The 57,671-nt window shown below is 72.1% G+C and carries 51 protein-coding genes and 1 pseudogene (1 of these 52 running past the window's edge); 19 read left to right on the forward strand and 33 right to left on the reverse strand.

The window, feature by feature from the left end; genetic code table 11:
- The 3 genes and pseudogenes from CcI49_RS43510 to CcI49_RS23655 form a co-directional block, all read right to left on the reverse strand.
- Positions 1 to 265 (reverse strand): annotated as a pseudogene (locus tag CcI49_RS43510) (HNH endonuclease); the annotation flags it as partial.
- A 350-nt stretch (positions 266 to 615) separates the two neighbouring features.
- Positions 616 to 2,133, reverse strand: a complete 1,518-nt coding sequence (locus CcI49_RS23650; RefSeq protein ID WP_241840230.1) for an alkaline phosphatase D family protein — start codon at positions 2,131 to 2,133, stop codon at positions 616 to 618.
- Between the two features lie 273 nt (positions 2,134 to 2,406).
- On the reverse strand, positions 2,407 to 3,552 hold the full coding sequence (locus CcI49_RS23655; RefSeq protein ID WP_054565180.1) for a P-loop NTPase: 1,146 nt from the start codon (positions 3,550 to 3,552) through the stop codon (positions 2,407 to 2,409).
- A gap of 440 nt (positions 3,553 to 3,992) precedes the next feature.
- On the opposite strand from CcI49_RS23655, the gene CcI49_RS23660 reads away from it, so the two are divergent.
- Positions 3,993 to 4,427 (forward strand): MarR family transcriptional regulator, encoded by a 435-nt coding sequence (locus CcI49_RS23660; RefSeq protein ID WP_193209943.1) that lies wholly within the window; start codon positions 3,993 to 3,995, stop codon positions 4,425 to 4,427.
- A gap of 89 nt (positions 4,428 to 4,516) precedes the next feature.
- Here the strand turns inward: CcI49_RS23660 and CcI49_RS23665 are convergent, their stop codons facing one another.
- From CcI49_RS23665 to CcI49_RS23675, 3 genes are all read right to left on the reverse strand, one after another.
- Positions 4,517 to 5,368: a PHP domain-containing protein gene (locus tag CcI49_RS23665; RefSeq protein ID WP_076829454.1), complete on the reverse strand. Its 852-nt coding sequence runs from the start codon at positions 5,366 to 5,368 to the stop codon at positions 4,517 to 4,519.
- An 80-nt stretch (positions 5,369 to 5,448) separates the two neighbouring features.
- Positions 5,449 to 5,952, reverse strand: coding sequence for a Sec-independent protein translocase protein TatB (tatB, locus tag CcI49_RS23670; protein WP_054565182.1), 504 nt, complete (start codon positions 5,950 to 5,952; stop codon positions 5,449 to 5,451).
- Positions 5,953 to 6,070: 118 nt separating this feature from the next.
- Positions 6,071 to 7,411: a trypsin-like peptidase domain-containing protein gene (locus CcI49_RS23675; RefSeq protein ID WP_235497705.1), complete on the reverse strand. Its 1,341-nt coding sequence runs from the start codon at positions 7,409 to 7,411 to the stop codon at positions 6,071 to 6,073.
- A gap of 868 nt (positions 7,412 to 8,279) precedes the next feature.
- Between CcI49_RS23675 and CcI49_RS41625 the strand changes: the two genes are divergently transcribed.
- Positions 8,280 to 8,870 (forward strand): hypothetical protein, encoded by a 591-nt coding sequence (locus tag CcI49_RS41625; protein WP_158230804.1) that lies wholly within the window; start codon positions 8,280 to 8,282, stop codon positions 8,868 to 8,870.
- A gap of 593 nt (positions 8,871 to 9,463) precedes the next feature.
- On the opposite strand, the gene CcI49_RS23685 is transcribed toward CcI49_RS41625, so the two are convergent.
- Together CcI49_RS23685 and sigE are read right to left on the reverse strand one after the other, a co-directional pair.
- Positions 9,464 to 10,261, reverse strand: a complete 798-nt coding sequence (locus CcI49_RS23685) for a zf-HC2 domain-containing protein (protein WP_054565184.1) — start codon at positions 10,259 to 10,261, stop codon at positions 9,464 to 9,466.
- Complete coding sequence (gene sigE, locus CcI49_RS23690) at positions 10,258 to 11,178, reverse strand: RNA polymerase sigma factor SigE (protein ID WP_076829463.1); 921 nt, start codon at positions 11,176 to 11,178, stop codon at positions 10,258 to 10,260. Before sigE ends, CcI49_RS23685 begins: the two co-directional genes overlap by 4 nt.
- A 91-nt stretch (positions 11,179 to 11,269) precedes the next feature.
- Between sigE and CcI49_RS23695 the strand changes: the two genes are divergently transcribed.
- The 3 genes from CcI49_RS23695 (at position 11,270) to CcI49_RS23705 (ending at position 13,801) form a co-directional block, all read left to right on the forward strand.
- Entirely contained in the window at positions 11,270 to 11,932 is a 663-nt protein-coding gene (locus CcI49_RS23695; protein ID WP_054565186.1) for an O-methyltransferase, read from the forward strand.
- Positions 11,933 to 12,145: 213 nt separating this feature from the next.
- Positions 12,146 to 13,324 carry a hypothetical protein gene (locus CcI49_RS39845; RefSeq protein ID WP_054565187.1) on the forward strand — a complete coding sequence of 393 codons (1,179 nt, stop codon included), beginning with the start codon at positions 12,146 to 12,148 and terminating at the stop codon, positions 13,322 to 13,324.
- A gap of 84 nt (positions 13,325 to 13,408) precedes the next feature.
- Positions 13,409 to 13,801 (forward strand): hypothetical protein, encoded by a 393-nt coding sequence (locus tag CcI49_RS23705; RefSeq protein WP_054565487.1) that lies wholly within the window; start codon positions 13,409 to 13,411, stop codon positions 13,799 to 13,801.
- Here the strand turns inward: CcI49_RS23705 and CcI49_RS23710 are convergent.
- The 3 genes from CcI49_RS23710 to CcI49_RS42660 all read right to left on the reverse strand — a co-directional run bounded on the left by CcI49_RS23710 (position 13,793) and on the right by CcI49_RS42660 (position 16,665).
- A complete protein-coding gene (locus CcI49_RS23710; protein WP_076829466.1) occupies positions 13,793 to 15,610 on the reverse strand; it encodes a leucyl aminopeptidase in 1,818 nt (605 codons plus the stop codon). The genes CcI49_RS23705 and CcI49_RS23710 overlap by 9 nt on opposite strands.
- 60 nt (positions 15,611 to 15,670) lie before the next feature.
- On the reverse strand, positions 15,671 to 15,838 hold the full coding sequence (locus tag CcI49_RS23715) for a DUF3117 domain-containing protein (RefSeq protein WP_006544345.1): 168 nt from the start codon (positions 15,836 to 15,838) through the stop codon (positions 15,671 to 15,673).
- 173 nt (positions 15,839 to 16,011) lie between these two features.
- Positions 16,012 to 16,665 (reverse strand): DivIVA domain-containing protein, encoded by a 654-nt coding sequence (locus CcI49_RS42660; protein ID WP_235497706.1) that lies wholly within the window; start codon positions 16,663 to 16,665, stop codon positions 16,012 to 16,014.
- A gap of 266 nt (positions 16,666 to 16,931) precedes the next feature.
- Between CcI49_RS42660 and folP the strand changes: the two genes are divergently transcribed.
- A complete protein-coding gene (gene folP / locus CcI49_RS23725; protein WP_054565489.1) occupies positions 16,932 to 17,744 on the forward strand; it encodes a dihydropteroate synthase in 813 nt (270 codons plus the stop codon).
- Positions 17,745 to 17,769: 25 nt separating this feature from the next.
- Here folP and CcI49_RS23730 read toward each other — a convergent pair whose 3' ends face one another.
- The 6 genes from CcI49_RS23730 to fdxA form a co-directional block, all read right to left on the reverse strand.
- The gene (locus CcI49_RS23730; protein ID WP_076829469.1) at positions 17,770 to 18,408 is read right to left on the reverse strand and encodes a TIGR00730 family Rossman fold protein; all 639 of its coding nucleotides are present in this window, start codon (positions 18,406 to 18,408) and stop codon (positions 17,770 to 17,772) included.
- Positions 18,405 to 19,283 (reverse strand): TIGR00730 family Rossman fold protein, encoded by an 879-nt coding sequence (locus CcI49_RS23735; RefSeq protein ID WP_083749691.1) that lies wholly within the window; start codon positions 19,281 to 19,283, stop codon positions 18,405 to 18,407. The genes CcI49_RS23730 and CcI49_RS23735 overlap by 4 nt, the downstream gene beginning before the upstream one ends.
- Before the next feature lie 706 nt (positions 19,284 to 19,989).
- On the reverse strand, positions 19,990 to 21,102 hold the full coding sequence (gene dapE, locus CcI49_RS23740; protein WP_054565490.1) for a succinyl-diaminopimelate desuccinylase: 1,113 nt from the start codon (positions 21,100 to 21,102) through the stop codon (positions 19,990 to 19,992).
- Between the two features lie 146 nt (positions 21,103 to 21,248).
- Positions 21,249 to 22,085, reverse strand: coding sequence for a 2,3,4,5-tetrahydropyridine-2,6-dicarboxylate N-succinyltransferase (locus CcI49_RS23745; protein WP_198955613.1), 837 nt, complete (start codon positions 22,083 to 22,085; stop codon positions 21,249 to 21,251).
- A 117-nt stretch (positions 22,086 to 22,202) separates the two neighbouring features.
- The gene (gene dapC / locus CcI49_RS23750; protein WP_054565191.1) at positions 22,203 to 23,999 is read right to left on the reverse strand and encodes a succinyldiaminopimelate transaminase; all 1,797 of its coding nucleotides are present in this window, start codon (positions 23,997 to 23,999) and stop codon (positions 22,203 to 22,205) included.
- Between the two features lie 59 nt (positions 24,000 to 24,058).
- On the reverse strand, positions 24,059 to 24,382 hold the full coding sequence (fdxA, locus tag CcI49_RS23755) for a ferredoxin (RefSeq protein ID WP_054565192.1): 324 nt from the start codon (positions 24,380 to 24,382) through the stop codon (positions 24,059 to 24,061).
- Between the two features lie 688 nt (positions 24,383 to 25,070).
- Here fdxA and CcI49_RS23760 point away from each other — a divergent pair.
- On the forward strand, positions 25,071 to 25,973 hold the full coding sequence (locus CcI49_RS23760; protein ID WP_076829472.1) for a transglutaminase-like domain-containing protein: 903 nt from the start codon (positions 25,071 to 25,073) through the stop codon (positions 25,971 to 25,973).
- A 64-nt stretch (positions 25,974 to 26,037) separates the two neighbouring features.
- On the opposite strand, the gene CcI49_RS23765 is transcribed toward CcI49_RS23760, so the two are convergent.
- The 6 genes from CcI49_RS23765 to CcI49_RS23790 form a co-directional block, all read right to left on the reverse strand.
- Entirely contained in the window at positions 26,038 to 26,580 is a 543-nt protein-coding gene (locus tag CcI49_RS23765; protein ID WP_076829780.1) for a flavin reductase family protein, read from the reverse strand.
- Between the two features lie 342 nt (positions 26,581 to 26,922).
- On the reverse strand, positions 26,923 to 27,576 hold the full coding sequence (locus CcI49_RS23770; protein ID WP_347280137.1) for a DUF6113 family protein: 654 nt from the start codon (positions 27,574 to 27,576) through the stop codon (positions 26,923 to 26,925).
- 156 nt (positions 27,577 to 27,732) lie between these two features.
- Positions 27,733 to 28,890: a trypsin-like peptidase domain-containing protein gene (locus CcI49_RS23775; RefSeq protein ID WP_083749678.1), complete on the reverse strand. Its 1,158-nt coding sequence runs from the start codon at positions 28,888 to 28,890 to the stop codon at positions 27,733 to 27,735.
- 819 nt (positions 28,891 to 29,709) lie between these two features.
- On the reverse strand, positions 29,710 to 30,627 hold the full coding sequence (gene mshB, locus CcI49_RS23780) for an N-acetyl-1-D-myo-inositol-2-amino-2-deoxy-alpha-D-glucopyranoside deacetylase (protein WP_054565195.1): 918 nt from the start codon (positions 30,625 to 30,627) through the stop codon (positions 29,710 to 29,712).
- Between the two features lie 203 nt (positions 30,628 to 30,830).
- Entirely contained in the window at positions 30,831 to 32,672 is a 1,842-nt protein-coding gene (typA, locus tag CcI49_RS23785; protein ID WP_054565196.1) for a translational GTPase TypA, read from the reverse strand.
- A 296-nt stretch (positions 32,673 to 32,968) separates the two neighbouring features.
- Complete coding sequence (locus tag CcI49_RS23790) at positions 32,969 to 33,409, reverse strand: (deoxy)nucleoside triphosphate pyrophosphohydrolase (RefSeq protein ID WP_054565197.1); 441 nt, start codon at positions 33,407 to 33,409, stop codon at positions 32,969 to 32,971.
- 307 nt (positions 33,410 to 33,716) lie between these two features.
- Here CcI49_RS23790 and CcI49_RS23795 point away from each other — a divergent pair, with 307 nt between their 5' ends.
- Positions 33,717 to 34,016 (forward strand): 4a-hydroxytetrahydrobiopterin dehydratase, encoded by a 300-nt coding sequence (locus CcI49_RS23795; protein ID WP_054565198.1) that lies wholly within the window; start codon positions 33,717 to 33,719, stop codon positions 34,014 to 34,016.
- A gap of 84 nt (positions 34,017 to 34,100) precedes the next feature.
- Here CcI49_RS23795 and CcI49_RS23800 read toward each other — a convergent pair whose 3' ends face one another.
- Positions 34,101 to 34,442: a DUF952 domain-containing protein gene (locus tag CcI49_RS23800; protein ID WP_076829474.1), complete on the reverse strand. Its 342-nt coding sequence runs from the start codon at positions 34,440 to 34,442 to the stop codon at positions 34,101 to 34,103.
- A gap of 124 nt (positions 34,443 to 34,566) precedes the next feature.
- On the opposite strand from CcI49_RS23800, the gene CcI49_RS23805 reads away from it, so the two are divergent.
- Both CcI49_RS23805 and CcI49_RS23810 read left to right on the forward strand, forming a co-directional pair.
- Positions 34,567 to 35,748 carry a heparan-alpha-glucosaminide N-acetyltransferase domain-containing protein gene (locus CcI49_RS23805; RefSeq protein WP_054565200.1) on the forward strand — a complete coding sequence of 394 codons (1,182 nt, stop codon included), beginning with the start codon at positions 34,567 to 34,569 and terminating at the stop codon, positions 35,746 to 35,748.
- Between the two features lie 240 nt (positions 35,749 to 35,988).
- Positions 35,989 to 36,309, forward strand: coding sequence for a hypothetical protein (locus CcI49_RS23810; protein WP_152991264.1), 321 nt, complete (start codon positions 35,989 to 35,991; stop codon positions 36,307 to 36,309).
- 445 nt (positions 36,310 to 36,754) lie between these two features.
- On the opposite strand, the gene ychF is transcribed toward CcI49_RS23810, so the two are convergent.
- Positions 36,755 to 37,831, reverse strand: coding sequence for a redox-regulated ATPase YchF (ychF, locus tag CcI49_RS23815; RefSeq protein ID WP_054565202.1), 1,077 nt, complete (start codon positions 37,829 to 37,831; stop codon positions 36,755 to 36,757).
- 481 nt (positions 37,832 to 38,312) lie between these two features.
- On the opposite strand from ychF, the gene CcI49_RS23820 reads away from it, so the two are divergent.
- The 4 genes from CcI49_RS23820 to CcI49_RS23835 all read left to right on the forward strand — a co-directional run bounded on the left by CcI49_RS23820 (position 38,313) and on the right by CcI49_RS23835 (position 43,761).
- Entirely contained in the window at positions 38,313 to 38,831 is a 519-nt protein-coding gene (locus tag CcI49_RS23820) for a DUF6542 domain-containing protein (RefSeq protein ID WP_054565203.1), read from the forward strand.
- 1,075 nt (positions 38,832 to 39,906) lie between these two features.
- A complete protein-coding gene (locus CcI49_RS23825) occupies positions 39,907 to 40,875 on the forward strand; it encodes a polysaccharide deacetylase family protein (RefSeq protein WP_076829477.1) in 969 nt (322 codons plus the stop codon).
- Positions 40,872 to 42,491 carry a hypothetical protein gene (locus tag CcI49_RS23830; RefSeq protein ID WP_076829480.1) on the forward strand — a complete coding sequence of 540 codons (1,620 nt, stop codon included), beginning with the start codon at positions 40,872 to 40,874 and terminating at the stop codon, positions 42,489 to 42,491. Before CcI49_RS23825 ends, CcI49_RS23830 begins: the two co-directional genes overlap by 4 nt.
- Positions 42,492 to 42,501: 10 nt before the next feature.
- A complete protein-coding gene (locus CcI49_RS23835) occupies positions 42,502 to 43,761 on the forward strand; it encodes a glycosyltransferase family 4 protein (protein WP_054565206.1) in 1,260 nt (419 codons plus the stop codon).
- A gap of 55 nt (positions 43,762 to 43,816) precedes the next feature.
- Here CcI49_RS23835 and CcI49_RS23840 read toward each other — a convergent pair whose 3' ends face one another.
- The 3 genes from CcI49_RS23840 to CcI49_RS23850 all read right to left on the reverse strand — a co-directional run bounded on the left by CcI49_RS23840 (position 43,817) and on the right by CcI49_RS23850 (position 46,793).
- Positions 43,817 to 44,635: a sterol desaturase family protein gene (locus tag CcI49_RS23840; RefSeq protein ID WP_235497708.1), complete on the reverse strand. Its 819-nt coding sequence runs from the start codon at positions 44,633 to 44,635 to the stop codon at positions 43,817 to 43,819.
- A 9-nt stretch (positions 44,636 to 44,644) separates the two neighbouring features.
- Positions 44,645 to 45,670: a class II fructose-bisphosphatase gene (gene glpX / locus CcI49_RS23845; RefSeq protein WP_198955614.1), complete on the reverse strand. Its 1,026-nt coding sequence runs from the start codon at positions 45,668 to 45,670 to the stop codon at positions 44,645 to 44,647.
- Between the two features lie 529 nt (positions 45,671 to 46,199).
- On the reverse strand, positions 46,200 to 46,793 hold the full coding sequence (locus tag CcI49_RS23850; protein WP_076829482.1) for a DUF4245 domain-containing protein: 594 nt from the start codon (positions 46,791 to 46,793) through the stop codon (positions 46,200 to 46,202).
- A 337-nt stretch (positions 46,794 to 47,130) separates the two neighbouring features.
- Between CcI49_RS23850 and CcI49_RS23855 the strand changes: the two genes are divergently transcribed.
- Entirely contained in the window at positions 47,131 to 47,697 is a 567-nt protein-coding gene (locus CcI49_RS23855) for a Uma2 family endonuclease (protein WP_347280138.1), read from the forward strand.
- A gap of 94 nt (positions 47,698 to 47,791) precedes the next feature.
- On the opposite strand, the gene CcI49_RS23860 is transcribed toward CcI49_RS23855, so the two are convergent.
- Together CcI49_RS23860 and xseA are read right to left on the reverse strand one after the other, a co-directional pair.
- Positions 47,792 to 48,076, reverse strand: a complete 285-nt coding sequence (locus CcI49_RS23860; protein WP_076829791.1) for an exodeoxyribonuclease VII small subunit — start codon at positions 48,074 to 48,076, stop codon at positions 47,792 to 47,794.
- Positions 48,069 to 49,451 (reverse strand): exodeoxyribonuclease VII large subunit, encoded by a 1,383-nt coding sequence (gene xseA, locus CcI49_RS23865; protein WP_076829485.1) that lies wholly within the window; start codon positions 49,449 to 49,451, stop codon positions 48,069 to 48,071. The genes CcI49_RS23860 and xseA overlap by 8 nt, the downstream gene beginning before the upstream one ends.
- Before the next feature lie 121 nt (positions 49,452 to 49,572).
- Between xseA and CcI49_RS23870 the strand changes: the two genes are divergently transcribed.
- The 3 genes from CcI49_RS23870 (at position 49,573) to sthA (ending at position 54,413) form a co-directional block, all read left to right on the forward strand.
- The gene (locus CcI49_RS23870; protein WP_054565210.1) at positions 49,573 to 50,532 is read left to right on the forward strand and encodes a 4-hydroxy-3-methylbut-2-enyl diphosphate reductase; all 960 of its coding nucleotides are present in this window, start codon (positions 49,573 to 49,575) and stop codon (positions 50,530 to 50,532) included.
- Between the two features lie 505 nt (positions 50,533 to 51,037).
- Complete coding sequence (locus tag CcI49_RS23875) at positions 51,038 to 52,429, forward strand: class II fumarate hydratase (protein ID WP_076829794.1); 1,392 nt, start codon at positions 51,038 to 51,040, stop codon at positions 52,427 to 52,429.
- Between the two features lie 571 nt (positions 52,430 to 53,000).
- Positions 53,001 to 54,413, forward strand: a complete 1,413-nt coding sequence (gene sthA / locus CcI49_RS23880) for a Si-specific NAD(P)(+) transhydrogenase (RefSeq protein WP_054565496.1) — start codon at positions 53,001 to 53,003, stop codon at positions 54,411 to 54,413.
- 27 nt (positions 54,414 to 54,440) lie between these two features.
- On the opposite strand, the gene CcI49_RS23885 is transcribed toward sthA, so the two are convergent.
- Positions 54,441 to 55,538, reverse strand: coding sequence for a DUF3616 domain-containing protein (locus CcI49_RS23885; RefSeq protein WP_054565211.1), 1,098 nt, complete (start codon positions 55,536 to 55,538; stop codon positions 54,441 to 54,443).
- Between the two features lie 10 nt (positions 55,539 to 55,548).
- On the reverse strand, positions 55,549 to 56,097 hold the full coding sequence (locus CcI49_RS23890) for an NUDIX domain-containing protein (RefSeq protein ID WP_235497709.1): 549 nt from the start codon (positions 56,095 to 56,097) through the stop codon (positions 55,549 to 55,551).
- 430 nt (positions 56,098 to 56,527) lie between these two features.
- On the opposite strand from CcI49_RS23890, the gene CcI49_RS23895 reads away from it, so the two are divergent.
- Complete coding sequence (locus tag CcI49_RS23895; RefSeq protein ID WP_054565213.1) at positions 56,528 to 57,166, forward strand: hypothetical protein; 639 nt, start codon at positions 56,528 to 56,530, stop codon at positions 57,164 to 57,166.
- Positions 57,167 to 57,247: 81 nt separating this feature from the next.
- On the opposite strand, the gene CcI49_RS23900 is transcribed toward CcI49_RS23895, so the two are convergent.
- Positions 57,248 to 57,671: the 3' portion of a nucleoside monophosphate kinase gene (locus tag CcI49_RS23900; RefSeq protein ID WP_054565214.1), read on the reverse strand. It continues 323 nt past the right edge of the window; the window shows 424 of its 747 coding nt (coding positions 324-747); its start codon lies beyond the right edge, outside the window; its stop codon occupies positions 57,248 to 57,250.

Genomic DNA, 57,671 nt, shown 5'->3' on the forward strand with positions numbered 1-57,671 from the left:
GCCCGCACCGCCAGGACAGCCAGTGGGCACACGAGCGCATCCCGATCCCCGACCAGCCGCGACGGCGGTCGAACGCGGCGAGCAGACCGAGCCAGGCGCAGGTCGCGGCCGCGATCCGGCCCGCCCACTGGCAGATCGCGGTCTCCAGCTCCGTGATCGGGACGTCCTCCGGGTCCGCCGAGGAACCAGCAGCGTCCGCAGCGGCATCGGCGTCCGCAGCGGCGGTGGGGGTGGGGGTGTCGTAGGGAGGAACAGTATCGATCATGAGGATCACCGGGCCAGGGGTGTCGTCGACCAGTCGGACCCGCGCATCGTCACACCGACCACCGACAGTTCCACAACCACGACCCGACCCCGACCGTGGCGACGGCCGGCCGACTGCGATCACCGCGACGGGTGTGGGGCGGTTCAGCGGAACCGCCCCACACCCGGGAATCAGCTGCGCGAGAGCATGAGGGAACAGCCCGCCACGATGATCGTGCGAGTGACGGCAGTACGCCGAGCGATCGGCTCGGCCGTTGGGGCGGCGGTCAAAGGTGGCGAGAACGCCGATGTCGAGGCCGAGCCGGGCGGCCCCGGCCGACATACCCGCGGCCGGCGTCCGGCCAGGCGGCGCTATGCCTTGGTCGCGCCGGGCTTGCCGGCTTCGACGACCCAGGTCTGGTCGGTGGACGTCGGGGCGGTGCGCTTCTCGATGGTCTCGACGACCCGCATGTCCGAGCGCCACTCGTCGTTCGTCACCGTGACCCGGGTGTAGCCCCGCCGGTCCCCGCGGAAGTAGCGCACATGGGGGTTGAGGCGGGCGTTGTTCTCCTTGACGAAGTCCTCGCTGACCAGGAAGAACCCCGAGCTGATGGAGGTGCACACGAACTCGGTCGCGATGACCGGGGTCTCCGGCCGGTCGAAGTCGACCCGCAGGTCGTTGACCCACGCGCAGTGGATGTCCCCRGAGAGCACCACCGGGTTCGCCGCCTTGCTGTCGCGCACCGCCGAGAGGATCCGCGTCCGGTACGGCAGGTAGCCGTCGGCCTGGTCCAGGTTGGTCAGCGTCTCGCTGCCGTTCAGCTGGCCGTGCAGCTGCGCCATCATCGTCTGCTGGGCGATGACGTTCCACCGTGACCGCGACGCCCGCAGGCCGTCGACGAGCCACTTCTCCTGCTYCGCACCGGTCATGGTGCCGGCCGCGTTGTCCCGGCCCAGGCTGACGGCGCCGATGCCGTCGGCGGGCGAGCCGGGCTGCGGCGTCCGGTACTGGCGGGTGTCCAGCACGTTGAGGGTCAGCAGGTCACTGAAGCTCAGGCGGCGGTAGATGCGCAGGTCCGGCGAGCCCGGGTCGAGCTCGGCCCGGATCGGCATGTGCTCGTAGTACGCCTGGTAGGCCGCCGCCCGCTGCTTGGCGAAGGTGGCCTGGTCCTGGTGCTTGTCGCCGGTGTCGCCGCTCTCGTCCACGAGGCCCGCGTAGTTGTTCTCGGTCTCGTGGTCGTCCCAGGTGACCACCCAGGGCGCGGCCAGGTGGGCGGCCTGCAGCGCCGGGTCGGACTTGTACTGCCCGTACCGGTTGCGGTAGTCCGCCAGGGTCTGGAGCTGGTCGATCCCGGGCTTCTCCGGGGTGGTGTGGCGGCGGTCCGCGTAGTCACTGTCCGGGTCGTACTCGTAGATGTAGTCCCCCACATGGAGGACGAAGTCCGGGTGGTCGGCGGCGATCGCGTCGAAGGCCGGCCAGTACCCGTTCTGGAAGTCCTGGCAGCTGGCCAGCGCGAAGGCGAGCTGGCCACCCGCGGACCCGGCGGCCGCGGCGGTGCGCGTCCGCCCCACCGGGCTGAGGACATCCCCCGCGCGGAACCGGTAGAAGTAGTCACGCCCGGGCTCCAGGCCCCGCGCGTCGACATGCACCGAATGGGCGAAGGACGCGGTGGCGAGCTGGGTGCCGCCGCGCACCACGTCGGCGAACTTCTCGTCGCGGGCGATCTGCCAGTCGACCTCGATGTCGCGCAGGGGCATGCCCCCGCCCGAGGTCGGTTCCGGCGCAAGCCGCGTCCAGAGGATCACCCCGTCGGGCAGCGGATCGCCGCTGGCCACGCCGAGGGAGAAGACCCCGTCGCGGATCCCGYGGATGGGTGTGGCCGCACGCATCGTCGGCGTCGCCGACCGCGCCGAACCGGACCCACCACCGCATCCACCCACGGTGGCGGCGACCAGAGCGCCGAAACCACCTGCCAGTACAGCCCGCCGGCCCGGCCGTGCGCCCGCGAAGGAACCCCTGTCACCCGCCACGGCCCGATGACACCACAGTGGGGTGAACGGGGAGGGACTGTTCGCCAACCGCCTCGCCAAGTCTCCGGTCGGCCCCCGGCCTCGACCGCGGCCGGCCCGGGGTGGGCCGGGCCGGCCGCTACCGGCTCAGGCTCAGGCCCGGCCGGCGGGGCTGATGCCCAGCGAACGGCCGGACAGGCCGCGGGAGCGGAAGGTGAGCCGCTCGGCGACGGCGCGCAGCGCCTTGCCGGCCTCGGAGTCGGGCTCGGAGAGGACCAGCGGCTTGCCGTCGTCGCCGCCCTGGCGCAGCCGGACGTCCACCGGGATCTGGGCGAGCAGCGGCACGTCGTGGCCGAGCACCCGGGTCAGGCGCTCGGCGACGGCAGCGCCACCGCCCTCGCCGAAGACGTCCACCCGCTCACCGCAGTGCGGGCAGGGCATGTAGGCCATGTTCTCGACCACACCGATCACGTTCTGGTGGGTCTGCACGGCGATCGTGCCGGCGCGCTCGGCGACCTCGGTGGCCGCGAGCTGCGGCGTGGTGACGAGCAGCAGCTCGGACGTCGGAACCAGCTGGGCCAGCGAGATCGCGATGTCACCGGTGCCGGGCGGCAGGTCGAGGAGCAGGACGTCGAGGTCGCCCCAGAAGACGTCCGACAGGAACTGCTCCAGGGCACGGTGCAGCATGGGGCCACGCCAGGTGACCGGCTCGTTCCCACGGGTGAACATGCCGGTGGAGATGACCCGCACCCCGTGCGCCTGCGGGGGCATGATCATCTTCTCGACCTGCGTCGGCGGGCGATCGATGCCGAGCATCCGCGGGACGGAGTGGCCGTAGATGTCGGCGTCGAGGACACCGACGGACAACCCCGAGCGGGCCATCGCCGCGGCCAGGTTCACGGTGACCGACGACTTGCCGACCCCGCCCTTGCCGCTGGCGATGCCGTACACGCGGGTCATGGAACCGGGCTGGGCGAACGGGATGACCCGCTGCGCCGCGCCGCCGCGCACCTTCTCGTGCAGGGCCGTGCGCTGCTCGGGGGTCATGACTCCGAGCGCCACCCGGACATCCCGGACGCCGTCGACACCGCTGACGGCGCGACTGACACGGGAGGTGATCTCATCACGCATCGGGCAGCCGGAGACGGTCAGCAGCACGTTCACGTCGACGGAACCGTCGTCGCGGACGTGGACCGATTCCACCATGTCCAGATCGGTGATCGGCTTCCCGATCTCCGGGTCCAGCACTGTCGCCAGGGCGGACTGGATGGCGTCGGACGAAGGCAGGGCTGGTGACAAGGGAAACCTCAGTCGCGGGTCGACATCCTCGGCCGTGTGGGACCGCGGATGTGCTGCAAAGCGGGGGCTGGGAGGCGCCGGTGGCACGCAGCCGGATCCGGCGCTGTCGGTGGTTCTCGTATGCCAGTGCTCGTATACCAGTGATCGTGTGCCAGTGATCGCACAGCCGTTGGGACTTCGCGGCCGTGGGCCGCGGGTCGGTTACTCACCTGGCGCGACCTCGTTCCACGATAGCCGCCCATCGGCCCCTCGGGCCGGCTCGGCGGTGGGGGGCATAGCACGCCGGGCTTCGGCGCGGACCCGGCGGGTCACCGCGTCGTACTCTGATCGGCGTGGGGCGGATCGACGTGGTGCGGGACAACTCGACCGTGGCCGGAGCCGGAGATGTGGGCAGAGCCGGAGATGTGGGCAGAGCCGGCGAGGTCGTGGATGCCCGCGGCATGCGGGCCTGGCGGCAGCTGCTGAGGGCACACGCCCACGTGACCCGCCTGCTGGAGGCCGAGCTCGACGCCGCGCACCAGCTGCCGCTCGCCTTCTACGACGTGCTCGTGCAGCTCTCCGAAGCCCCCGACCACCAGCTCCGGATGAGCGAGCTCGCCCACAAGGTGCTGCTCTCCCGCAGCGGGCTGACCCGGCTGGTCGACCGCATGGAACGGGAGGGGCTGGTGGAGCGGCGATCCTGCCCTTCGGACGCGCGGGGAACGCTGGCTGTCCTCACCGACGCGGGGTTCAGCCGGCTGCGCGACGCGTCCGGCACCCATCTGCGGGGGGTCGCGCGCCACGTCCTGAACCACTTCACACCCGAGGAACAGGACGTCATCGCCGAGCTGCTGGGGCGGCTGGGAACGTCGGACATCCCGCCCGCCACACACTGAGGCACTGGGCACTGAGAGGCACTGAGAGGCACTGAGAGGCTGGGGACTGAAATCGAGGTGCCGGAACAGCGGCCACCGGGGTGATCGGGTCACCCGGTGATCGGAGCTGCCCCGCTCGCCCTGGCGACCAGCGCCTCGTACGACTCCCGCGACGTGCTCTCCGACCCGAGAACCCTGCGGTCGCCCGTACCACCGTGGAAGTCACTCGACCCGGTGGCCACCAGATCGAGCTCAGCGGCCAGCGCCCGCAGCCGCTCCCGGTCCGGCGGGGTGTGGTCGGGATGGTCCACCTCGACACCGGTCAGCCCGGCCCGCGCCATGTCCACGATGACCTCGGGCCCCACGGTGTCGCCACGGGCGCTGGCGAACGGGTGGGCGAACACGCTGACGCCCCCCGCCGCCCGGATCATCCGCAGCGTCTCCCAGACGTCGGGCTGCTGTTTCGGGAGCCAGAACCGCCCACCGGAGCCGATCCACTCCCGGGTGAACGCGGCCTCCACCGTGGGCACGACGCCCGCATCGACGAGCGCCGCGGCCACGTGCGGGCGGCCGACCGTGCCGCGGGCCAGTTCCTGGACCCGCTCCCAGCGCACCGGATGACCCGCGGCGGCGATCCGCTCCACCATCCGGCGGGCGTGGTTCGCCCGGTCATCGCGCAGCCTGGCGCGCGCGGCGGCGAACCGCGGCTCGGCCCGGTCGAACAGGTAGGCGAGAACGTGCAGTGCGATCCGCCGCCCACCGACCTGCACCGAACAGGAGATCTCGGCACCAGGCAGCAACGTCATCCCGGCGGGCAGCGCGGCGGCGGCCCGGTCGAGCCCGCCGGTGGTGTCGTGATCGGTGAGGGCGAGGACGTCCACACCGGCCGCCGCGGCGGACCGGACCAGCTCGTCAGGTGTGAGCGCGCCATCCGACGCGGTGGAATGGGCGTGCAGGTCGATTCGCGGCGGACGAACCGCTCCCGGAGTGGGCTCCGGCGCGGAGACCGCAGCTTCCGACGTTGCGAGGTCCCGCTGGTCGCTCAGGTGGCGTCCGAATCGAACGGCGCCGAGTCGGCGGGAGGCTCGGAGCGCACGGCGGGAGTGGTGCCGGTGGCGACCGGACGCGCCGCGGACGGGCTCGACTTGGTCAGCGACGGGCGCGGAGCCGGCTTCGTCAGGGACGTCTCGGAGCCGGCCTGCGGCAGCCGATCCTTCGTCAGCGAGGGTGCGGCGGGCGCATCGTCCTCGCCGAGCAGCGAATCGATGGTCCGCTTTCCGGCCGGGTAGCCGAACGGATCATCTTCACCCTCGAAGAGATGCTTACGCACGAAGGTCTTGGGGTGCAGATCCCGGATATCCAGATCAGCGAGCTCGGGGCCCAGCTCCGACCGCAGGTCGTTGCGCATCCCGTTCGCCATCTCGCGGAACTGACGCAGCATCCGGCCAGCGTCACGGGCAGCCTTCGGCAACCGGTCGGGCCCGAAGACGAAAAGCCCGATCAGGAGCAGAACAGCTACCTCGCCCCATCCGACGCCATTGAACACTCGGCCAGAGTACCTCCCCTGCCGCTGCCGGCGAAGGGTTCCGACATGACGAACAGATGTCCTGTTACCTCTCGCGGGCCCACGACCTGCTCTGTTCTTACCCCCACCTTTGTGGTGGTCAGCCCGGCTGTTCCTGAAGTACCACCCGCGTCGTACGCTCGGCACCGGCACGCCAGAAGGTGACGGTGACCGAGTCGCCGACCCGGTGCAGCCGAGTCGCCGCCGTCATGTCGTTCGTGCTGTTGACGGCCATGCCGTCGACCTGGGTGATGATGTCCCCCAGGGTCAGCCCCGCCGCGGCCGCCGGCCCGGTCGAATCGACCTCACGGATGATCGCCCCCGCTCTGGTGCCGCGGGCCCGCGCCTCGGCCGCGGTGACGGTGGCCGCCGACACCCCGAGATAGGGATGTGTCGCCCGACCGGTACGGATGATCTCGTCGGCGACCGAGGCCGCGTAGTCGATCGGGATCGCGAAGCCGACGCCCACACTGCCTGACTGCGTCGTCGCCCCGGGCACGGTGGCTATCGCCGTGTTGAGGCCCACCACCTGCCCGGCCGCGTCGAGCAACGGCCCRCCGGAGTTCCCGGGGTTGATGGCCGCGTCGATCTGGATCGCTCCGATGATGACCGAGGCCCCGCCGCCGTCGACCGGCACGCTCGGATTGCGGTCCAGGGCGCTGACGATTCCGGTCGTCACCGTCCCGGACAGGCCGAACGGCGCGCCGATCGCGATCACCGGCGCGCCGACCACCAGGGAGCCGGAACGGCCCAGTGTCGCCGCCGTCAGCCCGGTCACGCCGGGGATCCGCAGCACGGCGAGGTCGGAACGCGCGTCCCGGCCGACGACCTCGGCCGGCCTGGGCTCCGTGTCGGAGCCCAGCGTCACCACGATCTGGCCGCCCGCGGCGACGGCCGGTGAGATCACGTGATTGTTCGTGAGCACGTAACCCTCGGAACGGATGATCACCCCCGAACCGTTTCCGCCCTCCTCGCCGGCGGTCACATCGATGGTCACCACCGACGGCATCACCCGGGCCACCACGTCCGCCACCGAGCCGGGGTCGATGACGGTGGGTGCCGCCTCGGCGGACGTGGCCGGCCCCGACGTCTGCGCCGACTCGTCCGTCACCGCGGCGATCGTCCCGCCACCGACCACCCCGCCGAGCAGACCCGCGATCACCGCGGTGATGACGAGCGCCCGGCGGCTGTGGACCGGCCGCGATGCGGGGACACGATGGTGCTGGGCGGCCGCGCCAGTCGCACCGTCGAGTGACCCGGGCGCCGCGCCCGTCGCCCCAGCCGGCTGCGCTGGCCTTCTGCCGCCGACGGACGGGCCGTCACCCGGGGCGCCGGGCGTTCCGGCCGTACCCGATCTGCCGGGCGGGGCCGCCGCCCCCGTCAGCTCCGACGGAGGCGGTGTGGTCGGGCGCGGCGGGCGTCGTTGGGACACCAGGTCCATGAACGGGTCGGCTGACGGCCGGCTTGGGGCCCGGGTGGCGGTCGTCTGCGCGGGCCGCCCCGCACCCGACCAGTCACCCGACGGCCGGCTCGACTCTCTGGGCAGCTCATCCGGTCGATCGCCACGGGCACGCCCGATGTCGGCCCGTGACGTCGCGTCGGCCCGTGACGTCGTGTCAGCCCGTGACGTCGTGTCAGCCCGTGACGTCGTGTCAGCCCGTGACGTCGTGTCAGCCCGTGACGTCGTGTCAGCCCGTGACGTCGTGTCAGCCCGTGACGTCGTGTCAGCCCGTGACGTCGCGTCGGCCCGTGACGTCGCGTCAGCCCGTGACGTCGCGGCCGGCCGAGGGGTCTTGTCCGGCCGAGAGGTCGCGTCCGGCCGAGGGGGCACATCCGCGGCGGGCACGGTCCGTGCGGTGCCCTCCCGTGTTGTGTTGTTCGCCGCCTCACGAGACGGCTCTCGCGTCGCCTCACGGGAGGTGCTGTCCCGGCCGGCTCCGCCGGGCGAGAGTCTCGCTGCCGGCCGTGCCTCCCCCGCATCGCGCGGGGTGGCAGCCGGCCCCACGCCGGTCGGACGCGGCCGCGCGGGCGACGAAGGCGGCGCGGACCATTCGCCGCGTGCGCTTTCGAACAGGCCACGGGACGGGCCGGGCCGCCGTTCGCGACCCTCAGGAGACACCGTCGGCGCGCCCGGGCGAGCGACGGGGTTCTTCTCCGGCGCTGCCGGAGCACTGCTGGCAGGCCTCCTCGGCGGGGTACCGCCGGCGCCGCCGGTCCCGTCCGTCCCCTCGGCCGCCCGATCCGCCCGATCCGCCCGATCCGTGCGGTCGGCCGGATCCGCGCGACTGGCCGGCGTCGTCGCCTCACGCGTGGCGGGCGCGCCTCCCCTGACCTGCGACGGCGGGCGCACCGGTTCGACGAACGGCGGTCGGTGGACCGGCTTCGCGCGGCTCTCGTGCCCCGGTCTGGGCTGGCCCGGCCCGCCCCCCGACCCGGATGCGGTCTCCGCCGCCGGGGTCTGGGCGGCCCTGGCCGTCGACGCATCGGCGGCCCTGGCGGCCGGAGCATCGGCTGCCAGGGCCGCCGGAGCATCCGCCGCCCTGCCCGGAGCGGCCGCGGACCTGCCCTGCGGGGCGTCCGCCGGCCGGTCGGCCGGAGCATCCGCCGGCTCGCTGGCTGCGGTCTCCGCGGGCCTGCGGGCCGAGGTCTCCGCGGACCTGCCGCGAGCCGCCGCGGCCGGAGTCACCGGTGGAGTCCGTGCCGCCGAGGGGAAAGGATCATCCCGCCGGCCAGGCCGAACCCGGGCGGTGACCGGGCGCCCCGCAGCCGCGGCGCGATTCGCGGCCGGAGCGGCGGCTGCCCCGGACCCGGGCGTGGACGCCGCTGCGGACGTGGACGCATCCTGCCGCGCCGCTACGCGCTCGCCCACCGCTGGACGCCGATCCGCCCCTGCACGCTGATCGGCCCCTGCACGCTGATCGGTCACCGGACGCTGGTCGGCTGCCGGTGCGGAGCCGGCCGGACGGCGTTCAGGTCCGTGCAGCGGCAGCGCCGTCGGGACGGGACGGTCGGCGCCGCCCGGTGACGGAGCGGTGCCCTCGGCCGCGGGTGGACGTAGCCGCGGCGGCCGGACCACCGGTGCGCCCCGTGACGATCCCACGCCAGGACGGGCATCTGTGGTCTGGTCGTCGCCGGTGCTGTCCACATGCCCTCCCCGAAGTGCCCGAGCGCCACGCTGAAGACCGCGGGCTTCCTGCGGGCCGAGGCACGATCCGGCCAACCAGGCGGACAACACGGTAAAGGGTGCCAGACAGGCACAGGAAGGTCAGCGGGCATGAATTCCCTCCGCGCCCCCCAGCGCGGTAACTCATCGTGAGGGAAGCGCGGCGTTCATGCACCCGACAGCGGCCACCTGCCGCATTCATTGGGGAAAATGAAGATTCGTCGACATTTGAGCTAGCCCGGTCGGGCATCAAATGATCAGTGAACGGCAGACCGAGATCGGTTCACGCGGTCGGCAGCCGTGCGGGGCGCCGCCGCCGCATCAGCCCGGTCAGGGCCTCGGGAACGAAACCGTGGCGATCATCGGGCTCGGACGCATCATGTTGATCGCCGGAGCCTTGGCCGGAATCGCGGTCGCGCTGGTCGGTGCGGGTATCGCCGGCAGGTCGGAGGGGCGGGCGACCGCACCCGCGTCCGCGAGCGCCGAACCACTGACCGCGAGCAGCATCACGGCCGCCGAGCCGACAAGGGTGCGGCGCATACGGCTCCGGTTGCCCGATCGTGGGTGCGGCGCGGGACGCCGAGCCGAGGGGCCCGCGACCCTCGTCGCTCCACTGGCAGCCACCCAGAGCACTCCACCCGGCGCGGACCAGGCGGACCGCCCACGCGCACCACCCGGCGGCCGCCCCGCCCCCGCCGCCGGCCGCACAAGGCTCACGCCGCCGCCCGCGAACGGGCCGGCGGGCCGGAACGGACCCGGCGCCCGGGTCAGGCCACCCGGCCGGGAGCCAGCCGCGGTGAGCTCCGTGGCCGGCCCGCGCACGACGGGGCGCGCCGCGACGAAGCCGCTCGCCGCGCCGATCAACGGTCGCGGCGCCGAGGGCGCCGGGGTGGCCCGCAGCGCGGCCTGGTACTCACGTGCGCCCAGGCCAAGCAGGTTCGCGGCCAGCCCGCTCGGCAGGGAAGGCTCGGCGAGCCCGACCAGCCGGGCTTTGAGGAATCGCTGCTCGGCAACCTCGGCCTGGCATGCGGGACACCGGGTGAGATGTGCCAGGGCTCGGTCACGGTCGTCATGACCGAGCTGCCCGTCGACCAGGGGGGTGACAAGCACGCCCAGATGACCGCTCACGCCCGCCGCTCCCGAGGAGCACCGCCCTCGGCACCGACGGTACTGCTCACCGGACCACGGCGACGCTCGCTCCGGCGACCGCGCCGGCCCGACCGCTCCGGCTCGGTGACACCGTCGGCGAACGACCCCTCGCCACGCCCAGCCGGCTCCGGCTCGGCGACCTCGTGCTCCCAGCCGCCCGGATCGGCGGCGGAAGGCGCCTGTGCGGAAGCGGGACCGGCAGCCGCGGCCAGCGGAGCGCTCTCGGGGCCTTCGGCTGCCATCGCCGCCCGCGGCGCCCGGTCGGCGAGAGCCGCCCGCAGCATCGCTCGCCCGCGGGAGATCCGGCTGCGCACGGTGCCCAGCTTGACCCCGAGGGTCTGCGCGATCTCCTCGTACGAGAGCTGCTCGATGTCGCACAGCACGACCGCGGCCCGAAAGTCGGGCGGCAGCGCGGCGAGCGCCGCCTCCACGTCCGCGTCCAGATGGCTCTCGGCGTAGACCGCTTCCGGGCTCGCCTCCCGACCGGCCAGCCGCTCGGTGTCCTCCGGCAGCGCGTCGAACCGGATCTTCTGCTGGCGGCGCATCCGGTCCAGGAACAGGTTCGTGGTGATGCGATGCAGCCAGCCCTCGAAGGTGCCAGGCGTGTAGTCAGCCAGGGAACGGAAAACCCGGACGAAGACGTCCTGCGTGAGGTCCTCGGCGTCGTGGGCGTTGCCGGTCAGGCGATAGGCAAGCCGGTACACCCGGTTGCCGTGCTCGCGGACCACGTCCTCCCAGGACGGGGGCACCCAAGCACTCATTTCTGGGGCGGCGGCCGCGCCCTGGACGGCCGAACCCGCCCCGAGCTCCTCCGCCGCCACAGCCGCCTCTCGGTCGGTTCGCGACGAACGTACCCGACGCGCCGGCCAGGGAGCGGCGAATCCCGCTGCGGACACCGATTTTTCTCCCCTCGACCCAGTCGACACGGGCGCACTGCCAAGACGAACGTTCCTGTCTCGTCTCCCGTTCCCGTAGGCTGCGGATGTCATGCCGGACATCGACATCGCGGCACGGGAATCTGCCGTCGCCTACGCCGAGGGCTTCCTCCTGGAAGACCCCGTTCTTCGTGCTGCCCGCGCTCGCGCCGAGGAAGTCGGGATCGTCCCCGTCAGCCCCGGCGCCGGAGCCGTGCTTCGTTTCCTGGCCGCCTCCGTGGGAGCCCGTGCGGTCGTCGAGATCGGAACCGGTACCGGGGTATCCGGGACCTGGCTGCTCCGCGGGATGCGACCGGACGGAACCCTGACCACCATCGACGTCGAGGCGGAGCACCTGCGGCTGGCCCGCCGGATCTACGCCGACGCCGGGATGGCACCGGGGCGCAGCCGGCTGATCACCGGGCGCGCCCTGGAGGTGCTCCCCCGACTCACCGACGGCGCCTACGACCTGGTGTTCTGCGACGCCGACCGGCGGGAGAGCACCGAGTACCTCACGCAGGCGCTGCGGTTGCTGCGGCCTGGCGGCGTCGTGGCGTTCGCCGGGGTGCTCGCCGGGGGCCAGACGACGGACCCCTCGGCCCGCAGCCCGGACGTCACCGCAGTGCGCGAGCTGGCCACCGCCGTCCGGGACGACGCGCGGCTCACCCAGATGCTCCTCACGACCGGGGATGGGTTGCTGGTGGCGGTCGTCGCGAAGTCGTCACCGGTCGGCTGAACCACCCGAACCAGTCGAACCACCTGTACCGGCCAGCGGGCGGCTCGCGCGCGGAGCGTTCGAACTGGGTTACGGTTTAGGCTCTTCTGTGCCGGGGCGAACATTTTGTCCGCCCGTACGATCCGTCGCGGCGTCCGATCCGGGTCGGGCCCGCGGCGGTCGACACAGGTCGGACGACAGCGTCGAGCCGGGAGTGAGCAGGTGCGCGGTCAGGTGGATCGTCGTCGTTTCGACGACGACTACAGCCGCGATGGCGACCCCGGCGGGTTCGGCGAGTCGTCCCGTTCCGGCTACCCCGAGTGGCCTGACCACATCGACCACTCCGGCTACCCCGAGTGGCCCGACCACGCCGACCACTCCGGCTACTCCGATCGGTCCGGTCCCGTCGCTCGCTCCGCCGCCCGGTCCGACCAGTTCCGGGGTCCGCAGGTGTCGGCCTCGAACACCCGTGGCACCCGGCCCGGCCATCACGAAGGCGCCGGCTGGGCGGAAACGCGCGACCGAGGCCGTTTCACCGACCCGGCCGCGCGCTCCGGTGGGAGGCATCCCGGCGGAGCCGACTACGCCGACGATCCGACACCGGCACCGGGCCGGGAGCCGGGCCCCGGGGCCGGGCGCGGACCCGGGCAGGCGAGCCGTTCGGGCCGGCCGGCGCCGGCTACCGGCGACGACGGGTCCAGCAACTGGGCGGCCAGCCGGCCGGCCTATCCGGGCACCGGAGGATTCCCCGGTTCCGATCGGGCCCGGCCACCGGCGTCACCGCCACCGCGGGAGCCGGGCGAGAACTGGCTGGGCTGGGTCGCCTTCCTCATGGGCATCGCCGTGCTCGCCGGCGGCGCCGGCTACGTCCTGAACAGGATCACCACGGGCGGGCCGGCCGGCGGCGCGGTCCCGTCCGCGGCAGCCACCGCCGGCACCCCGACGGCGAGCCCGGCCGACCCGAGCCAGACCGATCCGGCAGCGGGCTCATCCGGTCAGGCGACCGGCCCGACCGCCGAACAGGTCGCGATCATGCTGGCGAACAGCGGGCTGCCACTGCGGACCACCGTCGTCTACACCGCGCAGAACGACCCCGACGCCCTCCTGGGCCGTCCGGGCGGCTACCTCAGCCGGATCGCGTTCACCGACAGCCGGGTCAGCGCCAGCGAGATCGCGGGCGCGCCGGCCGACGCGATCGAGCGGGGCGGCGCCATCGAGGTCTTCCACGCCCCGGAGGTCGCCCAAGCCCGGGGCGCGGCACTGAGCGCCCCCTCCGCCGGCGGCGACCCAGCCGCCGAATACACGTTCGTGCAGGGCCGGATCGTGCTGCGGCTGTCACTGATCCTCACCGAGACGATGGCGGCGGGGTATCAGGCCGCCCTCGGGAGGATCGGCGGCGGCGAGTCACCCTAGCGGGTCGCGCCCGGTCGTCACTCCCCGGGCCCGAAGGCCCGGATCCGGGGAGTGCGGCACCGCCCGCGGGGGCAGGCGTACCGCATGAACATCCGCGAGTTCTACGATGCCGATCCGCGCCGGCAGACGTCCGAAGAGGTCGCTTTCGGGTATGGCTGGACCACCGAGGACGACAAGCACTCCACCTACCGGCTGAGCTGGGTCGCGGACACCGGCGAGGCCTACATCGTCCGTGAGCCGCATCCGGGGGGCATCCTCGCGCGCTACCTCGACCAGCTCCGGGTCGATCAGGTCGACGTAGGGGAACTGCTGGTCGAGGTGCTGGCGACGACGGACCGGTACACCCTCGAGGCCGCCCTCGCCGGCTGGCCCGCGGTCATGCCGGAGAAGAACAGCCTGCACTGGGCGCGGCGACAGCTTGCCGCGCTGGGCTCGGCGAACAGTTCGCCGAGCACGACGCGGCCGCCCTCAGCCTGACCCCGGCCCGGCCAGGTAGGCGATCAGCGTGCGGACGCCCCAGCCGGTGCCGCCGCGGCTGATCTCACCGTCGTCGGAGTCCGCGCGAGCCGTGCCGGCGATGTCCAGGTGTGCCCAGGGGCGACCACCGGTGAACTCCCGCAGGAACAGCGCCGCGGTGATCGAGCCGCCGTTCACGTCCATCGCCCGGCCGATGTTCGCCAGATCCGCCACGGGCGAGTCGATCGCCGGCCGGTACTCCTCGGTCAGCGGCAGCCGCCACACGCGCTCCCCCGCGGCGGTGGACGCCGCGGCGAGCTCGGCCGCGAGCGTGTCGTCCGAGGAGAACAGCCCGGCGGTGCGCCGGCCCAGAGCGACGGTGATCGCACCGGTCAGGGTGGCGAGGTCGACGATCTGGTCGGGCTCCAGCGTCGCGGTGGCATAGGCCAGGCCGTCGGCCAGGACGAGGCGCCCTTCGGCGTCGGTGTTGAGCACCTCGACCGTGGTCCCGCCCCAACAGGTGATCACGTCACCGGGACGCATAGCGGACCCGCCGATGAGGTTCTCCGCGAGGCAGAGCAGCCCGGTGACCTTGCCAGGCACGGCCAGCTCGGGCAACGCCGCCATCGTGCCCAGCACCGCCGCGGCGCCGGACATGTCGGTCTTCATGCTCGCCATGGAGACCGACGGCTTGAGCGACAGCCCACCCGAGTCGAACGTGATCCCCTTGCCGACCAGCACCCGATGCCCGGGCTCGACGCCCTCGGGCCCAGGCGGGCCGTCGTAGGTGAGCCGCACCAGGAACGGCGGGCGCGGCGACCCGCCGCCGACCGCCACCAGCCCGCCGAAGCCCTCCCGAACCAGGTCGTCGTGGTCGAGCACCGCGACGTCCAGGCCAGCCTGGGAGGCGACCAGCTTCGCCTGGTGAGCCAGCCAGGCCGGTGTCTTGACGAGGCTCGGCATGTTGATCAGATCGCGGGCCAGGCAGACCGCGTCCGCGACGACACGTGCCCGGCGCACCGCGTCCACGACCGCCGGGTCGCCGGCCTGCTCCAGGCTCAGCACCAGCACCCGGTCCGCCCGCGGGTCGGCCGCCGCCTCGTCCGCCGTGGCCGGCTGCGGCTCCGGCACATCCTGTTGCCCGCCGTCCGGCTGGACGTCCTGCTGCTGCCCGGCCGGCTGGTCCCGCCCGCCCGATGCCTCGGGCCCGTCCGGCGACGGCCCGACGACCCGCACGGCCACGCTCCCGCCGGCCGCGCGGTCCCCGTCGGGGACGGCACCGGCGACGACGTCGGCGAGGCGGTAGGAGGCCAGCGCGTGGCCCTCGACGAACGCGTACACCCGCTCGGCATCCGGATCGGCGACCACGAAGGGCCGCCCCTTGGCTCCGGCCCGGCGCGCGAGGACGGCCCCCGCCGAACGCCAGTCCGCGGCCTCACCGGCGCCCACGCCGAGCAGGAACAGCCGCCAGGGACGTTCGGCCCGGGACAGCGGAACCGTCAACAACCCACCGGTGTCAGCCCGGAAGCCCTCGTTCTCGATGAGCCGATCAACGTCGACACCGACCCGTGTGCAGGCGCGGCGACCACGGTCAGGCACGACGACAGCACCATCGACCGAGGCGACCACGACCACGAGAACGGAACTGTCCGCACCCACCGCGCCCACCTCACCCGGGGCGACAGCCGGCTCGGCGGCCGGTTCCCGGCCCGACGTGGGCTGGTCGACGGATGCGAGCAACGGGTGGTCGTCGGAGGTGACCAGGACGAGCGGAGCTCGGTACCTCGACTCCGCGAGGTCGGCCATCGATGCGACAGCAACCGTGCTCATGCCCCGCTCACCGCACCGCGGAAACGCCCGCCTGACGAGTGGTGAGTGACCACCCCCGGCCTAACCGACAGCGATCTTGAGCGCATCTCCCAGCGCACTCGCCTCGTCGGCGGTGAGTTCGACGACGAGTCGGCCGCCCCCTTCGAGCGGGACACGCATGACGATGCCACGCCCCTCCTTGGTGACCTCGAGCGGACCGTCACCCGTCCGCGGCTTCATGGCCGCCATCGGTGCACCTCTTCCTGCCGTCGGACCTGCGTCTGACGACGATTATCCCGGAGAGCCGCCCGCAAACCGAAACACGTCCCAGCGGGGAATCACAACGGTCACGGCAGAGCCGTGATCTCGATGTCCTGCTGGCCACCTCCGCACATCTGTGCTAGTTACTCCGATGCGTTTCACTACTGTTGCCCATCGACATCGTCCTCGGCCGGAGAGGCTTCGGGCTGGTCGGGCTCGCCCCAAACGTGTCGGGGCCGGCTGGCGTCGCCCTGGTTGGCCCCACTTTGGCGGGCATCGTCCTCGCGGGCATCGTCCTCGCCGCCAGCGTGCCCGCTGGCATCGGGCCCGGCGACCCCGTCCCCGGCGGGCAGGACAGGTGTGACGGGCGCCGCGGGCTCGGCCGGTTCGGTCCACTCGGCGGGCTCGACACTCCACCCGGCCGGCTCGGCGCCGCCGGTTCCGCCGAGCCGTGCGAGCTCCGCGAGCCGGACCAGCTCATCGTCCCGGCGTGCGATCTCCTCGTCCCGCCATGCGAGCTCGTCGGCGAGTCGGGCCAGGACGGCATCGACCTCCGCCATCCGGTAGCCACGCACGGCCATCCCGAAGCGCAGGCCCTCCACGTCGGCGGGGGCGACCGCACGGCCACTCAGGCTGACATGGGGGCCGTCCGGTACAGCCGGTGCCATCCGGTCGAACCGCCCGACGGACAGTGCGGCCACGACGAACACGATCGTCGCGACCAGCAGGACCTCCACCATGAGCACCACAGGGTCGATCGTGCCATGCGCGCAGGCGGGCGGCGGATTCGCCCACCCGTCGGACGGCAGCGCCACGAAAGGACCGTGAACCGGGCGCGAAAGGACCGTGAACCGGCCACGGGAGGACCGCCGCCGGGTCTGGCCGGGTCCATGCCCGGTCTGGCAGGGTGGGCGGGGTGGCCGCCGAATCTCCCCCGACCAGCAGTCCGACGCCTGGCAGCGGGGCGACACCCGGCTACGGCGCAGCGCATCCGGACGATCCGAGCGATGCGGGCGACCCTGCCCTCCCCCGGCCGCTGCGGCTCGGCGGGCGGGTGTTCGGCCCGTCCGAGCTCGTCATCATGGCGATCGTCAACCGCACCCCGGACTCGTTCTTCGACCGCGGCGCGACCTACGGCGAGGCGGCGGCGCTCGACGCCGTGGACACCGCCGTCGACGGTGGCGCCGGGATCATCGACATCGGCGGTGTCAAGGCGGCCCCGGGCGAGGAGATCGACGCCGCCGAGGAGCTGCGCCGCATCGGCGGCTTCGTCTCCGCGGTACGGGCCCGCCACCCCGACATCGTGATCAGTGTGGACACCTGGCGGGCCGAGGTCGGGCGGGTGGTCGCGAGCGAGGGCGCCGACCTGCTCAACGATGCCTGGGGCGGCGTGGACCCGGAACTGGCCGAGGTCGCCGCCGAGTTCGGCACCGGGCTGGTGTGCACCCACGCCGGCCACCTGCCGCCACGCACCCGACCACACCGGATCGCCTACGACGACGTGGTCGCCGACATCGCCGCCACCACCACCGGGCTGGCCGAACGAGCCGTCTCGCTGGGCGTCCGGCCCGACGCGGTGCTCATCGACCCGGGGCATGACTTCGGCAAGAACAGCCGGCACTCGCTGGAGTCCACCCGCCGGCTGCCGGAGCTGGTGGCCACCGGGTGGCCGGTCCTGGTCGCGATGTCCAACAAGGACTTCGTCGGGGAGGTGCTCGACGCGCCGGTGGACCAGCGGCTGGAGGGGACCCTCGCGGCGACCGCGGTCGCGGCCTGGCTCGGCGCGCGGGTGTTCCGCGCGCACCAGGTGATCGCCACCTGGCGCACGCTGCGGATGGTCTCCGCGCTGCGGGGGGATGTCGATCTGCGCATCGCGCGGCGAGGCGTGGCCTGACCCGCGCTGGTGGTCTGACCTGCCGCTACTCGCCCTCCACGGCCTCTGCGGCCTCCACGGCCTCTGCGGCCTCTGCCGATCCAGCTGGCGCGGCTGGCAGCCGCCGGCTCCCGCCGGCCGCACCGGCCGCACCGGCCTCGACGAAATCGAGCGCCTCGGTGATGCTCGTCGCCCAGATCAGGGTGTCGCGGGCCTGCGGACGTACGAAGCCGCGACCGACCAGGTCGTCGACGAGTAGCCGCAGGTGCGTGAACACGCCCTCGGACTCCAGCACGACGACCGGCTTGTCATGTAGGCCGAGCAGCGCCGCGACCCAGATCTCGAACAGCTCCTCCAGCGTTCCGAGCCCACCGGGCAGCGCCAGGAACCCGTCGGCGCGGCCATCCATGATCGCCTTGCGCTCACGCATCGTGGCCGTGACGATCAGCTCGTCCGAGTCGGTGTCGCCGACCTCCATCGCGAGCAGCGCCTCGGGGATGACCCCGATCGTGTGTGCGCCGCCGGCACGGGCCGCTCTGGCCACCGCGCCCATGCAGGACACCGAGCCGCCGCCGGACACCAGGGTGTGCCCGCGGCGCGCCAGCTCCGCGCCGACCTCCGCCGCCAGCAGGACGAAGGAGGGGTCGATCAGCTCGGAGGACGAACAGTAGACGCAGATGTTCACCGCGGTTCCGTGCCGAGGGGCCGGCCGGTCTGGTCCGTGCCTCCGGCGAACCCGGGCACGTCGCCGGTACCGGCATCCAAGACGCTGTCGGCGACACCGGTACCGGCACCCGCGGCGCTGTCGGCGACAGCGGCCTCGGCCGCGGCGGCGCTGCGGCCGGTGCCCCGCAGGATGACGTCCACCGCCTCGTCGACGTCGTCGGTGAGGGTCACCAGGTCGAGGTCGCCGGGCTTGATCCGGGCGGCCCCGAGCACCGTCGAGCGCAGCCAGTCCAGCAGACCGGCCCAGTAGCCGGTGCCCATCAGCACAATCGGGAAGCCGGTGACCTTTCCGGTCTGCAGCAGGGTCAGCGCCTCGAAGAGCTCGTCCAGCGTGCCGAAGCCGCCGGGCAGGATGACGAAGGCCTCGGCGTACTTCACGAACATCGTCTTGCGGACGAAGAAGTACCGGAAGCTGACGCCGAGATCGACCCATTCGTTGAGGCTCTGCTCGTACGGCAGCTCGATACCCAGGCCCACCGACAGCCCGCCGGCCTCCCGGGCCCCCCGGTTGACCGCCTCCATCGCGCCCGGGCCGCCGCCGGTGATCACCGCGTAGCCCGCGTCGGCCAGCGCGGCCCCGAGCCGACGCCCGAGCTCGTATTCGGGCTCGTCCCGGGCCACCCGCGCCGAGCCGAACACGGTGACCGCCGGCGGCAGGTCCGCCAGCAGGCCGAAGCCCTCGACGAACTCGCTCTGGATGCGCAGGACCCGCCAGGGGTCGCTGTGGACGAACGAAGCGGGGCTGCGGGTGCCGAGCAGCCGCTGGTCGGTGGTGGACGCCTGCACCTGGTCACCCCGCGCGGTCACCGGCCCGCGGCGCTGCTCCGGCGGCAGCCCGCCGGCTCGACCCGTTTGCCCGGTTCGGACGTCTTGCTCGGCTCGGCCCACTTGCTCGGCTCCGCCGGCTAGCCCGGCTAGCCCGGCTTGGCCGGCTTGCTCGGCTCGTCCGGCTTGGCCCGGGCTGGTGGGCGCCGGCACCTTGGGGGCATCCCCCGAACGGTCCACGCCGGTTCCCTGGTCCGCGCGGTCCCCGTCCAGGCCTTCCGCGGCCACGGAGACCACCGGCGGGGACGTCGATCCGCCGCTCGGCGGATCAGCATTGGCGGAGGAGCTCACATCCCGCACCATACGCACGCCCGGCGGATGCCTGGAAATCCCGCCAGCACCGCTGTCCGCCCGCGCGACCGGTTGACGCCTCTCCCGGCATCCCCGCGTCCCAGCGCAGGCGGGCAGGTCGGCAAACGGGCCCCGTACGGGCCATCAGGCGCGGGTGGTGGCGGCTACCTCGGCGACGACGGCGGACCCTCGCGCAACCACGAGTCATCGGGGAGCGGGGCGGAGATCTGAGGATTTCGGTCGTTCCAGCGACCAGAAGCCTCAGGTTCGCTCGACAGCAGCGGCGGCCCGAAGGCACCGCTCGAAGATCGGAGGATTTCGGTCGTTCCAACAGCGAAAATCCTCCGGTCTTGCGCGGCAGCACCGGCGGCAGCGGCAGCATGGGCGGTAAGCGGCGCGCTGGCAGCCCGGTTAGCTCAGCAGGTCAGCAGATCAGCAGGTAGGACCGCAGCACGCGCTCCGCTTCGTCGATCAACGCCAGCTCGACGTACTCGTCCCGGGTGTGTGCCAGGTTCGGGTCGCCCGGGCCGTAGTTCAGCGCCGGGATGCCCAGCTCGGCGAACCGCGCCACGTCCGTCCACCCGAACTTGGCGGCCGGGGTGCGGGCCGTCGCCGCCACGAACGCGGCCGCCGCCGGAGCGGACAGCCCCGGCAGGGCCCCGCGGGCGCTGTCCTCGACGGACAGCTCGAATCCGTCCAGGACCTGCGCGACATGGTCGAGAGCGGCCGGGACGTCCCGGTCGGGAGCGAAGCGGAAGTTGACGGTGACCCGGCACTCGTCCGGGATCACGTTGCCCGCCACGCCACCGTCGATCCGCACCGCGGACAGGCCTTCCCGGTAGGTGCAGCCGTCCAGGGTGACGGAGCGGGGCTGGTAGGCGGCGAGCCGGGTCAGCAGCTCCCCGGCGCGGTGGATCGCGTTGTCGCCGAGCCAGGAACGAGCCGAATGGGCCCGGCGGCCACGGGTCGTCGCCACGACGCGCACCGTTCCCTGGCAGCCGGCCTCGATCTCGCCGCCGGTGGGTTCCATCAGGATCGCCAGATCGGCCTGCAGCCAGTCGCGATGCCCGGAGGTGATCCGTCGCAGCCCGTTACGATCGGCGGCGACCTCCTCGTTGTCGTAGAACACCCAGGTCACGTCGTGCCGGGTCGCCACGCCCGCGCCGGCGGCCGCGGCGAGGCGCAGCATGACGGCGACCCCGGCCTTCATGTCGGACGTCCCGCAGCCGTACAGGCGGGTGCCGTCGAGACGCGACGGCAGGTTCGCCGCGATGGGGACGGTGTCGAGGTGCCCGGCGAGCAGGACCCGCGACGGCAGGCCCCGGTTGGTGCGTGCCAGCACCGCGTCGCCGTCCCGGAGAACCTCCAGGCCACCGGCACCACCAGCGCCGCCAGCACCGCTGCCGTCATCGCCGCCCGCCGCGCGCAGTGCCTTCTCGACGGCGGTCGCCAGGGTGGCCTCGTCACCGCTGACCGACGGCACGTCCACCAGGGCACGGGTCAGGTCGCCCGCCGAAAGCGCCAGGTCAAGCTCCATGTCGACCGACCCTAGTGGCCGCGGCCCCGGGACGGCACCCGGGGCACCACCGACGCCCATGCACCACCCGCACCAGGGCGGCGCGAGTTCCGGGGCCACCGGCGCGGCGCGCGAGACCCAGGCCACCGGCGCGGCGGCCGGTCAGGTCAGGAGGCCACCCCGTGCTCCCGCAGGATGTCGTTCAGGGCGAGCTTGTCGTGGATCTCGCCTTCGTCCAGGGTCCGCAGGACGAGGATGCACGGCATGGCGAAGTCCCCGGCCGGGAACGAGCGGACCCGGCTGGAGCCGACCGCCACCGCACGCTCGGGGATCTCCCCGCGCGGGTACTCCTCGCCGGTGACCGCGTCGAAGACATGYGTGGAGGCGGTGAGGATCGCGCCCGCGCCGAGCTTCGCCCCGCGCCGGACCCGCGCGCCCTCGACCACCATGCAGCGGCTGCCGACGAAGGCGTCGTCCTCGACCACCACCGGCACGGCGCTCGGCGGCTCCAGCACGCCACCGAGGCCCACCCCGCCGGAAAGGTGCACGTTGCGCCCGACCTGGGCGCAGGAGCCGACGGTCGCCCAGGTGTCGACGAGGGTGCCCGCGCCGACGTGGCCGCCGATGTTGGTGTAGCTCGGCATCAGCACGGCGCCCGGCTCCACGTGCGCACCCCACCGCACGATCGCGCCCGGGACCACCCGGACACCGTCGAACCTGGTCTTCAGCGGCACGCGGTCGTGGAACCGGAAGTCGCCGGCGGCGGACTCGACCATCGGCAGGACCTTGAAGGACAGCAGGATCGCGCGCTTGGCCCGCTCGTCGACGACGACCGCGCCGTCCGCGGCCACCTGGGCCACCCGGGCCTCACCTGCGTCGATGGCGTCGACCGCGCCGACAATGGTCTTCCTGGCCTGGGTGTCGTCCGGGGTCAGCTCGCCGCGGCGCTCCCACAGGTCGTCGATGGCCCGGTCAAGCGGGGATTCGAACGTCGTCTCACTCACGCTGGTCACTCCTCAGACCCTACGGTCCGCCCGAGGACCGGCGCTCGGAACCATCGGCGCCGGTCAGGCACGGGACCCAGCCGGAGGACCAGCCGACGGACCAGCCGACCGGGCCGGTCAGCGGATGTCCGGCTCCGTTCGCCAGCCGCGGGACCCGTTGTGCTCGGCGGGGTCACCGCCGGTGCGGCCCGGTGCGCTCCGCTCGTCCGCCGGATCCGTCGGGTACGGCCGCGGGATGGCGGTCTGGCCGGTCTGGTACGGCGGCATCGACGGCATCGGCGACTGGCCGGACAGGTGATCCGGCACCGGCAGCTGCCCGGTCGCGTACGGCGGAAGTGGCGTCTGCCCGGTCACGTACGGCGGGACGGACGGTTGCCCCGCGTAGGGCAGCGGCGTCTGGCCGGTCTCGTACGGCGGAAGTGGCAGCTGCCCCGTCGGGTATGGCGAGGCGGACGCGGGAACGGGCCCGGCGCCGTAGACCGGCGCGCCGCCCGGACCGGTGTGCCCGGGTTGGTGCCCGCCGCGTGTGCCTTCGGGGTAGGGCCCACCGCCGGCCGGCTGGGCCCCGTGCGGGTCCCGCCCGTCCCGGTATTCGTTCACGCCGGGCGGCCGGCCGCCGGCATCGGGCTGGCCCGCCCGGTAGCGCTCGAACGCGCCCACCGGACCGGGGCCTGGACGTGCCGCCTCGCCCGTGCCATAACCTTCCGGACGAACCTGGTAGCCACCGGTCACCGGGGCGGCCGGCGGAGCCCAGCCGGAGCCCGCGCCATGCTGCCCGCCCTGACCACCCGCACCGCCATAGCCGCCCGCACCGCCGTAGCCACCCGAAGCGGCCGGACCGCCCACCGACGGCAGCATCGTCATGCGCTCGGGAACGGTGGCGATCTGCGCGTCCGGTGCGGTGAGCGCGACGCGGACATGACGCCGGCCCGACTCACCGTAGAAGCTGCCCGGAGCCACCAGGATGCCCACACTCGACAGGGCGTCCAGTGTGGCCCAGCAGTCCTCGCCGCGGGTCGCCCACAGGTACAGGCCGGCCTCGCTGTGCTCGATCGTGAAACCAGCGACGGCCAGCGCGGCCGCCAGCACCGCCCGCCGGTTCGCGTACCGGGCCCGCTGGTCGGCCACGTGCATGTCGTCGGCGAGTGCGGCCGTGGTCGCGGCCTGGACCGGCGCCGGCATCATCATGCCGGCGTGCTTGCGGAGCTGGAGCAGCCCGCGCACAAGCTCCGGATCGCCGGCGACGAAGCCCGTCCGGTAACCGGCGAGGTTCGAACGTTTGGACAGTGAGTGCACGGCCAGCAGCCCCTCGTGGGATCCGCCGCACACATCGGGGTGGAGCACGGAGATCGGCCGGGCTTCCCAGCCGAGCTCGATGTAGCACTCGTCGCTGGCCACGATCACGCCGCGCTCACGCGCCCAGTTGACGACCGCGCGCATCTCGTCCACCGACAGGACGCGCCCCGTCGGGTTCCCGGGCGAGTTCAGCCAGACCAGGGTGACGCCCTCGGCGGGCCCCAGCACCGGCTCACAGCGGGCCAGCAGGGCACCGACCTCATAGGTCGGATACGCGGGGGTGGGGACCCAGACTCGGTCCCCGGGTTCCAGGCCAAGCTGGGAGGGAAGCTGGGCGACCAGCTCCTTCGTGCCGAGCACCGGCAGCACCGCCGATGGCTCGACAACCACGCCGAGGCGACGGGCCAGCCAGCCGGCCGCCGCCTCCACCAGTTCCGGCGTCCCCGCGGTCAGCGGGTAGCCGGGAGCGTCCGCGGCAGCCGCGAGCGCATGCTGAACGACCTGCGGCGTCGCGTCCACCGGCGTACCGACGGACAGATCAACCAGGCCGTACGGGTGAGACCGCGCCTTCTCCTTGAACGAGACCAGCTGGTCCCACGGAAAGTCGGGCAGCCGCACCCGAGACCGCCCCGGCGATCGAATCGTCCGGGGCGGTCCAGCCGACTCCCCCGGACCGGTCAGGACTCACCCTGAGGGGCCAGGGCCGCGACCGCGGGCGGGTCGAAGTCAAGGGCGCCGACCTTCGAGGCGCCGCCCGGCGAGCCGAGCTCCTCGAAGAACGTCGCGTTGTTGTCGGCGTAGATCTTCCACTGCTCGGGGACATCGTCCTCGTAGTAGATGGCCTCCACCGGGCAGACCGGCTCACACGCACCACAGTCGACGCACTCGTCAGGCTGGATGTAGAGCATCCGTCCGCCTTCGTAGATGCAGTCGACCGGGCACTCCTCGATGCAGGCCCTGTCCTTCACATCAACACAGGGCTCCGCGATGACGTAGGTCACCGGACGTTCCTCCTCGAGCTCACGGACGACTGAGTTCCTTAGTATCGACCTGGACCGTTCGGTGTCGACAACAAGGGCGTTCACTGGTCGTGTATGTCGTCCACATCACTCCAGCAGACATCGGCTCACGGGTCGTGATCCGGCGACGAATTCCGGGCCCACTCCCTCTGAGCGATGTTCTGGGCACCCTTGAGTCTTGGTCGGAAGGCGAGCTTCGCCTCCGTCGCACCGACGGTACGACAGTGAGTGTGCCCGAGGAATCCCTAGTGGCGGCGCGTGTCGTCCCCCCGACACCCCGCCGGGCCAGTCCGCGATCCCCCGGCCGGGCACCCAGTTCATACCAGCCCGGATCAGACCGCGGCCACATGATCGCAGAAAGCAACAGTCGGATCACAAATGTGGGTCCGGACGCCGATACCCCAAAGGATGCGACGGACCCTCGGGCCGACTCCGGCGATACTGAAGGACAATGACCGCGACCGGGACGCGCGATACATCGGGCGGTGTGTCGGCAAGCGGTTGACGGCCAGCAAGCGGTCGCCGGCCGTCGACGGCCGGCGAGCGGTTGACGGGTCGGGGCGTACCGCCTCGGCCCGGGCGGGGGCAGACCGGGCGGGGCCGACCCGCCCCCGGGGCGGCCCAGGCAGGATCGGGGCGGACGGCCTGATCCGAACGTGGAGGTCCAGCGGTGAGCGACCACAGCAGGCGGATGTTCGCCACGGTCGTCCGGCGCGAGCAGGTCGACCTCGCCCTCGCGTGCCATCTGATCGCGGCCGAGGCCGGCCCCGAGACCAACCCGGTCGAGACCTCCCGGGCGCTCGACGCCCTGGCCGCTGACACGGCCAGGGTGCTGGCGGCCCGCGGAGCCACCGCCCGCGGCCACGGCCAGACCAACTCGGACACCGGCTCCGAAACGGCGTCGGACGGAGGTGCCGGCACCCTCACCGGCCTGGACCTGCGGGTCGCCGCGGAGGCGCTGCGGGAGTCGCTCGGCGAGCGGGCCGGGTTCGCCGGCCGCGAGAGCGACTACGAGGACGTCCGCGCCTCGCTCCTGCCCGAGGTGCTGCGCCGGCGCCGCGGCCTGCCGATCCTGCTGTCCGTGGTGTGGATCGAGGTTGCCCGCCGGATCGGGATCCCCGCCTACGCCGTCGGCCTTCCCGGGCATGTGATCGTCGCTGTCGGCTCACCGAGAGAGCACGTTCTCGTCGACCCGTACGCCGGCGGGGTGATCATGACTGTGCACGACGCGGCGGCCCGGGTGCGGGCGGCCGGAGTCGCCTTCACCCGCGCCCACCTCGCCCCGATGCCCCCGGCGGACCTGCTGGCCCGCGTGCTGGGCAACATCCGGGTGCTGGCCGCGCGGACCGACGTGCCGCGGACCAGGCTGTGGGCCGTCGAGCTGTCCCTGCTGCTGCCCCACCACCCGGCCGCGCTGCGCCGCGAACGGGGCGAGCTGCGGGTCCGGCTGGGCGACTTCCTCGGCGGGGCGAGGGATCTCACCAGCTTCGCCGACGCGGTGACCGTCGTCGAGCCGGCGGCCTCGGCCGCGGCACGCCAAGCCGCGATCGCCGCCCGCGCCAGGCTCAACTGAGGCCGCGCCTCCCACGCGCCTGCGCCCCGCCACCGCACCTTCGCCCCGCCACCCCCTCCGCCCGTCAGCCGGGCTCGGGGCCGTCGGTGGACAGGTAGGCACCTTCGTAGAACACGAGCGGCCGGGCATCGGGCCGCGGCCGGTCGAGCCCGATCACCTCACCGATCACCAGGGTGTGGTCGCCGGCGCGATGCGTCGCGGTGGTGGCGCACTCCAGCACCGCCAGCGCGCCGTCGAGGAGGGCGACCCCGGTACGCGGCCCGAACGAGTGCGGCCAGCCGCCGAGCCAGTCGTCAGGCCGGCCGTCGGGCCGCGGTGGCCCTCCGGTCCGCGCGAAGTCGCGGGAGGCCTGGCTCATGTCGGCGGCCAGCACCGAGACGCCCCAGACGCCAGCGGCGATGACCGGGTCATGGAAGCGGGCATCACGGCGGATGCTGACGAGGACGAGCAGCGGGTCCAACGAGACCGAGACGAACGAGTTCGCCGTCATCGCCAGATGCCGGCCGTCCAGGACGGTGGTGAGGACCGTGACGCCGGTGGCGAACCGCCCGACGACCCGGCGGAACTCCTGCGCGTCCGGCCGGTTCCGCAGGCCCGCGAGGATCACGGGGCCGACACCGGCCGGACCAGGCTGCACCGGACCCGGCTGAACAGCGGCTCGCGGGACAGCCGCTGGCAGGGCGGGGGCCGACGAGGCAGACGCCGACGGGACAGGCTCGGGCGGGTGCTGGCGCGCTGGGCTTGCCACGGCGGCCACGCTACCGCCGCCGCGCCGGCCACACCGCGCCTTCCGGCCCCTGGGGTGACCATCGGCACTCGCACGCAACGCCGCCTGATCAGCTCCGCTCCGCCGCCGAACCACCGCCGAGCCGGCGGTGACCACGCACAACGCGGCTCACCGGGCTTCCCACCCGCCCGGATTCACCCCGGACAGCGCCGGATCGCTCCCCTAGCGGGACGGCACCCTCGGGCGCTCCATCACGGGCGGCAGGGCCGTGAGGCCGCGCCGGGCCCGCCCGAGAACGGCGACCACCACCGGTGCCAGCACGCCGATGGCGAGGAAGAGATAGCCGGTCGCCGTCGCCTTGAGCAGCAGGTCGCCCTCGGTTCGGGACGCGGCCAGGGCGAGCACGATCGGGGTCCAGCCGATGAGTGGGATCATCGCCCCGAGYCGGGTACCGGTCAGCCAGCGGACGAGCAACGGCACCCCGGTGTTGCCGATCAGGGCCAGCAGCAGCCCGACCGAGATCAGGGTCCCCCCCGGCCGCGGCCCCGAAGCCACCAGGACGACACCGTAGAGGCCGAGCACGAACCCGGCGATGACGCCGAACACGTAGGAGCCCACAAGGAAGGCACGGCCGGGCTCCTCAGGCCGGGAACTGGGTACCACTGGTCGAGCGACCGGCTTCCCAGCCCCGGCGGCGGGCTCCACAGCCCGCGCGGCAGCCTGCTTCGGGCCACCAGCGGGCTGCTTCGAGGCACCGCCAGGCAGCTTCGAGGTACCGGCGGGCTGCTTCGACCGAGCGGCAGGCTTCTTCGAGCGTGCGGCGCCCCGCGGATGAGCCCCACCGGCGGTGCTCGAGGTCGTCTTCGAGGCCTTCACGACCGGCTCACGGCCCGCTTCGTGGTCGTGGTCGTGACCGTGGCCTACTGTCGGACGGGGCATTCTCCGACAGTAGGCCATCGAGCGCACCAACCACGCGCCGGTCGCGGGCCGATGATCGGTCCTCCGAGCCCCACCCGCCAGCGCGCCGGGATCTCAGCGGATGGCGAGCTCGTCGGGAACCGCGACGACGTCCACGAGCGCACCGCGCCGCCAGACCGTCAGCTCGACGGGGTGTCCGATGGTGTCCTCGGTCAGCAGTCGTTGCAGATCACCCGGCCCGGCGACCGGCGTCCCGGCGACGGACAGGACAAGATCGTCGGCGAACAGCCCGGCGCGCCCGGCCGGGCTGCCTCGCACCACCTCGGCCAGCCGCAGCCCATGGCGCTGGCCCGTCCGATCCGCGAGGCCCGACGGCAACGGCACCCGTGCGCTCGCGACCCCGAGATAGGCCCGCCGCACCCGGCCGTCGCGGATGAGCGCGGCGAGGATGCGCCTCGTGGTCGCGTTCACCGGGACAGCGAGGCCGAGCCCGATGCCCGCGACAGCCGTGTTCACCCCGACGACCCGACCGTCGGCGGTGACGAGCGCGCCGCCGGAGTTTCCCGGATTCAGCGCCGCGTCGGTCTGGATCACCTCGTCGACGACCCGCACGGCCGAGCCGGAACGGGTCGGCAACGAACGGTTCAGCGCGCTGACCACACCGGCGGTCACGCTGCCGGTGAGTCCCAGCGGGTTGCCGACGGCCACCACCAGCTGGCCGACCCGCAGGGCCGCGGCGTCGCCGAGCGCGGCCGGCGCGGGTGTCGAACCCCGGGCCCGCAGCACCGCGAGATCGGACAGCGGATCGGCGCCGACGAGGTCGAGATCCCGTTCGGTGCCGTCGGTGAACTCCGCCGTGCCGACCGGCACGCCGCTGCGGGCGCCTTCCACCACGTGCGCGGAGGTGAGCAGGAATCCGTCGGCGGTGAACACGATCGCGGAACCGGCTCCGGCGCCCCGCGAGGTCCGTACCCGCAGGCTGGCGACGCTCGGCGCGACCTGGGCCGCCACCCGGGTCACGACCCGGGAGTAGGCGTCGAGGGCGGCGTCTCCCAGGTCAGCGGGCCCTCCGGGCCCTCCGCGGCCTCCGGAGGCTCCGGAGGCTCCGCGGCCTCCGGAGGCTCCGGAGGCCGCCGGGGCGTGCCTGCCCGGGACGTCACTGCCCGGGACGTCACTGCCCGGGGCTCGGCTATCCGGAGCCCGGCCACCCGGAAGGTGGTCGTCCTGGACGTTGTCGTCCCGGACCCGTCGGGCGCCCCTGTTACGGAACATATTTTCCCCGCAGGGGCACGGTGGGATCGATCACGTCTGATGAGTCGAGGGCAGCGAACCACCCGTTTGGGCTCGGGCGGGCGGTGGCACGGTGGACCATCCGAACCTCCTAGCACTGATTACAGCGTTACACCGTTAAATGGGAACGCTGACGTGCGGGAGGCCATGCCGCCATCGTGTCCGCCGTCGGCGTAAACGGCACCAAGGTGGCATATCACCGCAAAGGGAGTTCCTGGTTTTGGCCGCCGCGGAGCCTGTCGCAAGGCGGCGCCAACCAAGGTCGGCAATCCGGCGGACGCGACTGAGATCGCCGCTTGCGAACGAACCCGGGCCGCCCGGTCACGGTGCGCGGACCGGAATCGGCGACAGCTCGAAGCCGCCGACCGACAAGTTGGGGATCTTCGTCGTTCCAGCACCCGGGGCCGAAATCTGAGACGCGGCGGATCCGGACCCACCAGCCTCGGCCTGGCGGAGCCGCGCCGATGGAACGCGGGCCCCACCCGCGCGGCCACCCGTCGAGGATCTCGCGCCCCCGCGCGGCACGAGCAATCGACATCAAGARGGGCAGAAGGGGCGCGCATTCACCTGACAACCCGCAAGAAGCAAGGATTTTGGTCGTTGGAACGACCAAAATCCTTCACCCTTGCGACTCGCCAAACCGGGCCATCGGGCGACCCGGCCTGACTCTCGAGCCGGGCTCTCGGGGCACCGGAGGCCCGGCCGCGTTCGTGCAGCGCGGACGTCCCCGCCCACCGGCCAACGATCTTGATCGGCGGCGCCAGTCCGCGACAGGAGGCCAAGCCAGGCTGGCCTCGAGCATCAGAGAGACAGACCCGCGAAAAGGTCGGTCTCGCGGGTGCCGGGCTCGGCACCCGCGCCCCGCTCGCCGCGGGTGAGAACGAAGTGCTCCACGGCCCAGGTCCGGTTCCCGATGCCGTCGGCGAGAGCGAAGAAGAAGCCGTCGACGGCCATCTGGGTCCGGTGCGCGCGCATCGCCGCGATTTTCGCCGGCAGGAAGTCCTCGGCCGCGATCTCGGTGGTGATCACCTCGTCCGGCACGGCCAGGGGGACGTCATCCGCGGAGGCAGCCTCGGCGAACGGGCTGTTCTCGGGTGCGGTCTCCCGGAAATAGTCGATACTCGCCTGGATGAGGGACTTCGGCATCGCGGTCTCGTAGAGCTTGGAGATCTGCCACGACGGGCCGGCGCCGGGAGCGAACGCGGGGTCGGCGGCGGCCGTGAAGGCCCGGACGGACACGTCGTGTGCCCGGATGTGGTCGGGATGCCCGTAGGCCCCGTTCTCGTCATAGGTGACGAGAACCTGCGGCCGGACGTCCCGGACGATCCGCACCAGTGCCTCGGTCGCCTCGTCCAGGTCCGCCTGCCACAGGCACCGCGGGTCGTTGTTGGCGACGGTGCCCATCATCCCGCTGTCCCGCCAGCGGCCGGCGCCACCGAGGAACCGATGATCGGTCACCCCGAGCTCGGCACAGGAACGCTCCAGCTCGCCGATGCGGTAGCCACCGAGCTGATCACCGAGGTCGGACCTCAGGTTGACCAGCTCGGGCACCAGCACCTCGCCGACCTCACCGAGCGTGCACGTGACGAGCGTCACCTGGGTGTCCGCACGGGCCGCGTACGAGGCGATGGTCACACCGGTCGAGATGACCTCGTCGTCCGGGTGGGCGTGAACGAACAGCACTCGGCGCGGTGGAACGGTTTCGGTGGATTCCGGCACGGCACGACCCTACGCGCGCCTTCTCCGGCCGGGCGGCGGCGGCACCCCGCCCCACCCGGCCGGCACGAGAACGATGTCGGCCGCGCCGGCCCAGCCAGCGCGGCCGTTTCAGCCGGCAAGGACCGGTTCAGCCAGCACCGCCCGATTCAGCCGGTACGGCCCGGTCCAGCCAGCACCGCGCGGCCCAGCTGGCGCAGCCCGGTTCAGCCGGTGCGGCGGCGGGAGCGCAGCTTCTCACGCTCCGACGCGGTCAGCGCCACCTTGCGCATCCGTACCGTCGCCGGCGTCACCTCGACGCACTCGTCCTCACGGCAGAACTCCAGCGCCTGCTCCAGCGAGAGCTGGCGGTGCGGGGTGAGCCGAACCAGTTCGTCACCGGTCGAGGACCGCATGTTGGTGAGCTTCTTCTCCTTCGTCGGGTTGACGTCCATGTCGTCGGCCCGGGAGTTCTCACCCACGATCATGCCCTCGTAGACCTCGGTCGTCGGGGAGACGAACATCGTCCCGCGGTCCTGCAGGTTGAACAGGGCGTAGGCGGTGGCGACGCCGGAGCGGTCGGCCACCATCGAACCGGTCGGACGGGTCCGCAACTCGCCGAACCACGGCTCGTACCGGTCGAAGACGTGGTGCAGCAGGCCGGTGCCGCGGGTCTCGGTGAGGAACTCGGTACGGAAGCCGATCAGACCACGGGCGGGCACCAGGTACTCCAGCCGGATCCAGCCGGTGCCGTGGTTCACCATCTGCTCCAGCCGGCCCTTGCGCAGCGCCAGCAGCTGGGTCAGCACCCCGAGGTACTCCTCCGGGGAGTCGATGGTCAGCCGCTCGACGGGCTCGTGCACCTTCCCGTCGATCTCCTTGGTGACGACCTGCGGCTTGCCGACCGTCAGCTCGAACTCCTCCCGGCGCATCAGCTCGACGAGGATGGCGAGAGCCAGCTCGCCACGGCCCTGGACCTCCCAGGTGTCGGGGCGCTCGGTCGGCAGCACCCGGATCGACACGTTGCCGATGAGCTCGGCGTCCAGCCGGTTCTTCAGCAGGCGCGCGGTCAGCTTCTTGCCCGACTTCCCGGCTAGCGGCGAGGTGTTCACGCCGATGGTCATGCTGATGGACGGCTCGTCCACAGTGATCACCGGGAGTGGGCGCGCGTCCTCGGGGTCGGCCAGCGTCTCACCGATCATGATGTCGGGGATACCGGCGACGGCGATGATGTCGCCGGGGCCGGCCTGCTCCGCCGGTACCCGCTCCAGCGCCTCGGTCATCAGCATCTCGGTGATCTTCACCCGCTGCTGGGTGCCGTCGACCCGGCACAGCGCGACGGTCTGGCCTCGGGTGATCGTGCCGTTGTGCACCCGGCACAGCGCGAGGCGGCCCAGGTAGGGCGAGGCGTCGAGGTTCGTCACCAGCGCCTGCAGCGGTGCGTCCTCGGCGTAGGACGGTGCCGGCATCGTCTCCAGCAGGAGGTCGAACAGCGGCTTGAGGTCCGGCGAGTCCGGGCTCTGGCCGTTCTCCGGACGGGTGGTGGACGCCCGGCCGGCCTTCGCGTTGCAGTAGACGATCGGGAAGTCGATCTGGTCCTCGTCCGCGTCGAGATCGAGGAACAGCTCGTAGGTCTCGTCGACGACCTCACCGATCCGCGCGTCCGACCGGTCGACCTTGTTGATCACCAGGACGACCGGCTTGCGGGCGGCGAGCGCCTTGCGCAGAACGAACCGCGTCTGCGGCAGCGGGCCCTCGCTCGCGTCGACCAGCAGCACCACCCCATCGACCATCGCCAGGCCCCGCTCGACCTCGCCACCGAAGTCGGCGTGGCCGGGAGTATCGATGATGTTGATGGTCACGTCACCAAAACGTACGGCAGTGTTCTTCGCGAGAATCGTGATTCCCTTCTCGCGTTCGAGATCCATGGAGTCCATGACCCGGTCGGTGACCTCGCCGCGCTCACCGAACGCGCCGGACTGCCGAAGCATCGCGTCCACAAGGGTCGTCTTGCCGTGGTCAACATGGGCAATGATCGCGACATTACGAAGATCGGCGCGTACGGACACGGTGATGAGCTCYGGGGAAAGTGGGGCTTCAGGGCTCGTTCGGCGTAACCCCGAAACGGTTCGTCTGAGAGGACCGCGATCTACAGGCGCGCCACCCCGGTGGGTGGCCCCGCCCGGGAGAACGACGTCCGCGCCGCCGCGGCCCGACTCCATGGTACGGACTCACCTTCGCGCGCCGCGCGTGGCTGACCGGCTCCGGCCGACCGAACTCCGCTCTCGCCGCCCACAAACCCGCCCCGGCCACCCATAAAACCCGCTCCGGCCGCCCGAAGGCTCACACCGGACCAGCCCGAACCTCACACCGGACCGGCCTGATTCCCGACGGCCTGCGCCGAGGCGCCGGTGAGCTCGCCGCGCAGCGCGTCGACGAGCGGACCGTCCGCGGGCAGCCAGGGGACGTCGTCGAGCTCCTGCGCGCCCAGCCACCGCAGGGCGTCGTGCGCGGTGGCGACCGGCGTCCCCTGAAGCACCCGGCCCAGCCACAGCCGCATCCGCCAGCCGGGAGCGGGCAGCGCGATCTCCCCGAACAGGCGGCCGACCTCGATCTCCACTGCGAGCTCCTCGCGGCATTCGCGGCGCAGTGCGGTGAGCTCGTCCTCCCCCGGCTCGACCTTGCCGCCCGGGAACTCCCACAGGCCCGCGAGCGCCGGCGGCGACACCCTGCGCGCGGCGAGGACCCGGCCGGCCTCGTCGACCAGCGCGACGGCGACGACCAGCCCCTTCAGATCCTGTCCCACGGCCGAACTCCCTCCATCGATGCACTGCGTCCAACCCACGCGGCCCGCGGCCCCGCACGCTCCAGGAGGTGGCGGTACCGGGCCGCGGATGACACCATCCGCGCGAGGAGCGTCGCACTCGGTGTTCCCGCCGCTCGGGGGCCCTCCGGCGCGCACGAGCGGAACCACCAGCGAAGATCGCCACCAAAGATCACTACCGAAGACCACGACGAGGGCCACCAACCGCCCGCACCGTCCGAACCCATCCCGCCCGCTCCATCCATCAAGCACCGATACCACCGCGCCACGGATCGCCGAGGAGTCACGGATGCCCGTCCGGCTGGACAACAGCGCTGTCACCACATCCCTGGAAGCCCTGCCCGGCTGGATCGGCGACGCCGACCGGATCCGGCTGGAGATCCTCGTCGACGGCGACGAGGCGACCGCCATCGTCGACGAGGTGATGCGCGAGGCGGACGCGATGGACCACCACCCCGTCGTGGAGCACGGCCCCGGAAGCACCATCTTCACGGTCTGGACCCACTCGGCCGGCGGCGTGACCGAGCTGGATGTGGAGCTGGCCCGGCGGATCTCGTCGATCCTGCGTTCCGCCGGCGTCTCCTTCTGACCACACGCACCACCAGGCGGCAGGCGCCGTCCGGTCGGTGTCAGAAGCTCCGCGCCTGAAGCTCCGTGCCTGAAGACCGGCGGCTCAGAAGGTCGGCATCGCCGTGAAGGAGCCGTCCGGCGCGCACGGGAGCGGGACGACGGCCCGGACCGCCGCCGCGTCGACGGGCCCGTACAGGTGCGGGAAGAGCGCACCGCCACGGTCCGCGGGCCCGGCGGCCGGCTCCCAGCGCAGCGGGGCGGTCAGGCTCTGCGGGTCCACGACGACGAGCAGCAGGTCGGTGCGACCCCGGTAGTAGAGGTTCGCTGTCTCCAGCACCAGCTCCGGCGCGGAAAAGTGGATGAAGCCCTCGTCCCCCAGGCTCGCCGGCCGGTAACCGTCCGCTCCAGCCGCCCACTCGGACCGGCTCACCAAATGGYAGATCATCGCACGAACTCCGTCCCGTCCGGTCCTACCCGCTGCTTTGCTGCCCACGGCCACGCTGCCCACCGCCACACCCGAAGTCCGGCGATCCGGTGCACGAACTCCGGAGCCTGCGACCCTGGACGGTATGGACGAATCGAGACCTCCCGCGTCCAGTCGCATCATCGGGGTGGACCTGGCCCGCGGCGTGGCGCTGATCGGCATGGTGGCAACCCATGTGTACCCCGCGTTCACCGACACCGCCACGGACCATCCGGCGATCTCACCCGCGTTCACCATCGCGGCGGGGCGGGCCGCCGCGGCGTTCGCGGTGCTCGCCGGGGTGGCGCTGGTCCTGTCCACCCGTCGGCGCAGCACCGCGCAGGCCCAGCTCTCGGTGTTCCTCCGCGCGCTGGGCATCGGCGTCATCGGCCTGGCCCTCGCCTACGCGGACTCGGGCATCGCGGTCATCCTGGTCTACTACGCGCTGCTGTTCGTCCTGGCCCTGCCACTGCTGCGCGCGGACGTCCCCGTGCTGGTGACAGTGGCCGTCCTGGCGATGGTCGCGGTACCGGTGATCAGCCAGGCCGTGCGGGACGACCTGCCGGTGTCCGATCTGTCCTCGCCGACGTTCGCCGATCTGGGCCAGCCCGGCCCACTGCTGGCGAAGCTGACGCTCACCGGGGTCTACCCGGCACTGGCCTGGTTGGGCTACCTGTGCGCGGGGATGGCGGTGGCCCACGCCGATCTGCGATCTCGCGTGGTCGCCGTGCGCCTGTTCGCCGGCGGCCTCCTGCTGGCCGTCGTGGCGAGCGGGACGTCCTGGCTGCTGCTGGGGCCGCTCGGCGGCGGCGAGCACCTCGAGGACCCGGCGGCCGTCCCCGGTGTGGGCAACCTGCCCCAGGGCTGGTTCATCGACTCCGGCCTGTACGGCACCACGCCGACCGACTCCGCCTGGTGGCTGGCCGTCGACACCCCCCACTCGACCACGCCGCTGGACCTGGCCCACACCACCGGAACGGCGCTGGCGCTGCTCGGGCTGGCCCTGCTGGTGGCGCACATCCCGCTGACCCGCCCGATCACGGCCGTCGGCGCGATGACGCTCACCTTCTACACATTGCACGTCGTCGTGATGTCCACGCACGCCCTGCCCACGGACCCGACCTGGTCGTACGTGCTCCAGATCCTGGTCGCGCTCGCCGCCGCCACCGCCTGGCAGCTGACCGGGCGACGCGGGCCGGCCGAAGCCGCCGTCTCGGTGCTGCCCCGGGCCGCCCGCCTGCTGAGGAGCCCAAGAGGGTCCGGCGTCAGTCTGGGCCAGCGAACCTAGCGAACCTGGGTCAGGCCCACCCCGGCCGCAACGCCGGGCGAAACGCGCACGGCGGCGTGAATACAGCCGCCAGGACCGTTAAGGTCGCCAAGACCGCCAGATGTCTCCAACCTCTGGCAAATGCCGCGGCTGGGCGAATCCGACGCCTCGGCCAGCCCGACAAACTGGTCTCACCGGGCGCATGTGGGAGTGACGGAGCCCCATACTGGCCGAGTGGAGACCTATGGCTGGGTATCGGCCGTGCCGTTCGGAATCGTCGCGCTGTTCTTCCTCCGCCGCGCCACCGGCGACCGGCCTGTGCATGGCAAGCACGGGAAGATCTCCTCCGGCGCCCTCGCGCTCGTGTTCACCGGCGTGGCCCTCAACTCTCTCGTCGGGGCCATGGACGAAAAGCACGGCGCCGCGGGAGTGGCACTGACCCTGCTGGGCCTCGCCTGCCTCATGACGGCGATCGCGGTGTGGGTGTGGCAGGGCTGGCGGGAAGGCGCCCCCGGCTCTGCCCGACGCGCCCGGCTCCGCACGTCGGCGAGCCACAGCAACAGTCACAGCTCGAAGATCTGAGGATTTCGGTCGTCCAGGAGCCAGTAGCAGAATCTCGAGACGCGGCGGATCCGGGCCACCGGCACGGGCTTGGCGGAGCCATGGTGACGGAATGCGAAACCCCACCCGCATGGCCACTCATCGAGAACCCCGCACCGCCACTCGAGAACCCGCACCGCCACGCAGCACCGACAAATCACCGGAAAAGGGGTGAGATTTAGGCGCAGAGTCACCTGGCATCCCGCAAGAAAGAAGGATTTTGGGCATCGAAACGACCAAAATCGTTCACTCTTGCGACTCGCCAAACCGGGCCGCCGGGTTGAGCTTGGTGCTCTCGAAGTACGGGCACCTGATGCCGGACAGCGAGGGCCGGACCCGCAAGGCCGTGGACTCCGCATGGTCTCGTGTACCGGTCGTGAAACACGATCAACCTCGCCCCGCCGCCACCTGCGGAAGCGACCCCGAATCAGACGTTGAAGCGGAAGTCGACGATGTCGCCGTCGGCCATCACGTAGTCCTTGCCCTCCATCCGGACCCGGCCGGCGGCGCGGGCCGCGGCCATGGAGCCGGCGGACATGAGGTCGTCATAGGACACGATCTCGGCCTTGATGAAACCGCGCTGGAAGTCGCTGTGGATCGCGCCGGCGGCCTCCGGAGCCGTGTCACCGGCCTTGATGGTCCAGGCCCGTGACTCCTTCGGCCCGGCCGTGAGGAAGGTCTGCAGCCCGAGAGTGTGGAAGCCGATCCGGGCGAGCTGCGCCAGCCCGCTCTCCTCCTGCCCGAGCGACGCCAGCAGCTCGGTGGCGTCCTCCTCGGGCAGCTCGATCAGCTCGGCCTCGACCTTCGCGCAGAGGATCACCGCGTCGGCCGGGGCCACCAGGTCGGCGAGTTCCTTGTGCCGGCCCGGGTCGGCCAGGACGTCCTCGTCGACGTTGAAGACGTAGAGGAACGGCTTCGCCGTCAGCAGGAACAGCTCGCGCAGCTCGGCCCGGTCGATCGACGGCTCGCTCGACAGCGGGCGGCCCGCGTCGAGGACCTCCTGGGCCGCCTTCATCGCCGCCAGCAGGGGCTGCTTCGAGCGATCCAGGCGGACTTCCTTCTCCAGCTTCGGCAGCCGGGCGCCGATCGTCTGCAGGTCGGCCAGCACCAGCTCGGTGTTGATCGTCTCGATGTCGGACGCCGGGTCGACGTTCCCCTCGACATGGACCACATCGGGATCCGAGAAGACCCGGACGACCTGGCAGACAGCATCCGACTCGCGGATGTTGGCCAGAAAGCGGTTCCCCAGCCCCTGCCCCTCCGACGCGCCCCTGACCAGGCCGGCGATGTCGACGAAGCTCACCGTGGCGGGGACGACCCGCGCGCTGGAGAACATCTCGCCCAGCTTCGCGAGCCGCGAGTCCGGGACGCCGACGACACCCACATTGGGCTCGATCGTCGCGAACGGGTAGTTGGCCGCCAGGACCTCGTTACGGGTCAGGGCGTTGAACAGCGTGGACTTACCCACGTTGGGCAGCCCGACGATGCCGATCGACAGACCCATGGGCAAGGAGTCTACGGGTGATCGGGGAGCCCGGGCTCCGCAGGGCGTGCCGGTGCCGGACCGGGGGCTGGCGCACACCCGGCAACCGGCACCATCGGATCATCAGCACCAGGAGGATCCCCGCACTGTCCGCAGCCTGACAGTCATCGCTCGGTCACCTCCGCCGCAGGGCCCCCACCCGCTCGGGACAACCGCCCCGCCGGCCCGGAAACCGCCGCACTCCAGGCGAACCAAGGGCCGTGACCACGGCGGACGCGTCCACTCGACCCGGAGTCGACCATGCACCGGGGCGGCGCTGCGCCACGCATATTGGTAGCGCATCGTGCATAAAGGTATGCCCAAAGTGCGGCGACCAAGACGCGCTGGCTAGTCTGACTATCGCCCTGACGCAGCCGCAAACTTGGGGCGGTACGTTGCCCTGGTGAGTACGCCGCCCCACCGGCAGCCCGCCGGACCGCCCGGCAGGTCCGGGCGCGGCCGCGTGCCCGATGACGGCTACCCGTACAACCAACGTGAACGGGTCGGATCACCACCTCCGGCCACGGTTGTCACCGGAACCCGCCGAGGTCTGTCCGCGTTCGGCGCAGCATTGCTCGTCATCGTCGTGGGCGCTGTCGGCGCGATCATCGACTCGCTGCTCTTCGACAATCTTCGGTTTGTCTTCGGTGTCCTCTTCGTGGCCGCATGCGTCCTGGCCGTGGTGCGAGTCCACGTCGACGACCTGATCGGCGTCGTCATCATGCCGCCGCTCGCCTACGCGGTGATCACGATCATCGTCGGCTATGTCAACCCGGCCGCGGAAGGCGGGAGCAGCGGGCTGAAGGACCGGGCGATCAACGTCGGGTACGAGATGATCCTGCACGCTCCGGTCCTGCTCGCGGCAGTCATCCTTGTCGCCGTCCTCGCGGCCCTCCGCGGGCGGCGGGTGCAGGTGGCCCGGCGCGAGCGGCAGCGTTCCCTGGCCCAGTCCGCGGCGGCCCGCCGGCGCCGGCCCATCTGACACCGCCCACGGCCCACCAGGCCGTGATCCGATCACATCCGCTGACCTGATCCGGTCCGCGCCGGACGGATGAACGACGGGCGCTCGCCACGAGGTTCTGCGACACGGAGCCCTGCCGCGCGAGGCCCTGACCGCACGAGGCTCTGCCGCATCCGGCGCAGCCGCCGGTCGTGCCGCAGCCGTCGGTCGTGCCGCGGCCGCGTTCCGGGACACGGCGCCCGGAAGGTCCAGGCGTGCAGGCGGCGACCCACGACACACACCAAGGCGCCAGAAGACGCATTCATCCACATTGTTCACGGGTTAGCACTCATGGGCTTTCCTCAGGCCAGCAAGGGCACCCACCACCAATAGGCACCCGAGGGTCATCAGCGCAACAGCGGAACCGGCAGGGCCGTGGGGTACTGTTACCCCGTGGCCACCTACACGCCGAATTTCCGGGATCGCGTTCCGCGCTCCTGGTGGCGGCAGTGTCGGTGCGGCCATCTGGACGATTCGCACCGGCATTACCGTCCGGGGAGTGACTGCGGCAAATGCGTATGCCCGCGGTTCACCCGCCTGCAACGCCGTGCCGCCCGGGCGGTCGCGCCACCGCCCTAGGGCGGTGGCGTTGGCGGTGTGCTGAGGGCAGCGGCGCGGCGTCCGCATCCTGCTGTCACACCGCCGGCCGCCACGCCGAGCTCTGACCACGTCGAGGTGGAGATGTCGGCCCGCCGGCCCACTCGTGGGCTTGGCGGGCTACACAGCACACGCCGGCGTCGCGACGGCGAGGCCTTTCAACCGGCCACGCCCGCACGCCCATATCGAATCCCCAAGAACTAGATGATTGAAATTCTTTCAATGGCGACAGGCGTGCGCTTCACCTTGCCCACAAGCAACAAAGAACCGCCCATCAGCGGAGCCGCGCCGCTGACCATTCATTTTCAGCTCACCTCTTGACACAGATCTCCCTACCGTAACGGCACCGCTACTCGTGGCAATAGCCCATGCTAGATTCCGCTGGACGCCGACCGGTTACTTTCCGCGATATGGCCGACCCGTGAAGGCGGTCGGCCCGGGGACCGCTGGAGGGGCGATAGTGTCTTCCCCGCAATCCGTCACGACTACCAAGCACAAAGAATTCAAGGAAGGCCCGGAGAGAACCGAGACGGCGCGTTCCGCGCCGACGAACACCACCCGGGCACGCGGACGCGGCGGCCCACCCAACCGGCCGCGCCCCGTCCCGATCCTGCGCTACGACGTTGCCGCCGATCCGGCCGGGCACGCCCCGCGCAGATCAACCGTCACACCGGCGGTCTTCGCCCGCCACCGCCGCATGATCCAGCGAGCCCGTCGCCACTTCATGACCGTCACCGAGTACTGCTCGGCGCTGCGGTCGGCCGACGCTCCGCCGGACGCGATCGTCGTGACCTTCGACGGGGATCGGGCCGAGACGTTCGTGGCAGCCCGCGAGCTGGCCGAGCGGGGGCACGCGGCCACCGTCTTCGTGACCACGTCCCGGCTGGGGACACCCGGCATGCTCAGCGAGGCCGACATCCGCCGTCTGCATGAACTGGGCGTCGAGATCGGTGCGAGCGGCCACAGCGGGCGGCGCCTCGACGGCCTGCACCGCTCGGACGTGACCGCGGAGATCACGTTGTCCCGGCGGCGGCTGGCCGCGATCACCGGCGAGGAACCGCGGTCCTTCGCCTATCCGCGCGGTGGGTGGGATCCCCCGGCCCGCCAGCTGGTCATCGCCGCCGGCTACAGCGCTGCCTGCGCTGTGGGCGAGGCGCTGTCCCATCCGGGCGACGATCCGTTCGCGCTCACCCGCCTGACCGTCGGCGGTGGCCTCACCGACCACCGGGTTCGTGCCTGGCTCGACGGCATCGGCCGCACGCTGCCTCGCACGTTCCTCTCCGGGTCGAGGCTGCGGCTCGTCCAGCCCGGGCTCGGGGTCCGCGTGCCGACCCGCGTCAGTGGCGTGTACCACCCCCTGTTCGCGCCACGAGCTCCCCGGGCAACGCAGCTTCCACCGGCTGACCGGCCTGGGCACCCGCAGCGGTGACGACGCCGGCGGTCGGGCGGCGCGGGTTCCGGAGCACCCGGCGGGCCCGCGGTGCTGAGCTGGTCGGGAGCACCGACTGGGCCTGGCCCGCCGCGTGGACCGGAAGCAGCGACTGGCCGGACCTGGCGGGCAACCCGTCGCGGTCCGGCCCCGGGCCGCTGGCCAGGCGAAGCGGCCTTTCACAGCGGCCCGATCGATCCCGACGGCTCAGGTGGCTCAGGGCACCGCGCCGGGTCGCGGGGGTCGCGGGGGTCGCGGGGGTCGCGGGGGTCGCGCGGGCAGTCGCGGCCAGCCGCCGCCTGGGCACCGCCGCCCAGTCGGCGGGCCTGCTGCTGGCCGGGGTCTTCTGGTGCTTCGCCGCCCACCGCATGCCGGCATCAGTGCTCGCCGCCGATGCCACCGTCGCCCTGTGCCTGTGGGCCATCGTCCAGGTGGCACGGGCGGCCGTGGGCGACACCGGCCCGAGCGGTCAGCTGCGGGCGGGCGGGCTGGCCATGCTGATGGCCGTCGCGCTCACCGAGGGCGGCGGCTGGTTGATCTCGGACCTCGACTTCCTCCGGACGAAGCCCGGCTTCCTCATCCTCGTGCCGCTGGCCGCGGCCAGCGGGGCGTTGTGGCCCGGTCACCTGGGCGGGCAGCGGTCCCGAAAGCTTCCCGATCCGGGCCGCCATGCACTGATGGAGCCCGGACTGCTCATGGGACCTGGTGGGATCGGCGCGGTCGCGGTCGGGCTCATCCGGACCGGCACGCTCGTCGCGCTCGTCGCGACCGCGGTCGGGCAGGTGCACCTGGCACTGCTCGCGTGGCTGGCACCGGTAGCGCTGGCCGCCGGTCCGCGGTGTGGATGGCTGCTCTGGCACGCAACCACCGGGCCAGCGGCCGCCCCGGGACCACGCCCCACCCCACGCGGCCCGGTCCCGGTCCCGGTCCCGAGCGGGCACCCGCGGATTCCCAGGCAACGGGTTCCCGAGCGACTGGCCATCAGGCACCAGGTCCGCGGGCACCAGGTCCGCGGGCAGGGGGTCCGCGGGCAGGGGGTCCGTGGGCGAGAGGTGGCCGGGCAACGGTTCACCGGCGGCCAGCCGGCGACAGGAACGACCGCAACGGGGCGGGTGCTGTGGCCCGCGGTGGCGACCGGACTGGCCGCCATTCTGTTGAGCCAGCAGGCGGACGCGGCCTGCGCCTCCTTCGCCCTGGCCGCCTTCGCCGTCGCCGCGGCGGCCGGGCCGGTCAGCGACCGCGGGCCGGCTGTCCTGCCGGCTGTGGCTGTCGCCCTGGTCGCCGCACCGGCGCTCTGGGCCTCGTTCGGCCCCGGCTATCCGACCGAGGGCACCGCCACGCTGCGGCTGCTCCTGCTCACCCTTGCGATCGACGCGCTGCCCGCGGTTCGGGCCACCGCCACCCGGCCGGTGATCCACCGGGCGGGCACGCTGACCGGCCTACTCGCGCTGGCCGCCCTGCTCCCGCTGGCGTCCCCGGGCCACGAAGCCGAGGGATACGCCCTGGCGCTCCTGGTCGGGCGCACGGTTGCCGCGCTGTCAGCTGTCGGCTGGGCCTACCTGGTCGACAGCCATCCGGTTGGTCACCAAGGAGACACGGCGAACTACCTGCCGTAGCTTCGTAAGTGTGGACAAGCAGCCGGTCACGCGGGTCCTCGTCATCGAGCAGGGGGCGGGGCTCTGGGAATCCCAGCGTTTCGTCCTTCGAATGGCGCCGTTGCTGGAGCGGCGCGGCGTCGAGCAGATCCTGGCCACTCCGCCCGGCAGCCCGGCCGCGGCCGCCTGGCAGGCCGCGGGTCGGGAACACGCCACGCTTCCGGGGCCATTGAGCCGAACTCTGCGCCATCCGGACCGACCCCGCGACCGCGCTCTGACCGCCCGGGAGACCGGGCGGACCGTGGCCACCGCTGCCCGCGCCGCACAGCTCGCGCGGCGCCTCGACGTTGACGTCCTGCAGGCCAACAGCCACTGGTCCCACCTGGCCGCCGTCCTGGCTGCGGCCGCGTGCCGACGACCGGCCCTTCTCGTCCTCCATGAGGAGAACGACCCGGATCTGGTCGGTCGGCTACGAGGGGCGGTGGTGCGCGCCGCCGCCGGGTCCGTGGCGGTCAGCGACGCGGTCGCGTCCTCCCTGCCACCCTGGGCGGCCGGGAGGACTGTGGTCGTCCGCAGCGGTGTCGACACCGACCGGCTGCGCCCCGGTCCGGTGGACCCCGCGGTGCGGGCGAGCCTGTCCACCGACCCGACGGCGCCGTTGGTCCTGGTCGTGTCCCGGCTCGACCAGCGTTCGGGAATCAACGCGGTGATCCGCGCCGTGGCCGCGCTCCCCCAGCACCTGGCGTCGACCCGGCTGGCTGTCGCGGGCGCGCCCAGCACGGATCCGAGTTCACCGACCTCGCCTCGGCGGCTGGGTGCTGAGCTGCTCGACGGCCGTGTGGTCTTTCTGGGGCCCCGGACCGACGTCGGCGACCTGCTGCGGGCCAGTGACGTCCTGGTTCTCACGTCCAGCCTCGAAGGGCTTCCGCGCTGTGTGCTGGAGGCGCAGGCCTGCGGACGGCCCGTGGTCTGCTTCCCGTCAACGGGAGTGCCGGAGATCGTGACCGACCAGGCCACCGGGCTGATCGCCCGCCCGGACGACATCGCCGACCTCAGCGACAAGATCGCCCAGGTGCTCGACAACGGCACGCTCGCCGACCTGCTACGAGCCCGGGCCCGAGCCAACGTCGTCGCCCAGCACACCCTCGCCGCCCAGGCCGACTCGCTGACCGGGATTCTCGTCGGCCTCACCAGCCAGGCCGGTTTCCGGCACCGACGCCCGCGCGGCCACAGCCGCGCCTCAGCGCCACGACGTCAAAACCGCCACCAGCCCGCGGCGGGACTGCAGTAGCAGCAGCCAGGCAATTCGTGATCGGCGGGTGAGACGAGCCGGTCGAGGAGCCAGGTCAGGCCGGCCGGGCGAGGCTGTGCAGGGGCACCGGGGCGGGCCGCGGTGCACGGCGTGCGGCGCCGCGGCTGATGGCGCCGGTCGCCGTCGGCGAGACGGGAACCTCGTCGCGCCCCGGTGCCGTCCCCAGGACCAGGTCGGCGACCGGGCTCGTCACGCCGAGCCAGTACCCCTCGTTGCGGTAGTGGTGCAGGCGATGCCCGCGCCACACCCGCCGGTAGTAGCGGCTCGACGGCCGGATCGAGGTGTGGATCAGGAAATGCGTCCAGTCGTAGGCCAACGCGCCGAGGCCCAGGCAGACCGCCACCGTCCCGGCGGTCGGCGGGGCCAGCGCCGCGACCGCCACCGCCGCTGCCGCGCCGGCCGTCACCTCCCGCGGACGCAGGAACATCGTGTCCAGGTTGGCGGGGTCACGGTGATGCTGCTCGTGGCCGTAGCCGGCCAACTGGTAGCCGATCGAACCCAGCGCCCCGCCCGGCCGGGCGTGCAGCAGGCACCGATGAACCGCCCACTCGACGAACGGCTGCGCGCCCAGGCAGGCCGCCGCGGTGACGGCATCGCGCCGGCGCAGCGGGCCGCGCACGTACCTGACCGCCGCGACGGCGCCGACGGCACCCAGCAGCACCGGTGGGCGTGGATGCGCCAGGAACCGCCGCAGCGCCTCGGGCAACGTCGTCACGTCGGCCGCGCTCCCGTGCGGGCCGGGACGGTCGAGACGGGTCACCGCGCGGCGCACCGCGGCGGCGCCGGGTACACCGGGTAGCCGCCGGCCCGCCGCCGCGGGCGGGACGAACCGGGCGAGTGCCAGCTCAGCCATGGCGACTCATCAGAACGGAACGGTCGAGTAGGCCTGCAGCTTGGTCAGCTGGTGCTGGCTGTCGACCCGCCGGATGGTGCCGGAGCGGGACCGCATGACCAGCGACGAGGTGCTCGCGCCACCCGGGCGGTAGCGCACACCCGCGAGCAGCTCGCCGTCAGTGATTCCGGTCGCCACGAAGAAGACGTTCTCGCTGCTGACCAGGTCACGGGTGTGCAGGACCCGGCCCGGGTCGTGGCCGGCGGCGACGACCTTCGCCCGTTCGGCGTCGTCCCGCGGCCACAGGCGGCCCTGGATCACGCCCCCGACACACGTCACCGCGCAGGCCGCGATGATCCCCTCCGGGGTGCCGCCGATCCCCAGCAGCAGGTCGACGCCGGTGTCCTCGGTGGCGGCCATGACCGCGCCGGCCACGTCACCATCCGAGATGAGCTTCACCCGGGCGCCCGCTGCCCGGATCTTGTCCACGAGTTCGGTGTGCCGCGGGCGGTCGAGCACCACGACCGTCACGTCGCGCGGCAGGATGCCCTTCGCCTTCGCGACCGCGCGAATGTTGTCCTCCACCGGGGCATCGATGTCGACGACGCTGGCCGCCTCCGGCCCGGTGACGAGCTTCTCCATGTAGAAGCAGGCGCTGGCGTCGTACATCGAGCCGCGCTCGCTGACCGCCATCACCGAAACCGCGTTGTTCATGCCCTTGGAGGTCAGGGTCGTGCCGTCCACCGGGTCGACGGCGACATCACATTCCGGCCCCTCGCCGGAACCCACCTCCTCGCCGTTGTACAGCATGGGGGCCTCGTCCTTCTCCCCCTCGCCGATCACGACGACGCCGCGCATCGACACCGTCCCGACGAGCCGGCGCATGGCGTCGACAGCGGCCTGGTCGGCGCCGTTCTTGTCACCGCGCCCGACCCAGCGGGCAGCGGCCAGCGCGGCGGCCTCGGTCACCCGGACCAGCTCCAGTGCCAGGTTTCGGTCTGGCGCCTGGCCTTCGACGGCGAGGGATACAGGTACGGAAGCGGTCTCGGCAGCCACGTGATGGAGCGTAGTTCGCCGCCGCCCCGCGTGCCGCCGAGAGTTGCCTGGCTCCCATCACCACCGACGGCACGTCACCGTCACGCTCCGGTGCGGCACCCTGGTCAGCCGGACGGGTCCGGCCCGCTCAGAGGCCCGACGCCAGTGGCACGGCCCATCCATGGATCTTGGTCGGCCGCCCCGGCAAGGGATCACAGAGCGGCGACGGAGCCGCCAGAAAAAATCTTCGGAGGCCGCGCAACCTTCGGTGGACGACCCGCGTCAAACAGGTTGATACGGGTGGCCGTCACGCGGAGGGGGCGTGACGGCCACCCGCGGTCGTTTCTGGTCAATCCGCGTTTCGGGTGTGCCCCCGGAGCCGCGTGGGCCGCGGGCCGCGGGGGGGCGCCGCGGCCCACGCCGGGTTGCGGCAGGCACCGGGCCACCCGCAGAGGCACAGCGCCACCGGCACGCGCCAGGCCACGTCAGTCACTGGCCACGTCAGTCACCGGCTGCGGCAGTCACCGGCTGCGGCAGACGCCCCGGTGGGTCAGGCCGCGCCCGAGACCGCGTTGACGTCGATCGGGCGCAGCGCGGCGGCGACGGTCGCCAGATCGGCCTGTTCCGCCCCACCTGGGCCGCCGCCGTCGTCGACGATCGACGTCACGCCGCCGGTGTCAACCCGGGTCAGCGCCAGGTGGCCGTCACTGTCACGCCGTTCGTCCCAGGTCTGGCCGGCGACGTCCACCGAGCCCGTGATGGGGCGGTCGCCGAGGATGGCCTGCACCGCGTCGGGGGCGTTGCTCTGCAGGAACCGAGCGAAGGTCCGGTCATCCGGCCGGTCCACGACATAGCCGATGGTGATCCGGGTGTTGTCCCCATCACTGGTTCCGCCGGAGGGCAGCGTCACCCGGACGGTGGTGGGCTTGAAGACCTCCGGCAGACCCGCCGGCGCCGAGGCAGGGTACGGCGCCTGGCGCGCGTACGCGCTGAGCGTGGCCTCGATGTCCTCGACCACGGCGACGTCGGGTTCGTCGTCGCCGTGCGGCATCACGAAGACGAAGAAGACGGCGACCCCCGCCAGCACCACCGCGAGCGACAGCACCATGTCCCGAATTGTTTCCTGACCGCGTTGACGCGCCACGCCCTCAATCTTCCAGTTCCGACCGCCGGACCGGCGCGACCAGAGCTGACCGCGCCGGGGGCCGTCACCTGCAACCCCGCCACCTGACCCTACGGCCCGACCCGCCCCTGCCACCTCCGCCGGATCCACCCAACGTGTTACAGCCGGCACCGCCCCGGAGCCGCCACACGAGAACTCGCGCCGGCGCGCTCCGCGCGACCGCACGGAGGTCACGGTCGGAGAGGGTCACATCACCCGGAGGCACCCGACTGGCACGCTACGCTTGCACTGGGGAATCGGGTCTGGATCCAGATCAGCCGGGGTCAGATCAGCCGGGGTCAAGTCACGGAGGTGCGTCGTGACCGCAGAGAGCGTCCCGCCCGCCTGGATGCACCAGCAGATCACCGCTGAGCTGTACGACTCGCTTTCCGAGGAGCAGGCCCAGGGCATCGAGATCGTGGACGGGATGGTCGTCATGGTCCCGAGCGCGTCCCTCCAGCACAACCGGCTCGYCAAGAAGGTGGCTGTCGCGTTGGAGGCCGCCGGGGCGCCTGAGTGGTTCGCCGATCTCGACTTCGATGTTCGGCTTCACGACGTGCCGCTCACCGTCCGCCGGCCCGACATCGTCGTGTACCGAGCGAGCGCGGTCGGTGCCGCGCCGATGCGCCCGGAGCACATCCTGCTGGTGGGTGAGGTCGTGTCGCCGGGCTCGGAAACCACCGACCGCGTCTTCAAGCCGGAGCAGTACGCAGGGGCCGGCATCCCGTTCTACTGGCGGATCGAGCAGTCCGCGGCCGGTGTCCCACTCGTCCACACCTACCTGCTCGATCCGGCCGCGCGGACCTACCGGGTTGGCGATGTTCACGCGGGCGTGGTCGAAGCCGCCGCGCCCTTCCCCGTGAAGATCGACCTCACCCAGCCGTAGCAGCAGCATGGCCACCCAGTTCGAGTTCTGACGAGCGGCACCGTCTGACGAGCGGAACCGGGAGGTCAGGCGGCTCCGGCCCTCGCCGGGGCCTTCACGCCGGCCCGAGCGGGTTCGCCGCGAGTCGGGACCGGGCGCCGTCCAGCAGGCGCTGACACAGCGACGCGAGCTCCTCGCCGCGCTCCCAGAGTGTCAGCGACTCCTCCAACGAGCACCCGCCGGCCTCCAGCCTGCGGACCACTTCCTCCAGCTCCGCGCGCGCCGCCTCGTAGGTGACCTCGGAACCACCGTCGTGCGACGCACGCGCGGTGGGCCGGCCGGCGCCGGGCTGACCGGCATCGGCCGCGCCCGCTGTCGGCGTCGGTTCAAGATCAGTCATCGTGGTCTCCATGTCCCTGCCCCGTGCCGGCGGATCCCCCGCTGGTTGTCTGGGTACTCACACCGCCTACGCCGACCACGCGCGCCCGCGTGGCCTCCGCGTCATCCACAGCGGCGGCATCCGGATCGACGTCATCCACAGTGGCGGGTGCGGCGGCGACGGCCGGTGTGGCGGCCACGCTGGCGGCGAAGGTACCGCCCGCGACCCTGACCACCAGCCGCTCGCCGCCGGTCACCTCGGCCGGTGACCGGACGACGAGGCCGTCGGCCCGCTGGACCAGGGCGTAGCCGCGGTCCAGCGTCGCGGCCGGCGACAGCGCGCGCATCCGGGCCGCGGCGTGTGCCAGGTCACGCTCGGCGACCTCCACCGCGTGCAGAACGCAGCGTCGCGACCGCGAGCGCAGGGTTTCGACTGCCTGCTCCCGGTGCTCGATCTCGCGCAGCGGCRCCGCCAGCACGGGACGACCCCGCAGGTCGGCGAGGCGGCGGGCCTCGATGTCGAGCCGGTGGGTGAGAACGCGGCGGGCCCGCCCACGCAGCGCGTCCACTCCGGCGGCCTGCTCGACGACGTCGGGGACCACCCGCTTGGCCGCGTCCGTCGGGGTGGAGGCCCGGACATCGGCCACGAAGTCGAGCAGAGGTGTGTCCTGCTCGTGTCCGATTGCCGACACCACCGGTGTCCGGGCCGCGACAACGGCACGAAGGAGGGCCTCGTCCGAGAACGGTAGAAGATCTTCCAGGGAGCCGCCGCCGCGGGCGATGACGATCACCTCGACGGCGCCGTCGGCGTCCAGTTCGGCCAGTGCGTCGATGATCTGGCTCACCGCCAGCGGCCCCTGGACGGCCACCTCGCGTAGCTCGATGCGCACGGCCGGCCACCGGCGGCGCGCGTTCTCGACGACGTCCCGCTCGGCCGCGGATGCACGGCCGGTAATCAGCCCGACGACTCCGGGCAGGAACGGCGGCCGCTTCTTGCGGCTCGCCGCGAACAGCCCCTCGGCCGCCAGCGTCGCCTTCAGCCGCTCCAGCCGGGCCAGCAGGGCGCCCGCACCGAGTGGCCGAATCTCCGTGACCGCAAGGGCCAACGTGCCCCTACCCGCATGGAAGGACGGCTTGGCCCACACCACGACCCGGGCACCGTCGACCAGCCCCGGACCGACCGCGTCGCACACCGCGCGGGGGCAGGTGACCCGCAGGGAGACGTCCGCCACGGAGTCACGCAGAGTCATGAAAACGGTCCCCATGCCGGGCCGGCGGGAGATCTCCGTGACCTGACCTTCAACCCAGACCCGCCCCAACCGGGAGATCCAGTCACCCATCGCCCGGGAGATCGTCCGCACCGGGAGCGGTTCGTCGGGCGTCGACGTCAGGGCCATCCACGCACCGTACGACCCACCGGGCCGGCAAGGTCATCATGGCTCGGACGATGTTCGCATCCGGTGATGCTCCGCTCGGCGGCCCTTGGCGCCGAGCGGCACCCGCGTAGACTGCTGCGACATGGGGCGGGTCCTGTTGGCCAAGCCGCGCGGCTACTGCGCGGGTGTCGATCGCGCGGTCCAGACCGTCGAGAAGGCACTCGATCTGTACGGGTCGCCGGTGTATGTACGCAAGCAGATCGTGCACAACGCCCACGTCGTCAAGACGCTGGAAGCTAAGGGCGCGATCTTCGTTGAAGAGACCGACGAGGTGCCGGTAGGCGCCACGGTGGTGTTCTCGGCGCACGGCGTGGCACCGACGGTCCACGAGGAGGCAGCCTCGCGTCAGCTCCGCACCATCGACGCGACGTGCCCCCTTGTCACCAAGGTGCACTCCGAGGCTCGCCGGTTCGCCAAGGAGGATCTTGACATCCTCCTGATCGGTCATGAGGGCCACGAGGAGGTGGTGGGCACCACTGGCCAGGCGCCGGACCGCATTCATCTCGTGGACGGTCCGGAGGACGCGGCTGCGGTGAAGGTCCGGGACCCGAAGCGGGTCGCGTTCCTCTCGCAGACGACACTGTCCGTCGACGAGACCATGACCACGGTGAACGCTCTGCGCGAGCGCTTCCCGCATCTGCAGGGTCCACCGAACTCCGACATCTGCTATGCCACCCAGAACCGTCAGGTGGCAGTCAAGGAGATCGCCGAGAAGGTCGACCTCCTGATCGTCGTCGGCTCGCCGAACTCGTCGAACTCGGTCCGGCTCGTCGAGGTCGCCCTGGACGCGGGGGCACCGAAGTCCTTCCTGGTGGACGACTCCACCGAGGTGGACGAGAGCTGGCTCGACGACGTCGAGACGGTCGGGGTGACGAGCGGGGCGTCGGTGCCCGAGGAGCTGGTCACGGGCGTCATGGCGTGGCTGGCGGAGCGCGGGTTCAACGACGTCGAGGAGGTCACCTCCGCCGACGAGCACCTGCTGTTCGCTCTCCCGCCGGAGCTCCGGCGGGACATCCGGGCCAAGGAGCGGGCCGCGGGCTGAGGCCCGCAGTAACCCGAAGCCCACACGGGCCGAGGGATATCCCGAACCGGCGCTCGGAGCATCGGTTCGAAACTTCGCGCCGGGTTCGGCGCGACCGCACAAGTCGTTGCGGTCGCGCCGAACCCGGCGCCTCTCTTTTGCGGGCCCGACGCCCACGAACGTGCCACCAGTCCCACCGGCGCGGCCGGCGCGGCACGCTGCACCGCCGGGCATGACCACGCTGCGCCGCCGGGTGTGGCGGGGCACCGTCCGGCCTGCCCAGCGCCCCGTACGGCGGGTGTGACGAGCATCCGCCATGACCTCGGCCCCGGCGACGGAAGCTCCTCATGTCCTAGGGTCGGCAGTGAGCCTTCTCCATCTCACGGTCCACGGCCGGGGGCTGCCGCAGGTACGGGTCGACGACGGAAAAGGCTCAGTAGCTGGCCAGCGCCGCGGATGTCCTTCGCGGGTGGTCGCGCCGGCGACCGGCCAGGTCAATGTTGACGACATCTCGGGAGATCGGCGCATGAGCGAGCAGGAATACCGCATCGAGCACGACAGCATGGGTGACGTGCGGGTGCCGGCCTCGGCGAAATGGCGTGCGCAGACGCAGCGGGCAGTCGAGAACTTCCCCGTCTCCGGCCAGCGGATCTCCCGCGCCCACATCGCGGCGCTCGCCCGGATCAAGGCGGCGGCCGCGACCGTGAACGCCAAGCTCGGAGTACTCGACGGCGACGTGGCCGCGGCGATCGCCGAAGCCGCCGGCGAGGTGGCCCGCGGTGACTGGGACGACCAGTTCCCGCTCGACGTCTTCCAGACCGGCAGCGGCACCTCCTCCAACATGAACACCAACGAGGTGCTGGCGTCACTGGCCTCGGACCGGCTCGGGCGGCCCGTCCACCCGAACGACCACGTGAACGCCTCGCAGTCGTCCAACGACGTCTTCCCGTCGTCGATCCACGTGGCAGCCACGCAGGGCATCGTGCACGAGCTGATTCCCGCGCTCGACCACCTCGCGGTCTCGCTGGAGCGCAAGGCGGAGGCGTTCGCCGGCGTGGTCAAGTCCGGGCGCACCCACCTGATGGACGCGACGCCGGTGACCCTCGGCCAGGAGTTCGGCGGCTACGCGGCGGCGGTCCGCCTCGGCATCGAGCGGCTGAACGCCGCGCTGCCCCGGGTCGGCGAGCTCCCACTGGGCGGCACCGCGGTCGGCACCGGAATCAACACGCCGCCCGGCTTCTCCGCCGCGGTCATCGCGGAGCTCGCGGCGACGACGGGGCTGCCGCTGACCGAGGCCCGTAACCACTTCGAGGCGCAGGCCTCGCGGGACGGGCTCGTCGAGGCGTCCGGTGTGCTGCGGGTGATCGCGATCTCGCTTTACAAGATCTCGAACGACCTGCGCTGGGCCTCCTCGGGCCCGCGGGCCGGGCTGGGCGAGATCCGGCTGCCCGACCTGCAGCCCGGTTCGTCGATCATGCCGGGCAAGGTCAACCCGGTCATCCCGGAGGCGGTCTGCCAGGTGGTCGCGCAGGTCGTCGGCAACGACGCCGCGGTGGCCTTCGGCGGCTCGGCAGGCAACTTCGAGCTGAACGTGATGCTGCCGGTCATCGCGCGCAACGTGCTGGAGTCGATCCACATCCTGTCGACGATCAGCCGGCTGTTCGCGGACCGGTGCATCGACGGCATCGCGGCGGACGAGGAGCGCTGCCGGCGGTACGCCGAGTCCTCGCCGTCGATCGTGACGCCGCTGAACAAGTACATCGGCTACGAGGAGGCCGCGAAGGTCGCCAAGCAGTCCCTGGCGGAGGAGAAGACCATCCGCGAGGTCGTGCTGGAGCGCGGCTACATCCAGGCGGGCAAGCTGACCGAGGCCGAACTCGACGCGGCCCTCGACGTGCTGTCGATGACGCACCCGTGACGCATCCGTAACCGGGTTCGGGTGGACCCGGCTCCCTGGACCACCAGGCGAGCCGGGTCCCTCATGCCGTACCCGCCCCCCTGACGGTTCGGCACCCCGCCGCGGAAGCCGTGGAAGACCCCCCAGCCAGCCTCCACGACTCCCGCGACCCCCTGCGACAGGTCCAACGAGGCACCGGAACTTTCGTTACGGCCCCCGCGTCAGGAATTTTCCACGGGGCATCGCAGCCCGGTGGGCCGCCGCCGCTGCAGGTGCGCAGGCCGGCTGCCCCGCAGCCGCAGCCGCAGCCGTGGCCGTGGCCGTGGCCGTGGCCGTGGCAGCCGCAGCCGTAGCTGCCGCGCAGCCGGGAGCCAGCAGCCGGGGCACTCACCCGGGTGGGCACCGGCGGACCAACCGCATCCACCTTGTGGCTGTATGTGTCCATCGACACGGACGTCCGACCCGGCGTCGCAGATGTGACGATGCGAGGAAGTGACCGGGAAAAAGACGTAACAACACCGAGTAGTGGGTGTTCCCGGTCGATCTGGCGGATAGCCTCGGCGTGACACGATAAATGACAGGGGGAAACGACGTGCATGAGGTCGATGTCCTTGTCATCGGTTCCGGGCCCGGCGGGCAGAAGGCCGCCATCGCCGCGGCCAAGCTCGGGCGCAGCGTCGCGGTCGTCGACAAGCGGGACATGATCGGCGGCGTCTGCATCAACACGGGCACCATCCCGTCCAAGACCCTGCGCGAAGCGGTCATGTACCTGACCGGGCTGGCTCAGCGCGAGGTGTACGGGCAGAGCTACCGACTCAAGGACGAGATCACCGTCTCGGACCTCTCCGCGCGGACGCAGCATGTGATCGGCCGTGAGATCGATGTGATCCGCAGCCAGCTCACCCGCAACCGGGTCCAGGTCCTCTCGGGTCTCGCGACCTTCATCGACCCCCACACCGTCAGCGTCCGCAGCCCGGGCGGGGTCGAGGAGCGGCAGGTCCGCGCAACGAAGATCATCATTGCGACCGGGACGAGGCCGGCGCGGCCCGACTCGGTCGACTTCGACGGCCGCACGGTCGTCGACAGCGACCAGATCCTCGATCTCGACCGCATTCCCGGCTCGATGGTCGTGGTCGGCGCAGGTGTGATCGGCATCGAGTACGCCTCGATGTTCGCCGCCCTGGGCACCAAGGTCACGGTGGTCGAGCGGCGCGACCGGATGCTCGACTTCTGCGACCTTGAGATCATCGAGGCGCTGAAGTACCAGCTGCGTGATCTCGCGGTGACCTTTCGGTTCCGGGAATCCGTGGTGTCCGTCGAGCGCCACAACGGCGGCACGCTCACCCTGCTGGAAAGCGGCAAGAAGATCCCGGCCGACACGGTCATGTACTCCGCCGGCCGGCAGGGCCTCACCGAGGTTCTCCAGCTGCGCAACGCCGGGCTCTCCGCGGACAACCGCGGCCGCATCCTGGTCGGCCCGGACTTCCGGACCGAGGTCGACCACATCTACGCGGTCGGTGACGTCATCGGCTTCCCGGCCCTGGCGGCGACGTCCATGGAGCAGGGCCGGCTCGCCGCCTACGCGGCCTGCGGCGAGCCGACCACCGGGATGCGGGCCGAGCTGATGCCGATCGGCATCTACACGATCCCCGAGATCTCCTACGTGGGGAGCACCGAGGACGAGCTGACCGAACGTGCGGTGCCGTTCGAGGTGGGCATCGCCCGATACCGCGAGCTCGCCCGCGGCGCGATCCTCGGCGACTCCTACGGGATGCTGAAGCTCCTGGTCAGCCCGGAGGACGGCCGGCTGCTTGGGATCCACGTGTTCGGTACGCACGCCACCGAGCTGGTCCACATCGGGCAGGCCGTGATGGGGTGCGGCGGGACGGTCAACTACCTCGTCGACACCGTGTTCAACTACCCGACCCTCGCGGAGTCGTACAAGGTCGCGGCGCTCGACGCGATGAACAAGATGCGGGCGGTGGCTCGCATCTCGGGGCGGTAGCCGGCCCGTCGGCCGCCTGCCGCCGGTTCAGCGGCAGGCGGCCGGGAGCGGAAGGATGTCCGCGAGGATCTCGTGGCGGTGCTGTCTGCGGTGCGCGGCGGGGCTGTCGTAGACGACGAGCACGGCATGCCGCCCGAAGCCGGCGGGATCCGGCATCAGCGTGATGCCCTCGGCGTGGTCCACACCGTCGCCGTAGGGGACGTCGAGCACCTTCTCGATCGCCCCGTCACGCACCACGACGGACGTCTCGGCCCGCGCGGCGCCGCGCCAGGCGTGGATCCGGACGGGGCCGTCGAGGTCCATCGTCGGGCCGGCCAGGAGCAGGAGATCCTCGCCGTCCGCCATCAGGTCGCGCACACCGAGGCCGCCGAGGTCGAGGAAATGCTTGCGATAGACGGCACCGTCGTCGAACGGGGCGAGCACCAGGTTCTGGCCGTCGGCCCCGGCGGCCCTCAGCTCCAGGACGACCGCCCAGCCGCGCAGCACCGGACCCCGCAGCCCCAGGTAGATCCGCTCGCCGACGACGGCAAGGCCTTCGATGTCCAGGCCGTTGTCCTTGCTCGGGATCCGTAGGAAGGGGCCCAGGTGCGGGTCCTCCCGCAGCTCGCGGGTGAGCCGGGTGCTCTTGCTCAGGCCCAGGGCGGCCGCGGTCAGCATCTCGCCGGGGTGGGCCGGGTCCGGCGCCGATGCGACCAGCACCGGCCCGTCCGGTGTACTCATGACCGGAATTCGTCCGACGATATGACGGTTGCCGTTGTTGCTGATCTTGGCGAGCCGGGCGAGGGCGGCTTCGGTAGCGTGGTCCGCCCGTACTCTCTTGCGGGTTCTGGCATGCGATCCGGTGAACCACAGGTACCCGCCGGCGAGATCCAGGCCCTCGATGTCGATCTCCGGCACGACACCGTCCTCGTCGGCCGGCTCGGGCAGCGGCAGGAAGTCGCCGACCGGGAAGCTCACGTGCTCCTCGAAGGCATCGCCGGCCGCGGCGAGGGTGACGCGCTCGATCGTCACGGTCTCGTCGCCGCCGAGCCACAGGTGCCGCCCGTCGGAGCGCACCGTTGACAGCGACTCCGCAATGTCGATCACCAGGTGATCGTCGACGAATCGGATCGGAATCGTGTCCACTGAGCCTCCGTCAGACGCGGGAGCGGGCCGCCTCCGACCTGAGTTTGTCACCCAGCTTGCCTCGCACGTCGGCGATGCTCACCCACCGCCGGGAGCTCTGCCGGGAGGCGGGCTGTTCCAGAGCTCCGTCGGCGGCACGCAGCAGGAATGTGGCCTCGTAGTGAACATGTTCCGGCTCGTCCCGGGTCGGCACCGCATCGACGGGGTGCGGCGTGACATCGACCGGCAGCACGCTTGCCGGGATCAGCCCGTTCGCCTCGACCTCGGCCTGGGCCGCCAGGTGGCGCAGCGCGGCGCCGAGCAGCGACTGGTCCGCCCCGTCGACGTGACCACCGGGCAGCTTCCAGGACCTCCCGCCGGCTCTGGTGTGCAGCACCCGGCCGTCGGCGGAGACGAGGGCCACGCTGCAGGTCACATGGGCCGGGGTGGTGGTGGCAGTGACGATCGGCGGCCCGTGCAACGCCAGCACGATCAAGGAGCGCAGCAGGTCACGCTCCTGCGGATTCGCCTCGATGTACTTCAGAGCCATACCGATCACCGCGTTGTTCGTGACCGTCACAAAAGGAACGTACAGCCACAAGACACCCCGGATGACGGCGCATCGCCGGGGCGCACCCGCGGATCCGTCCACGCGTAGCCGCCGCCACCACGCGTCAACAATGAGCGCACATCAGGACATATCAGAGCAAAAAGCGATGACCGACCGGCCTGCCGATCAGTGACCCTTTTCCATTTCCGCGGCCCACGGTCAGGGGCGCCACAGATCCAGTCGGCGACGGAAGGGGCGCGGCCCCGACCGCGCGCCCCCCGATGCCGCCGATGCCGACCGGAGGCCACTGAATGCCGTGAGTGGTCGCATTGGTGACAGGCCGGGAGAAGCCACGACGATGCCCCGTTAGGGTGTCCTTCGGCCGATCTTGTGCACAGCGGGCCGCGCCGACAGGTCGCGGCCAACACCACGTGCCGATCGTGAGAGGGGGCGACCGGGCATGCACCACTTCACCCGCACCCGGGTCCGGCGAGTCGTCGGGCCCGTGGACGGCGATGGATCGGGCGACCGGACCACGGAGCGGGGCCGCCGCGGCACCCGGCTGCTCGCCGCGGGAGCTGCCGCTGCCGCCGCCGTCGCGCTCGCCGGCTGTGGCGGCGGCGACGGCCTCGACGACCTACCCACTCCGTCGGTGCCGGCCTCGCTGCCCGACGGCGCGCCGTCCGGCCTGCCCACGGCCCTGCCGACCGGCCTGGCCTCGCTGCTGCCGTCCGGCATCCCGACGGGAGTCCCGACGTCGCTGCCCGGCGTCGGGACCGTGGACACCGCGACCGGGGCGGACGCGCTGAAGGGCACGAACGTCCCGCCGGGCTTCCCGGTCCCGCCCAAGGCCACGGTCGAGGTCGGGGCCACCGCCGGCAGCCACTCCACTGTGACGATGCGGGGCGTGGACCAGGACGAGGTCCGCACGTTCTACCGCCAGGCACTGCCGGCCGCCGGTTATGAGATCACCTCGGACACCGAGGTCCGTGGCATCGCCAACACGATGGCTTTCAAGGGGCATGGGGTGACCGGCACCATCGCGGCCGCCTCTCTCGGCTCCGCGAACACGATCACTGTTCTCTTCGAGAAGCAGTAACCGAACCAGCCGACCGGCCGACTGGCCGCGACCAGCCGGCCGCGACCTGCCGATCTGGCCACCGCGCGGCCGGCTGGCGGATCAGCTGGCCGATCGGTCAGCCGCGGCCGGCTGGTCACCCGGCTGGCCGTTCATCCGGTCCACGGGTGGCCCGGCGGCCCGGCCCGTGGGCCGGGTGGCGAGGGCTCGAGGTGACGGCAGGTCGAAGTGCTCACGGATCTCCGCCTGCACCTCCAGCACCGATCGCCGGGCATCCACGACGGCGACATGCTCCTTGCGCTGGAAGATGTCCATCACCGGCCGGGTCTTCGCGTGGTACTCCGAGAGCCGGACGGCCAACGCCTCCGGGTTGTCGTCGGAGCGGGTCACCAGCGCTCCCCCGCAGACGTCACAGGTGTCCTCGACCTGCGGGCGGCTCGCGATCAGGTTGTAGTCGAGCCCGCACCGTGAGCACAGCCGGCGCGCCAGCACCCGGCGAACGACCTCCTCGTCGGGGAGGTCGAGG

It is taken from the genome of Frankia sp. CcI49, assembly GCF_001983215.1.
GTDB lineage: Bacteria > Actinomycetota > Actinomycetes > Frankiales > Frankiaceae > Parafrankia > Parafrankia irregularis.

What these genes read in the sequence shown, in the direction of transcription:
- CcI49_RS23875 (WP_076829794.1), top strand. Translation starts at nt 51,038, where the DNA reads ATGAGCGAGCAGGAATACCGCATCGAGCACGACAGCATGGGTGACGTG.
- ychF (WP_054565202.1), bottom strand. Translation starts at nt 37,831, where the DNA reads ATGGGTCTGTCGATCGGCATCGTCGGGCTGCCCAACGTGGGTAAGTCC.
- folP (WP_054565489.1), top strand. Translation starts at nt 16,932, where the DNA reads ATGGCGATCGTCAACCGCACCCCGGACTCGTTCTTCGACCGCGGCGCG.
- CcI49_RS23660 (WP_193209943.1), top strand. Translation starts at nt 3,993, where the DNA reads ATGCGGGCCTGGCGGCAGCTGCTGAGGGCACACGCCCACGTGACCCGC.
- CcI49_RS23695 (WP_054565186.1), top strand. Translation starts at nt 11,270, where the DNA reads ATGCCGGACATCGACATCGCGGCACGGGAATCTGCCGTCGCCTACGCC.
- CcI49_RS23710 (WP_076829466.1), bottom strand. Translation starts at nt 15,610, where the DNA reads ATGAGCACGGTTGCTGTCGCATCGATGGCCGACCTCGCGGAGTCGAGG.
- CcI49_RS23705 (WP_054565487.1), top strand. Translation starts at nt 13,409, where the DNA reads ATGAACATCCGCGAGTTCTACGATGCCGATCCGCGCCGGCAGACGTCC.
- CcI49_RS23795 (WP_054565198.1), top strand. Translation starts at nt 33,717, where the DNA reads ATGCCCGTCCGGCTGGACAACAGCGCTGTCACCACATCCCTGGAAGCC.
- dapE (WP_054565490.1), bottom strand. Translation starts at nt 21,102, where the DNA reads ATGGAGCTTGACCTGGCGCTTTCGGCGGGCGACCTGACCCGTGCCCTG.
- CcI49_RS23860 (WP_076829791.1), bottom strand. Translation starts at nt 48,076, where the DNA reads ATGACTGATCTTGAACCGACGCCGACAGCGGGCGCGGCCGATGCCGGT.
- CcI49_RS23895 (WP_054565213.1), top strand. Translation starts at nt 56,528, where the DNA reads ATGCACCACTTCACCCGCACCCGGGTCCGGCGAGTCGTCGGGCCCGTG.
- CcI49_RS23805 (WP_054565200.1), top strand. Translation starts at nt 34,567, where the DNA reads ATGGACGAATCGAGACCTCCCGCGTCCAGTCGCATCATCGGGGTGGAC.
- CcI49_RS23840 (WP_235497708.1), bottom strand. Translation starts at nt 44,635, where the DNA reads ATGGCTGAGCTGGCACTCGCCCGGTTCGTCCCGCCCGCGGCGGCGGGC.
- CcI49_RS23775 (WP_083749678.1), bottom strand. Translation starts at nt 28,890, where the DNA reads ATGTTCCGTAACAGGGGCGCCCGACGGGTCCGGGACGACAACGTCCAG.
- CcI49_RS23715 (WP_006544345.1), bottom strand. Translation starts at nt 15,838, where the DNA reads ATGGCGGCCATGAAGCCGCGGACGGGTGACGGTCCGCTCGAGGTCACC.
- CcI49_RS23870 (WP_054565210.1), top strand. Translation starts at nt 49,573, where the DNA reads ATGGGGCGGGTCCTGTTGGCCAAGCCGCGCGGCTACTGCGCGGGTGTC.